The organism is Enterobacter sp. KB-221C9 (assembly GCF_041320715.1).
In the GTDB taxonomy this organism is placed as follows: domain Bacteria; phylum Pseudomonadota; class Gammaproteobacteria; order Enterobacterales; family Enterobacteriaceae; genus Enterobacter; species Enterobacter asburiae_D.
In genome coordinates, this window is record NZ_JBGIWG010000023.1 from 1 (window position 1) to 40,748 (window position 40,748).

The window sequence follows — 40,748 nt, forward strand, 5'->3', positions numbered from 1 at the left end:
GGCCTGATTATCAAATCACGGAGAAAGAATTGCTGGCGGCCTGGGTATTATTCGCCAATCAGTTGCTCAAATATGGCTATGCTATGGCTGATTTATGAGGGGATCCTTCAGCGTTCAGCATGACACCACGGAACAGGATTTCCTCATTCAGCGGGGCAAGGATAAAGACGGCCAGCAACGTCAGGATCACATCGGGTATGGACTTATCGGCAAAAAGTTTCGTCATAAATGGCTCAGCGGGCAGGTCCAGCACTTTACCCAGCAGAAATTCACCGACATACACCACGGCCATCGCGCCAACCAGCCACAGTGCGCCAACGTTGCTCAGCTGGCCAACGACCGGTAGCGGAGCAACCCAGCGGCGGTATACCAGGAAAACACACAGGAGGTACACCAGTACAGCACCATGACTGAAGAACAGCGTATTTTTCCCCAGCCCATAGAGCAGAACAGCCTGCCCCATGACAAACATGGCCCCCCAGGCTATGGCCCAGGCTGCCAGCAGAACCAGCATAAACTGCAGATATTTATTACGTGACTGAATCATTTTATCCCCTGTTAATTTTTAAACAGAATCGGCTTGACACTCAGGCCGGTTTTCAGACCTAATTTAAATGATACAGAAAATGATTGCCGATTTTTTTAATGGAGAAAGTGAAATGAAATTCAACACGAAGATTGCTCTTATTCTGGCTGCATCCGTAATCAGTTGCAGTGCCTTTGCTCAGAGCGTATCCGCGCCGAAAACCGATTCTTTACTGAGCAGCATTCTGGGTGAGCAGGTACAGACAAACCAACATCTTGTACAACTGCTGGCAAAGGATCAGGATGCCGGTATTACACTGACCCCGGAACAAAAGAAAACCTCTTGCCTGTATGAAAGTCATTACTACAGCAGTGGCGCACCACTTACCGTCGGAAAAGAAACACTCCGCTGCACGCTGAGTGGCGAAATCCCGACATGGGAAAATGTGAACGAGGGCAATATTGTCTCTGTCGAAGGCAAATAAAATCCCTTTGACAGCCTCTCAATTATCCGCACCAAAATGATTTAAAAAAATCTCCTTTTGATGGTATATTTTTTACTCGAAATAGAAATCATTAGGAGATTGTTATGGTTGATGCCCCGCCCTCAATCCCGCTGCCAACTTGCATGGTTGAAGCAGCACAGATTTATCACATTCCTCTCCGTGGATTCCTCGCCTTGTGGCTGACTGAAGGCGGAAAACCGGGAATGAAAAATAAAAACAAAAACGGCACTTACGATTACGGCGCATTCCAGATAAACACCATCTGGGCGAATAAGCTGGCGTCCGATTTTGGCGTGAAAGCGGAGCAGCTGCAGCATGACTTCTGCGCCTCTGCAATGGCCAGTGCCTACATCCTCAAATACAACATCATTCTCGAAGGGGGGGATTTCTGGCAGGGTGTCGGCCGCTATCACTCCAACACGCCGGCGCGTAAGGCCTGGTATATCGGGAAGGTTTACCAAAATTCTCTGAGGTTCTGATGCAAAACCAGCCACAACGGAAAGGGGGAGGGGATGATGGCCTGATGATTATCGGGGCCCTTCTCATCATGATCACAGTGATGTGGTTTGGCTTTCGTGATTATGTGATTTACGGAGTCTGTCGCCTGCTTTACTGGATCTACGGTGTACTGCCGGACGCCATTACGCCGGGTAATGCGGCCGAGCGCCGGGACATGCTGCTGTCGGCGGCGCGGTATAACCACCAGGTTTCGCTGTGGGACTTTATCAGCGTGATGAACGACACGGCCAGCGTGCTCTTTCCCCTGTTCATTTTAATCATCGGGTTGTTCGTCTGGGTTATCTCGCGCAATCCTTACTACCGTCTGACCCGTAAACTGACCATCCGGAACCTTCCCTGGGTGATGGTAAAAAACTATCCGGGGATAGCTCATATCCTCGCCCGGTTTGGCCACCTCGATCAGCTGCTGCTGAATGAAGATCCGGAAGAAGCACGCAGCGCGCAGTCACCCGTTGAGTTTGCCCAGGAACATAACCTGATTGATACCGCTAAGCGCCGCCTCCGTAAAAAAGCCGCACATAAAGTCTTCCTGTCACAGGTAAACCTGGCCCCCGAAGGGGCGGCCCTTTCCCTGGCGCCCTGGGAAAAAGCGCTCGCAGCCTCGTTTGTACATCTGCGGTTTATGGGCGACCGGCCAACGGCTAAATCCATTCTCGACGATCTCAACCGTTCCTGCCTGCGGACTAAAGACGGTTTCCCTGATTATTCGCTGGCCGCCGGGTTCTGGACCGTCGCCAGCCAGTGTGAAGCGTTCCGAGAATTTGCAAAGGGGCGCCGCAGCTCCCGTTCGCTACTCTACGCGCTGTTCGATGATGACCTGCAGCTGCCATCCGCTAATTTCCGGTGGCTTAAAGGTGTGGACCGCACGTTATGGTATGCACTTTCAAGCGCCGGCCGCGGGAAGTTCTTCATTGAGGGAGGTGGTGTTATTGCCTGGAGTCAGTGCGAAAGTTACCGGCTGACGCTCGATGAAGAAAAGGCGGCGAAATTCCCGCCGACCGTGCGGGCGGCCGTGCTGGGCCTTGAGCTGGATCTGCTCCATTACCGCCATATTGACCGCCGCGATCCCGCCATTCCGGTCGCTCACTGGCAGGAAGACGTTATACCGCCATTTGCATTTGAATCTGACGCTGAAGCGGAAGACGAGCCGGCTACGCCGCCTGCAGCTCCGCACGACACCCCGAACAACAGTCTGCGACTGACAGACGATGAACCGACGCCGGCTAAACCTCAGCCGGCAACCCGACCCGATCACCTGGAACTCTAAGCGAGGAAGTATGAAACTCACCGTAAAAACCGATCGCAACACACTTTATCTTTCCGCTGACGGAAACTACCAGGAACAAGCCCTGCACTCCTTCCCCCTGTCAGCCTGTCATTTTGGACTTGGCCATGATGCCGGCAGCGGCCACATCCTGACGCACAATACGTTTTCTGGTGAAGCGGTGCAGCTGTTCCGCTTTGAAAACGAATATCAGGCCATCGAGGCGCTGAACAATATCCGTAAAAAGCTGAAACAGCAGCGCGGACTCAATGCCGTGCGCCGGCTGTCTAACTTTATCTTCTGGCCAGTCGCCGCGCTGGGCTTTATCGTCTCCATCAACGGCGCGTTGATGAATATGCATCAGCCGGCACAGCCACTGCAGGCAAACTCGTATGCTCCCGCGCCGGGTCTGCAGCAGCCTGCCACTGCGCCGGAGCAGCTGCAGGTTCAGGCAGCACCTGAAGCCCCTAAAAAACTGGCTGATAACGACTTGCTGTCACTGAAAGATGCCGTCACCAGCGGACGCTTTACAATCTCGCTTTCAACCGGGCATAAACACACCCTGTATGTGTTTTCCGATCCGATGTGCCCGCACTGCCGCGCGCTGGAACCCCGACTGCAGGAACTGAGCAAACGCTATAACGTCGAGATTTTCCCCGTGTCCGTTTATGGCGACCTGCGCTCGATGGTCCGCGCCGCTCCTGTACTCGATACCGGGAAAGATACCCGACTGAAAAGCTGGGAAGACACGATTAACATGGGATACACCACCATGAACCCGAAAATTGACGATCCGAAAACAGCCCCGGATACCACCGGCGCCCGCCTGGTTGACGCGAACAATATGGCATTTGCGAAATTCGGGTTTATCGGTACCCCGTCCATCGTTGCCGATTCGGGTGATGTGATCCCGGTTTCCGTCGTCAAAGACGATGCCCGCCTGCAGCAGGCAATAGGAGAATAACCCGGAGCCGCTATGCAACAGGAATCTGTAGACAGTAAAAAAGTCCTCCGCCCGGATGGTTCGTTCATGGAGTGGTTCCTCACTCCGAACGTACAGTTTGGCCTGCTGGCCATACTGACCGTGCTGGGTCTGTTTCTCCCCTTTACCATGCTGCTGAGCATCCTCATCCTTCCGCCGCTGATGGTGGCATTCACGGATCGTAAATTCCGGCCACCGCTGCGAATGCCGAAAGACTGCGAAATGTTCGACGACACCCTGACCACGGAAACCCAGGCGGAATACCGTCTGGGGCCCATTCGCATCCCGCATAAGGTCCGGGAGCGAAAGAAAGCGAAGGGAATTTTATATGTCGGGTATGAGCGGGGACGCCTGTTCGGCCGCGAGCTGTGGCTGAACATGACGGACCTGCTGCGCCACATGGTATTTTTTGGTACCACCGGGTCGGGTAAAACCGAAACCTTCTATGGGTTTATCGTTAACTTCCTGCTGTGGTGCCGTGGCTACTGCCTCTCAGACGGTAAAGCAGATAACAAGCTGGCCTTCGCCACCTGGTCGCTGGCGCGCCGTTTCGGCCGTGAGGATGATTATTACGTTCTCAACCTGCTGACCGGCAGTATTGACAGGTTCGTGAACCTGGTGAAGCAGGAAAGCATCCCCGCGCAATCCAACTCAGTCAACCTCTTCAGCGTTGCCCCGCCGACCTTCATCATCCAGTTGATGGAATCCATGCTCCCCCAGGTGGGCGGGGATTCGGCACAGTGGCAGGATACGGCAAAAGCCATGATGTCGGCGCTGATCAATGCCCTGTGTTATAAGCGCGCCCGCGGCGAACTGCTTTTGTCACAGCGCACTATTCAGAAAAACATGTCGCTGCCGGCAATGGCCGCGCTGTACGTGGAGGCAAAGAAAAACGGCTGGCACAGCGAGGGTTACGCCGCGCTGGAAAGTTATCTGGAAAATACACCAGGCTTCCTGCTGGCCAACGCGGAATACCCGGAAACGTGGGAAGCCCGCGCCTTCGAACAGCATAACTACATGAGCCGTCAGTTCCTGAAGACGCTCTCCCTGTTCAATGAAACTTATGGCCATGTTTTTCCGGAAGACAGCGGCGATATCCGGATGGACGATATTTTCCACAATGACCGCATTCTCATCGTCATGATCCCGTCGCTGGAGCTGTCACGCGGTGAAGCGGCCACGCTTGGCCGTTTATATGTGACGCTGCAGCGAATGACCATCAGTAAGGACCTGGGCTACCAGCTGGAAGGGAAAAAAGAGGAAGTCCTGCTCACTCACGCGCTGAATAATCAGGCGCCATACGGGCTGATTTATGACGAGCTGGGCCAGTATTTCACCAGCGGTATGGATACGCTGAGTGCGCAGATGCGTTCACTGGAAAAAATGGGCGTATTTTCCTCCCAGGATCACCCGTCGCTCGCCCGCGGCGCGAACGGCGAGGTGGATTCGCTGATCGCCAACACCCGCGTGAAATATTTTGAGTCGATTGAAGACCGGAAAACCTTTGAAATACTGCGCGAAACCGTCGGCCAGGATTATTATTCTGAGCTCTCCGGGCAGGAAGCCGAACACGGCACGTTTTCCAAAACGGTCCGGGAAGGGGATCTGTACCAAATCCGTGAAAAGGACCGCGTGAACATTCGTGAGCTACGTAAGCAGACCGAAGGTCAGGGGGTAATTTCTTTCCAGGATGCCCTGGTACGCAGCGCCGCGTTTTACATTCCGGACAATGAGAAGTTTTCCAGCGAACTGCCGATGCGGATAAACCGCTTTATCGAGGTATTGCCGCCATCGCCGGCAACGCTGTACAGCATTTATCCGGAACGCAAGGATGATGAACTGGCGGAAACCAACCCGGATGCAATGCGATTCCCGCCGATCAAGCTGTTCGGCTACGACAAAGCGGCCAACAGCCTGCTGGAAAAAATTGAGGTCTTCTACGAGCTGCAGTGTGGCGCAATTTCACCGGAGGAAATGTCGGTGTGCCTGTTTGAACTGTTCGCTGAATGGCTTGATGGAACGGAAACGGACGACGTGCTTTACCACCAGGAAGACGATCTGTTCCCGATGATCGAGATGTAACCCTGTTAAAAGGCGGGGAGTGGTCCCCCCGCCTTTAGTTACGTTTCCGGTCAGTCAAAATACTGCCGGATCAGCTCCAGGACCGCTATCACAGCGTTAGACACTGCAACAACTGCCCGCAGAACGACGATTAACAAGTTAATCATCCGTTTGCTCCATACAGAGCAGGAACACCGCTGATCGCCCTTACATTGCCTGTCACAGCGGCTACCTCACGTCAATTGTTTAGATGTTCCCACTCCAGCCAGGGCATTGAAACAGCACCACCTGTTTTTCAACCAGGGCTTTAAACCGTTCACGCCGCGTAAGCGGGGGCTGGAGAAGAACGTCAACAGATTGACCCGCGCAGTATACCCTATTCCCGGTGGTTTGCATTTACTGCACTCATGGCGTAATATTTAACCGTCAATTGTTTAGGTGTTCCCGCCTCCATCCGGGGCAAAACATGAAAACCCGATCTCACCAGTCGGGTTTTTTTGTGCCTCCACCCTGGCAGAAATCGCATTTCCTCAAATAAGCGCCTGAAACGCTCTCTGTGGCCTTCACTGCAAAAAGAGCAACATTCCCCTGCCTTCACCCTTTTTAACGCGCCTGCGAGCGGCTGACGTGGATAACCGCGGCTAAATCGATCCTCTTTTCCCTGTTAATTTTAAAACTGACAGCAGACACTGGCGTTGATTGCCTGAAAGGCATTGCACGCCATAGCAGATGATTTTCCTGCCTGACTGCCCTGCAGGTGACGCTGTGGCCACATTACCCCCTGGCTACTGCGAGCGGGCGGTGTGACGTTAGCGGCGCACCGGGCGCGTGGGTAGTAGCGTTGACGTCAGGGGTGCGGGTCGCAGCCCTTCCGTCTTACGGGGGTGTTCTTAGTTACATCATCCATCATGCTTTTTTCTGCCGAGCCGTTGGCTCGGCGGGGAAAAGCACGGTGGGGCAAAGAAAAATCTACAGTGGTGGTTTCTGCTGGCCACCCTGCCCGGCATTTGCCGGGTGCTAACCTGGGAGCATAGCGACCATTCTGGCCGTCGTGCCGCGTAGCGGCGCTGAAAGGCCAGGCATATTCCCATAATCCACAGAAAATTGAGCCTGAATAACAGTGATCTCTTTATTGAATAAACATCTTTTTAAAGAAGTTAAGAGTGTATTGCAGCTTGCTTTGACCACGATTGCAGGTGACTTTATTTCCTCCTTTGCGGATAACTGTGGATAGTGGTGATCTCGCTGCCGGTTATCCACCGGCGGCGCCAGAACGTCAAAAAATCACGATGGCCACACGTTAAAACTGGAGGAAATTTGAGCAGGTCGCGCCGGCTGGCGAGCACGAAAACCGCCAGGCGGCGGTAAGAGAATTACAGGGGGAGAAAATCAGTGATAATCAGGGGGACCGGATTCCCTCTCCAGCCCCAGATCGAGCTGATACAGGTGGCTGCGTACTCGCTGGGTAAACTGCTCAGGCGACAGCGCGTGCAGTTCGTCTTTCGGCAGCGTCCGTATCAGATGAACGGACATGGCGTAAGCCCGGTCGTCATAGGGCTGTTCTGCCAGCGCTTTCAGCTTCTTCTCGCGCTTACCCTTCAGGGCGGCTTCACGCCGGCGAACCAGCGTGGCGTGCATCATTTTTTCATACCAGCGCCGGCGCGCGGCTTTAACAGAGATTTCTTCCGCCTGGCCATGTTCATCACGGGTTATCCAGCCTGCAGCTTCAGCGGCCACCTGTTCGGCCTGCTCCGCATACAGCTTATCGAGATCAACACCGATCATCTTCCAGAGGCGTTCCGTCAGCACGACATGCTTGGGGAACCACTTGCGGTTAAACGGGTCCCATGTGACGCCTTCAGGCAGCGCCAGTAACCCGAATTCCATCATGTGCTGCAGCAGCCGGCAAACCCGCGGTACCGTCACTTTCCGGATCACGTTCCCTTCGCTGTCCTTTTCGCTGAGCTGCCACGCCATTTTACTGAGGTTGATAGTGTCGATATGGGTAGCCCGGTCAACGGTGCTGACCAGGAGCGGCACAATCGCATCGAGTAATTTCTCCCGCTCCGGGCGGAAGTCGCGCTTCCGGCCAGCCTGCTCGCGCAGCTGCACGAAGTACGGGTGGCGGCTGATCCGCATACGCAGACTTAACGCGCCCGTTTTGCGATCGCGGCGAACAAGGCGGTTGTAGGCATGGCCAAGCTGGCCAGGGAGCTTTTTGAAATTGTCCGGTCGGTACCAGCTGGGCTCCGGGCAGAGACACGCCGTTGAGTGCGTACCGCGACGACGGCGGGTTTTGCGCACGGGCTTGGTGCCTTCATCGAGAAGCAGCTGCAGGGGCGATTCTTTAGGGGACTGGCTTTCAAGCCAGGAGATGAACTCCGGCGAAAGACCTTCTACTGACTCAATGTCAGAAAGCTGTAGGTATGGATTCTTTTGATTCACCAGCCCCTGCACATATTGGCCGGGCTGTATTGCAATAGGTTACGCATTTGCTATAATCCTTTCTGCCAGTGGGCAGTTTGCACCCCCTGATTCCTGAGAGACCGGCCAAAGTTTCCAACAGGGATCAGGGGGTTTTACTTTTTGTGGCTCCTGCCACTCCTAAGCGGTACATCTCCGGGCCGCTCTTCCCGTGCTAAATTCAGTAATAACCCCGTAAGGTTATGTAAACGCCGCTTAACATATCATGCGTTTCTAAGCGGGGCAATACCTGCGAACCCGCTTTTACATAGTAAGATCACTCTTCAGAATCGTCAAATTTCAATCCGTCGTAATAGCTTTTGACAAGAAATTCAATGACTTCAGCCTGAGTGAGTTTTTTAACTTTTGTGATCTCTATCAACATTCTTTTTGCATCTTTGGGGAGATAAAGGTTTAACTGGTCGTGTGTTTCCCGGATACGGTTCCGGTACTCTCTCTGGAACTCCGGGTTACTCTTCTGTTCCTGGCGCTCAGTAACTCTGTTCACTCTTCCTCCCACAGCATACGACTATAACCACCTGAGTATACATGAAAAAACCGCCTTTTCAGGCGGTTTGGAAGTAAACATCAATACGTTCGTGGTAGCATCCAACCTTCATCAAGCATAGTCTTTCGCCACTGGAGATATTTTTCACCCCTGTATTTTTTATGTTGCTCATGCATCCTGGTTAACATTTCCAGCTGGCGATATGCTAGGCCGGCATTGAGCAAGATTATTTCAACAGTAGGCACATGTCGGTTCCGAATATTTACGACAAGTTTACTATCAGTATACTCCCAAGACTCAATTGTCTCGGCCTCAAACAAAATTCTCTTTTGCTTAATAGAGGCCTGTACAGCATAAAGGGCAGCAATACCAACAACACCGGAGTCCATATCTATACCAAAATATGTTTTCTGAGCCGGCATGTATTGTTCCTCTTTAGCCGATGGATTAAAGCATCCATAAACTCTCATGCCTGCAACGACCTTTTTGACTCCCTTACTTTTTACCTGGCGTACAACATATGTGATCAGCATGGCATCGAAAACAAGTAGAGCAACAAACCACGCCAATGCCAGGCTTCCACCTAAAGTAAGAAAGCCAGAATATACAGTCAACGGAAGACTTATTGTTAAAATAACTATACTTATGGCTACAGACAGGCGTGACAGATAGTAGCCAACACCTTTTGATTTAGCCATGTTGTTATCGACAACAGTATACGAATATCCTTTCATATCACGCCCCCGCTATACCATCTTTGTCTTTATCAACCGTATTGGTTGGGTTGAAGTTCTTCGGCCCAGAAGGACGTCCACCTGTATTTTTAGCTCCACGACCAAATGCAGCAAACAGGTCGTGAACATGATTCTGCATATCACCAAGAATTGAATCGTTATGCTTGTTACCAATCCAGCTGATGACGTAGTTAGGCATCCTTGCAGGTAATGCAAATACCCTAGCGACCATACCTGTACACATCCTTGCATAGACAAAAAGGATACCTATCATTGACCAAAGGCCAGTTGTTGAATCTGCCTGTACATTTTCCATTGCTGTTTTGAAAATATAGTTAAGCGCGGTGCCAAGAGCCACAATGGCCAATGATGCAAAAATGAACCCCATTACCATCAACAGTGGTCGAATCATCACATCTATCAGGAAAATATATCCATACGTTGACCGGTCCTCATTAGTTTGGCCAATGTTAATATGGGTAGCGGCCCACAATGAAGATGCAACGATACCAGTCAGCAAAGTAACTAACCAATCCGCCATTGCGACAAACCAATAGATAAATGGCACAAATGGAAGCCAAATTGAAAGCGTTAACCCTATACAGAACAGAGCGACTAAAATCATGTATACGATCGGAGCCGCAGTTTTAATTACACCCTTAATAATATCCTTACCTGAAGTGAAGAAATTAAGTAATCCCGCCCCCATTCCAGCAGCGTTATTACCATCTGCAACACTCATTGCGACATTAACAGCTCCCCAAGCAGCTAGACCACTCTCAGCAGTAAACATCGTGTAATCACCAATGGCTTTCATTTTCAACAAGGGATTCGTTACATCGCTGTATCCATCGCCAGTGCCGTAGTTTCTAGTGGCAAGCCATGAAGTAACATTAAAGTTGAAAATTTTGGTAATCAACGAATCTGCATCACCACTTTTTGCCGCTTCTTCGATGCCTTTATTGTCAATGTTCTGAGCTAAAGCATTATCAGCAGTACCTAAAGGGGGAGTGTAGGTACTGTTTTTCAGTTGTGAATGATATGCCTGGAACAGACCTTTATAATAGTCCGTAGAACCTACATCACCATCACCACTTATCCCTGATACAATAGGTTTCAGATTAGCAACGTCCTTCAGCTCAGTGTTAGCAGTTGCCAGGGTATGATAATAAATACCAAGATATAGCCAGCCTTTTTCCTTTATATCCGACTCCATTTTCTGGAGCATATCATTGCTTCCGGCAGCATTGTCTGCAGCTTGCTGTACTTGTTGTTGGTAATCTCTTGCTGCTGTCTGAATTGCAGTTTCAACGTCAGGCAGCTGCCCATCTCCGGAACGCATTTTAGACATATAAGCAGAGTTAAATTGCTCTGCTGTATTCTTCATCTTACTCCAAAGCGAGTCTGTAGCCTGCTGTTGAACTGCATAAACAGAATCAGCGTAACCACTGGAGAATACCGAAGTCCAACCTGTAGGTTTTTGTGGTAATTTAACAGTCCCACAAACAGCAGAACCATTGTCAACTGAAATTGAGTAACTAGAATCACCAGTATTAAACTTCATCTGGCTATTACTTTCATAATGTTGGCCTGAAGCCTCCATCTGAGCTAACCCTTGATTGACACCAAGAGCGCACAAGTTCATTTCGAACATTCCTTTAGCCACAGAAGCCATTTCTGGCATAACTGGCGTTATATAAACAGCTTTGCCACTCGCTAGTTCCGACGCTGTTTTATCTGCAATAACATTGGCAGAACCTACACCTATGATTGACCCACACCACAGGAAGAGCAGTTGTGCAACGGACCATCCAACAACAGTTGGAACCAAAAGGAGCCAGCCGAATGTTGTTTTAACAAAATTGAAGGCATTATTCCCATCACCCTCTATAAACTTCCCAAGTTGCCCTGCCTGATGTAGTTTTTTAATACTGATTATCGCCATATAAATCAGCGCTAATATGGCGATAACCTCATTCACTGTGAAAAATACGTTATTTAACAACCCATCACCTGACGGACTGAAAGGATTATTTACCACTTCACCAAAAACGGTATGCAGCATCTGACGTGACAAATCACCAGACCGTTTAGCAGCCTCTGTAATACTATCAATTCCCAGATCTGCAGAATATGCCGGGGTAATGAAAAGCGATAGCGGCAACAATGCGACCAATGAGTTTCTTGACTTATTCATGCGCCCCCCGAATCTGGCCAGCTTGTTCAAAATTAAATGTATTGCGCACACCGTTATCGTTAATAAAATGTCTCAATGTACCGAATTCTTCTTCAGAATGGGCCTCATTGCGTAATTGCCAACCTAAAAATTCATAAGTCATTGCTTTTACGAACGAGTAGATACAAACAGCAAACATTAAACCAAGTGTTAATGTCACCTTCAGAAGGCTTACATTGTATTCAGTATTAACAATCAATTTTACACAGCCAGCGATTAAAAACAGGGCAACAAAAACAGCTATAAAGAAGCAACATAACCAATATTTTTTATACTTACCGGCTTTAGCTAGATGCTGTTCTAAGGGGATAGAACTCTTTTTAACAACATCCTCAAACGACTGATTCGAAGCTGATTTTTCGTCCGGAGCTTCCAAATTTTTGATTTGCTTCTTAACGAAAGAAGCCCGCTCATTGAGCAGGCTGATAGATTCCCTTAGTGATTTCCACATAAACTGAATATCACTAATTCCGGTAATATGATAAACCGCTTTTTTCATGCGGCCGGGGGATTTTGTAACTTCTTCCCCTGTTTTATTTTCGTCTGTCATTTTCTGGATACTCCCGCGTTCACACTCTCCAGCTGTGCTGCCAGCATCGGTTTGTATGTTTGATATGCGTCGTTCGCCAGGATCTGGCCAAGCAGCACATTTTGTTTCTCCAGCTGCTGTTTGGTTTTCAACACTAACCAGTTGTTCAGATTGGCGATATTGATTTGCTCACGCATCAAATCTTCGGTGTTCTTGTTGGTCAACGTCGCCTGGTAAGCAGGGTTGCTGTAACGGCGACCTACTTCGAATTCCTCAAACTCTCTGGCAGACATACGGTTAAGCTGTTTCGCCCTGTTACTGGCCGTCGCCTGGAAATAGGATTCGACTTCCGGCACTTTGCGCGCATCTGCAAGCGCGGCATCAGTGGCCGGGTTCGGTTTAGAGTTGGCGATCATTTCCATCTGAGGTTGTGCGGCCGCGTCGGTGAGCGCCTGGTATTGCTGAATCATGCCCAGGTAAATTCGCCCGCTGGCGCCTTTAACTTCCCCACGACTCAGCTGACGACCAGCACTGCGCAACGCGGTATTTTTCATATAGCGCAGCGCCGCATCTGTCTGCTCATCTGTAAACGTCAGATCAGGTGCCTTGCCTTCTTTGCCGGCGCCATAAAGCAACGAGCTCAGCGACGTATCTGCCCGCGGCATGTCAGATACACTTGGGCAGAATGAAGTCCCGCCAAATGCAGCATAATCCGAACTGTCGCAGTACTGGCTGTGAACTTCGGCCGTTGAAGATGCGTCCACGTCGGTTGCGCGTGCCGGCACTTCAAAAATGGCCTTAACATCTTTCGCAGAACTGGCGCTTCCCAGCGTTCGCTGACCGCCAGCGGCCGCTGAGGATACCCCCGCGGCGCCACCGCCAATAGACTGCGCACAAATATCATCCGGAACACGGTACTTATCCTGTGCCTGCAGCAGCCGGTCATTACGTTTTTGCTCGACTTCGAACTGTCGGTTAGTTTCGGCCACCTGCTGCATTAATGCTGCCTGGCGATCACCCTGCTGGCTGATTGCCGTACCAATGTTAATCAGCGTGGCCTGGATGTTACCTAACAGGCCATTAGCTGTGCTCAACGCCGGCATAACCTGCGTTGAGATGGGAATGCTGCTGTTAACGTTGACCGTATAGGCAAATGCTGACTGTACGCTGAAGGCCAGAATTGAAACAGCCATCACTGACCGTTTTGCTTTTCCGATTTTTATCATCTGAATCCCCTTCTCACATCAGAAATGATTTCTTTAGCGAGCTTCATCGCCATAGTTTGTGATTCTTCTTCAGAATCACGCTCACCACCCTGATTGACCACCATTTCATCAATGATACTTGATGCACTTCCCATAGGGAATCTATTTGCTAATTCTTCCCTTGCTTTTTTCGTTCCCAGCTCTTCATAAAGCACATCTCTGAGAGCTCTGTCTTTTGCAGATGAGTTCAAAGCCCAAAGCAGTTTTGGTCCTAATGTGTTTTTCAGAATGTGGCAAATAAGACCACGTTTTGTTTTAAAAATACCGAGGAATGCAGTACCACTTCCGTCCGGATAAACCCCTTGCGGAAGCTGTCTGAAACGACGCAGGATATCGGCCGGGATGTTGATCTCTAATTGCTTCAGATACTCTTCATCCCCTTCCGTCAGGCGCATCATAAACAGGCTGTTCATGGTTTTAAGCACACTCGAAGGCATATGGCTCAGATACTGAGACGAGAAGGCAGTACGGACGTTGAATTTACGATCTTCAAGGTCAGCGGTGTTCAGCGCATTTTGAATAAAGTCGATGCCGGCAAAGTTATGACACTCATCATAAAAGGTATGTTTAACCTCTTCTGAAAGCTCCCTGATGCGCGCCTGGTGATATGCCCTGTACTGCTCCGGTAAAGCAGGAATGAAGGTTTCTGCGGACTGAGGCAGGTAGTAGTTACGCACAGCCATCTGGCGCGCAAAAAGATACATAATGCCGGACTTGAGCTTACCTGCAGGTGTCGTTCTGTCACCGAGGACGTTTTGCATATCCAGGATCGCAATGCGAGTCTCCGGGCTGAAATCGTAAACCGTGATCCCTGAGAAAATGGCATACTCAGCTGCAGCAGCCTGGAAACAACGTGCAACGAAGCCTACTACAGGCTCACTCCCATTAACTTTTACGTCAGCGTATTGGTTTTTAAATGATTCAGTTTGTAGTTCAGCAATAAAATCGTGAATGGTTGGCACAGCATAACGCTGAGCAACCGTCGCAGCATGAAGATATTTTTTGGCAAACAGCTTATCAACGACTTCCCACCATGTAGCTCTTTCAAACCAGTCTTCACCGAGCTCTTTATCCAGACCTGATTCTTTCAGAGCTTCATTAATCACCGGGTCGTTATACTTAAACAAGTTAGCACTTGAATGCGCTTTTGCTTTGTATACGTTTGATACAACTTTACTGACGATTTGCCCAACGCTCATTGCATCTGGCGGCTGGCCAATTGCCGGATCAATACAGAATGCGTTAAGCATCTGCTTTAAGAATACTTCCTCAAACTGCGTCAGATACCTTGAACCTAACTGCGTATCGCAGATGTTAATACAGTGCGATTCGTCATTGTTCAGGGTGATACTGGCAATCTGGTGACGTTTCTCTGCCGGCAGCTCAGCGCTAATCAGATCGGCGATACCTTTTGCACTGTAGCCCTTATCAATGATGGTCAGATAAGGCAGTTTTTTATCAGCCCGGTAAATCGAACTCAGGTTAAGGCGGTTGGCCAGCACGCTTTTACCGGAACCTGGAACACCGGTGATGACATCGGTAAATTTCTCCTGCAGGGGACTGGCGATTTGATAGGGGAACAGCTTGCCATCGAGCGTGATGAAGTTGATATTGCCTTTACCATGCCAGGGACTGGCCGGACGTTCAAAAGGTAACATCCGCAAGCCTTCACTCAGCGGCGGATAATGCAATGAGCCAGGCGTGGCCGTGGTCAGCCCCGGAACGGATGCAATCAGTGCGCTACCTGGATTGCCATATGTCTTGGACACACCTGATACACCCCAGCCTTCAATCGCCTTAGTTAAAGCCGCCAGGTTGCGTTTGGCTTCATCCTTAGTGTCGCCCCAGGTGGCAAAGTTGATGGCCATGATAGCCGTTGGATCGGTTTCGCTCTGGGCCCGGACATAATCCATATCACGCGCGATATTACCGAGTGAGGGAATGAAACGAAGGAAAGATATGATTACTGATGGCCAGAACAGTGCTTTTTTGCCCCCGCCTATAAAGTCATATTTTATCCGGTACGGGATTTTCCGGTTAATCGCGTTGAATAACTGCTTAAATTTGACAGGGTGAAGTGGTGGTAACTCAAGGGCAACAGAGCCGTAATACTTACCATCACAGTAAATCAGGCCACCATCTTCTTCCAGTTCCCCTTCCATGATCTGGATATTCAGCCGCGGCGGCAGCACGGAGTCGATATTGTCTTTCCGTGGGGCGCCATAAATTCGCAGATTTTGGTCAAACGGCGTGCGAGGGTACCAGTTTTCTGATGTTGAATTCCGGAACAGCATCTGACGCATCATTGCGCCAGCGTGTTTGACATCGAGGACATCAACCAGAAGCCCCATTCCCGATTCATCATCCCCCTGAAGCATACCAATCAGGCGCCACAGCATCGCGTCATGCGTGATCTTCAAACCTTCAAGCTGAAATTCGATTGGGTTCTGACTGAAGCGCGTCTGCGGGATATCCTTCAGTACGCCGGCAGCTTTTGCCTGTTCGTTTTTAAGTTCATCCTTCGCAATCATCCCCTTCGAGGTATACAGCACGATGTAAGCGCGTTCACGGCTGTAATGAGCGGCGATTTTTTTTGCGTCATCGGCGATCAGGTCTTTAATGTCTATCTGCAGACGCTCTATTGCTGCTACCTGCGGTTTATAAACATTATTCAGCTCTTCCTGGTTCTTGGTAAAGTCGCGTTCGAACACCACAGACAACTTATGGCCGCTGTTAATAAAGGAATTCGACAAGGAGTTTGATAGGTGCATGATGAAGTCATTAAACGACTTCTCGTCAAACGATGATTTAGCGCCCTGAACCTCAATAACGGTAAGAAAATCGTTGTTCTTAGTGGTCAGAATGTACGGAGCCCTGATTTCAGGATGCTCAACGCGATCCTGCGACGTAAGCCCTACAACCGTTGTCAAATCACAGTATTTTAACGAGTCATTTGATGTCAGATTGCGTGAGATACCTTCGATCACATCCTCAAAGAAAGAAATCATTTAAAACCTCTCTTACCCTTGTAAATTTCATTCCAGTCACTTACATCCGGCAATTCGTCTGACTCTGCAACAGAAGCGACAAACTCATCGTCAAAATTCATGGGAAGTAACTGATGGTGTTTTTTTATCAGGTGCAGTAAATCGTATCCATCATCACTGCCGGTTTCGTTTAGAACTACGTCAGTTGTGCTGAGCAATATCTGTTTAAGTTTCTGCGCCTTTTCACGGTAAGAATCGTCCGTTGACTTTTCCGCCTTTGCAATTGAACGAAACAGCAGGCTGTAGAGTTTTCGGTTTGTATTTCTCTTCAGCAGAAGTCCGGTTTGAGTCTCTAGTTTCATTTTCTCCGGATGTTCGAGCGACAGGCATACAGAGCAAAGCATTCTCTCTTTCTGTCCATCTTCTGCGAGGGAGAAAACATCTTTGCTCTTTATCCCGCACACATGGCATCTGGCAGGTTGTTCATTCCTGGTGAGCTTAAAATCTTTCATGAGGGAACTCCGGTATTGGCCCCGCAAGGCGGGGCCGAAGGGACATTACAGGGTTGCGTCAACGCCAACAGTTGAACCAACAGAAGAGATCCATGCGGTCAGGCCGACCAGGCAGGCACCAACAACCATTGACCAGAAGATGAAGCTGCCACTGATATCTTTCCCGCGTTTGTTTTTAAGGAAAAGAGAAACAAGCCCGACAATAAAGAACACAACACCAATGACTTTACCGCCGGTAATCAGACCAGGCTGGGTACTGGCAAGACCTTCCGTGAAGGTATTGATTTTCTCCCAGACAGTCGTTTCAGCCGCAGCCTCTTTGCTCAGTAATGCCAGCGGCAATACCACTAACGATTTTGCCACCGTTCCGCGCAGCTGATACGCTGCGATGGATGCAGATAATGCCTTGTCTTTGATAAGTTTAACAATTTTCATAAAGTATCCTTTTTGATTACCAGTGAATGTTTAATGTGCTCTGCAACGCATCGAGCGTTTGTGTATCGAACATCAGAAGTAGTCCACATACAATTTTCACAATGGATGCCCCTCTCGTACCCGAAGCTGACAGCTCCGTATGGCCCTCAAGGTAAGAGTCTTTCAACCCCTTTATACCCCTGTAAAAAAAGTATGCGCCGAGAATTCTAACAATCCCCAGCACTGCGTTGACTGCTGCGGCTCCCATGCCAAACGTAGATTCGCTCGCATAACTGACGGGTCCGAAGCTAACATCGCCAAATCCTAAAGTGGCACCGCCTGAGTTCATCTGTGCCTTCAACGTGATGAGGCATACACAGAAGATGATACCGGCAAAAATTCTGCCAACTTCCACACCTTTTGTTGAATGCCTAGCCTGCTTCCGCAGGCTCATCAGATATCCAATAACACCAATGATCCCAACGACTGCAGCGACACCTATGATTAGCCTTGCCAGCGGCTCCTGACCACCGTTAGCAACCTGAATTAATACCGATTCTAAATCCATAGTTTCGCCTTTTTAGGTCCTGTTTAGCGGATAAGGCCTTTACTTGTAGTAACAATTCTATTTTCAGTATCGATACCCGTAATGGTGACTCCGCCAAGTTGACTACCGACCTTCACAGCATACGTCTGGTTTTTGTATTTTACCCAAGCAAGATCGCCAGATAAATCATTAATTGAAAAACCTCTCAACAAAGGTAATGCCTGCGACGTTGCCCCCGAAATTGTTCCACTCTGATTACCAAATGAAGGCCCATAACCAGCGGCTTTCATTTTCAGTTCCTGAACCTGATTGTTCAGATTTTTGATTTGTTCATTAGCGCTTTGTAACTGACTGGAAAGGATCATCATTCCATTTTTAGAAGTTGATTCTATCGCGTCCAGCCGTTCCTTTTGCTGCAGCAAAATCCCGGAAATTTGCTCGCGGAAGTCACCAGAATCCTGCCCGGCAGGGGCAGCCTGTACGTTCTGACGTTGCCCTGAAGACTGGATCGTGCCATTCCCGGCCGCAGGCGCAGTGTCACTATCGGAGCCCCCAAACAACCAGACTAAAAGCAGGATAGCTATGACAGCGATACCACCAATCCATGCATAGTCACTAATCTTAAGCGGCTTTTTGTTTGCTTTTGCTGCTGGCGTCACTGTCGGTTTTGGCTTTTCAGCAGGCTTAGCAGACACCGGTTCCTGGGCAGGAGCTGCTTCGTTTTTATTGTCATCTTCAAACAGATTCATTATCAATCTCCTTAACGGTAATACGGGTTATTGGTGCCATACCCGTAGCCGGGGTAGCTTGGAAAGTTTTGCTGAGGGTAATTAGGAGCCGGAGGCTGAGGCATCTGCTGAGGTTGCACACTAGATAGTGTGGGAGTTGCTTGCTGCTGCACCTGCTCTGCAGAAGCATTTTCCATATTCTCGCCACAGTCGCTTTCATACACAGGCGCGACAAACTGGATGCCTATGAGTTGGTTACGGTCAACCGTAACCTGCTTAATCGGCAGGCGGGCTGCATCGTCGGCCAGGACACGCCCTGCTTGCTCACCCATCCCGCCAATAATGGTACCGGCAACCGCTTTGCCATCAGGTGTACCAGTTGAACGATATGCATTCCCGCCGTCAGTGATAATCATCTGCGAATTGCTGTCCGCATACAGCTGACCAGTTCGGCCTAATCCGTTAGCAACAGCCGGCAGAATAATACGGCTGAACCAGCGGTTATTTACATTTGAGGAAACGGCCGCGCGCAACGAGTCGGAAGCCACGCCATACGCATCGACCTTACACTGCACTCCGTTCAGCTCCATGCCGGTGAAGTGAATTCGAATACCATCGCCGGCAAGACGGTTTTGGCCAGAATAGAATTTGGCGCCGGCCTGCGCTCCAGTTGGAACATGGGCAATAGCAATACTGTTCTGATCGTCACTGTCCATCGCCGTATCCATTACTGCCGGCACAAGCGTGTAAGCCGATACAAGCCGGGCTCCTTTATCTTTGACCTTATTCTTCGCCCCCTGTTGTTTTTCAGCATCCGGCTTTTTGTTCTGCGGATAGACCGAATCGGTCCACCCTGAGAAGGTGCCGCCGTTCTTGTCATTACCCTCTGCTCCCAGAGGGGTTGCAAGAGCAACACCCGTGACAACCGGTGTTCTGGCCTGGTCTATTTTCTGCAGTAACGTAGCCACAGCTTTAGCCTGACGCTCACGCTCTTTCTGCTCAGCATCATTAGCCTTACTGTTATCGCCCGACTGTTTTGCTGACGATTCCCACGAATATTTTGGTGGCGGTGCTTTGGTGCCGTAATCAACGGCCACCGGGTTACTGGCTGACAACGTGGATATGAAACTATCCCCCGTGAGAGCCGCTTTTTCTGAGTTATCAGCATTCCACTCATTCAGCAGCTTGTTGTATTGGGGATCATTAGCTTTTTCCCTGCCAGTTTTCCCTTCCAGCCCCTGGGCCTTCACCTGCGACCCGCCCGTTGCCGGCTCATCTGATGAGCCAAACAACCAGTACCCTCCCAGAAGCGCCACAACTGCAGCGGCGCCACCGACGTAGAGCATCATTTTTCTGGTTTCTTTACCTTTATCTGTAGCCATCGTCGTTCCCCTTAATTCAGCTCAACTTCAACGTCACGCGCCTGACCGTTAACCGAAAAAGTCAGCACTGGTGTTGCCGGCAGCACGTAAACATGTGTGCCATCGATAGCGGAAAGCGTTTTTTCAAACTCATCCTGCAGCTGCATGTTACTTCTGACGTAGAGCTCATCACCGATCTGCCAGACTTTGGTACTCCCTGGCGCGTTTTTAAGTTTCAACCGCTGAGCATCTTCAGGCGGGATGCCATCGAGCACGCTCTGCAGCTGCTTGTCATACAGTGAGATTTTTTTCTCAGGAGTAGCGGTATAAACCGGTGTGTCAGGACTGCGCTTCGGGATACGGAGATCCAGACGATAATCAACATCAACGGTTTTTGATTTAACGGAGGGTTCTGCCCCCTTCACGTTAATAATGACCGGCGTAGCCAGCCCCTTCAGAAGCACTGTGATGTTCCCGCTGGCATAGGCATTGGTCGGCTGGATTGTGAATACCGCCGATCCTGGAATATAGCCAACACACAGTTCACCACCAGATGCACAGGGACTCGAATTATATGGAGGGGCGCCTAATACCCAGGGGTGTCCGGTTGCATCTGAAAACGTCACTGTGGTTGCCTGGTTTGGAAATACCCGTACCTGCGGAATGGATGCACCAGCTGACAGTGATACCGTCTGGCTTGAAATTCGTGGGATCGGCGTTAATGGTGAGGTTTTGGCCGCCGCGCTCATATCTTCCATTGCGCTGCGGGCAGACCGCACCTGACCAGGGGTAATAGGCTGGATCTGCTGCAGAACAGGTGCAGGTAACTCTTCCAGTGTCTGCGGATTAACATGAGTAACCTGCTGCTGTGGTGGAGGAATCTGCGGCATGGGTGCAGGAGGCAGTGCAGTAGTTGGCTGCTGTTGGGCCTGTGCCTGTGGTTGTTGGCCTTGCGCCTGCTGCTGACCTTGTTCCTGTGCTGTTTGCTGTGGAGGCTGTTGCACCTGTGACTGCTGATTTACGGGCAACCCGGAACTGGCCTGCTGCCATTGAGCAATATCACCACCAGGCACAGCTGGCGCCGTTTGCTGCGGCGCTCCATTACCAGTCGGCGCATCAGCTGCAGATACAGAATTTGCCGAAAACAGTGCGGCCATAAGTACAGTTAACAGTTTAATCTTCATGATTGACCTCAGTAGTTCCGGGGTTTGAGAATGGCCTGTGCTACTTGAATACCCCGTGGATCTTCGTCTTCTTTTACGCGGCGTACCTGAACCATCAAATCGTAAGGTTGCGGTCTGTAGTCCTGAGCCTGCCCAACAAGCTGAACAGTCACCGGAATGCGGTATTGCCAGGCATAGGTTTTGGTGCCACGGATAAGACCTTCCGTGATCAGGGTTCCAGGAGTTGTGGAAAGTTTTACGTTCAGACGTTTTTCACTGATATCTTTCAGCAGCCCACTATCGGACAGCGCTTTACGGAAACTAACGTACCCTTCAGCGCTAAAATCGCCGCGGACGCTGGTTAATTGGTTTTCGTAATTCACAAAGTTCAGTGAAAGCGATTTGATCATTGTACGGTTGGCAAAGTCCATCACCTCTTCCGCCGTGTAAGCGGGTTCATCGGTTGGATGAACTTCTGTGATCATGCCCCCATTCGTTGCAATATATTTGGTTTTTTTCTGGTGAAGCCAGTAACCCTGAAGACCAATGATAATGATTGCGACTAATATGATTAGCGTTTGAATCAAAATTACTTTTAAACCATGTTTCGATACGATTTCTTGTACCGTTCGGTTACTCTCTTCAGCCAGAGCTGGAGCAAGGGCGTTGCTGTCATCATCAACGACTGAGTTTTGATCCGAGTCAGTTTGATCCATAATATTTTCACCATTTTGTGTTTTCATAGAGTTTCTCTTTTCAAAAGTTTGTGTTAGAAAATCACGCAGATCGTTAATGAACAATGAGGTATACATGAGCGAACATAATGATTACGAATCCTGTGCAGTTATCATGTGCGAACGACGAAAAGCCACCGCCGTTTTGCGCAAAATCCCGCCAGAAAACCTTGAACAACTCATTAATATGTGGTCCGACATTGCACAGGGAATGATCGAGAAATTTAAGGAAGAACAGAAGGCCACTGAAGAGAAAGCCGCAGCCACAAAGCGGTTCATGGAAGAACACAATATTACGGCTGATGAAGCTCTCCAGATCTTCGAAAATCTCTTTGGTCCGTCCACGAAAAGTAAATCCACTTTTGGAAAAGTGAAGTACCGGATCGAAGTTGATGGAAAGTCCATAACCTGGACAGGAAAAGGTCGCCGACCTGCAGCGTTTGCCGAGATGAGCGACGATGAGCTCAAAAAATATGAAATCAGCTGAAGACTGGCTGCATACTGTCAGACGTTTCATGAATGAAGATTCGCTTGATACGTATGTAGACTCAAAACGTGATGTTCTACCTGCCACAGAATTTATGCGTTTACTAACCGCGGCGGAACACCGCCGCGTTGAAATACGAACCGGCAAGCTATTCGATAAAATCCCGAAAGGACTCTTCCGGTAGTTACAAATGGAACGGGAATGCATCACTGTTTGCATCCTCACCACTTCCACTCGCAGCTGCCGGATTGTTTAATTGCACATTTTTAGAAGATGCGTTGGGCAGGATACCTGACGTATCTGGCAGTCGGGATGAAATCGTTGACCACGGGTCCAGCGTCGTATTAGTCAGGCTCCCCCACTTCTCATTAATCTTCGATTTAACCGTATTGCATACCTCATCCTTCACCTTATCAATAATGTCGCTGATAGACGGAAACTGTGGGATTTTAAGTGATACCGATAGCGACCCCAGGCACTGTCCGAGAGAATCAGACGTACTGGATTCGCTTTTTGCGGCGTTGTTAATCCTTTCCACTTCCTGCTTATAGGCAGCATCTGCACCAGCTTTTGCCAGTTCGTATGCTGCACAGGTCTGTGTTGCCGCAAATGAGCTCACAGAAATGCAGGAAAACCCTACTGCAACGAGTAGGGTTTTTGTTTTATGGCCGAGGCGCTGACTTTGCGACTGGTGCATGAGTCTGTTCTCTCCTTTCATCATCTTTTCTTTTTGCAGAATTTGAAGGATGAAAAAGCTGCTTCATTACTGTTTTGTTTTTTACCTCATCTGAGGCCGCTTGTAAATGCTGAGGCTGTTTTTCATTTGCAATTGTGTTTTTGTAAAGCAAATTTTTACCCCCCTGATCTACATGTCCATAACCATGCAAAACAATTCCACTTTCGGCATTTTTATTGATTGCTGAAAGAGTCATATACGTTTTCCAGTTTCCGTCTTTATCAATACGCTTGTTCACTTTTCCAATCACGCTATGGTACTCACCGGACTCCTTATCCTTTGCGATCCCCTGCATGAATCCTTTACGCGACTCAACAAGGAAATAATCTGGGCGTTCGCCTTTTTTATGCGGTGCGATCAGCAAAGGTGTACCCGCGGTTTTTGACTCTTGAGGGAGTTTATAGCCTGTGGGCTTTGTCATGCTTTCTGGAGCTGGCTTACCATTAGGCAAGAACCAGTACAGTTCTTTTTCAGGCACGGCCTCACGGCTGAGATCAACACCGGTAATCTGCTGAATTGTTGTGCGGAGCTTCTGGAAGGTTGCAGCATCATACGGAACCAGTTCAGAAGGCTTATAGGCCTGTTCATTCCCTGCTGTTGGCTGTGGGTATACAGGCTTTACTTCCCACTCATTACGTTTGGTCTGGATAGTTTCATAACGAACGATCTTGTTGCTTTCATCACGGACAGGTGCATTCACCTCAACATCCACAAATCCCAGCTTTCTGACTGTAACAAGACGTTCTGTGTCTACACCAGCATCTTTAACCGCTCTCTCAAGGTCTTTCCCCCAGAGTGTCTTCTCTCCATGTTCATTTTTGAGGGTGACAAAGTAGTTCATGGATTCATCTTCTTTCCACTCATACTTAGCACGTCCATGCGCGACGATAACGCCTTTCTCCCAGGGTTCACCTGCAGCTTTATCTTCCTTTTGAGTATCAGATGCATTCTGCTTCTTCGGCTGCACAGAGGCCGATTCTTCCCAGCGCATTCCATTCTGCTGAACTGATGAATTTGTCTTTTCGTTTGCCCCTTCCTGCTTATTCGCATTTGAATCAGCAACATTTTCTTTTGCCGTTTCTTTTGCTGTTTCATTTGCTTTTTTGAGTTCGAGCAATTTAACCCTTTGTTCTGGGTTAGTCAGTTTCACCTCAATGTTGTATTCACTGATAAGGTTAAACACTCGCTCTTTAAATTCGTCACTGCCGGTGATTTCAATACCACGATGATGTTGCTTATCCGCGGTTAGAACGGCCGCCAGGATCATCTCGTCACTCTGGCTGGCTTCAGGGGTAGCCATACGCAGATGTGAGCCGTAATCGTAAAACGCATCCTGTCCATCAAGCGTATACGCCGTATAGTCTTTCTCTGCTCTGTACCCAAACCGGGCAATTAACCCTTCCAGGTCTATACGTTCTTTTGGGGGCGTTTCTGCATTATCGTTGGTTGCCCAGCGTATGCCGTTTTCCAGTTCTTCGTTTGTTTTTTTCTTCTCCTCGGTTTCATTTTCAGCCGGGGCGGTATTAGCTACAGATTCGCTGGGCGCTATCCTTTCAGGCTTTTGCTGAGCGGAGTCAGTTGTTTCACCGCCAAAGGCCATCATAGCGGCATACGCCTCAAGATCACTGGCGCTATTACTCTCTTCATCATCGCCGTCTCGATCTGTTGGTGCGGTGTATTCCGGTTCAGCAGCTGCAGGGGTGCTGGACACCGGCACAGCTTCCTCCGGTTCGGCAGCTGCAGGGGCGCTGGCCACCGGCGCGGTTTCCTCCGGTTCAGCAGCTGCAGGGGCGCTGGCCACCGGCGCGGTTTCCTCCGGTTCAGCAGCTGCAGGGGCGCTGGCCACCGGCGCGACTTCCTCCGGTTCAGCAGCTGCAGGGGCGCTGGCCACCGGCGCGGTTTCCTCCGGTTCAGCAGCTGCAGGGGCGCTGGCCACCGGCGCGACTTCCTCCGGTTCATCAGCTGCAGGGGCGCTGGCCACCGGCGCGACTTCCACCGGTTCATCAGCTGCAGGGGCGCTGGCCACCTGCGCGGCTTCCACCGGTTCATCAGCTGCAGGGGCGCTGGCCACCGGCGCGGTTTCCTCCGGTTCGGCAGCTGCAGGGGCGCTGGCCACCGGCGCGGCTTTTTCAGGATCTGCAACGGCAGCGCTGTCAGTCGAGCTGTGATTAACGTCAGTAATGTTCGGGTTATCAGTCGGCATAGTGTCTACCCTGTTCATTTGATTAATGGCTCCTTCTACCTGCAATCTGACTTGCTCCAGCCCTTCAGAGACATGCAAATCGTTGTAGTCAGTAAGCCCTTCTTTCGGGTTGCTAAAGGCAGGGACCAGAACATGGCCGGCAGTCAGCTCTGCAGCTTCTGTCGCTTTTTCTAGCCCAACGTTCTCGTCTTTATAAATGTCATTGTCAGCAAGGAAGTAATGAGTGCTGTTTGGAAAGGTGTCTTTCAGGCGGCCAGCAACTTCCACCATGTTGCCGGCATTAACCGTCATGATCACAGGCTGATTGATGGCTTCGCTGATACTGGCTGCTGTCGCATATCCCTCGGCATAAAGCAGGTTGTCACCATCCTTCAGTTGACCACCCACAACGAAAAAACTCCCCCATGCCTGGCCGTCTTTTTCAAGGTGTTTACTACCGTCGGACCAGATGCGCTCAAGGGTCCTGAACTCGCCATCAGCATTAAACAGAGGGATCACAACGTTGCCCCGCTCATCAGCTTTAAGGCCGTTAGCGGCAATGACCTGTTTGTTTTTCAGGTATGCCAGATCTCCCGTGGCATCCGGAAGCCGGTTATATTCTTCCATCAACCGGTTAGCGGTCTGATCAAACTTATCCGCTTGCGCTGCAGCTCTTTGTTCACGCCTTGCCGCAGCATCAGCACGGAGCATGGCCATTTGTTCAGGGTTAGGGGCTGCGCCGGTAGATACCCATTTCTGAATTTCACCACCGTTCTTATAGTCCCTGTACCACCCTGCAGGTCGGCCATCCAGAAAGGCGGCATACACCCCCTTTCTTGAACCAGCTTTACCGTCCACGGTATCGACATAATGCTTCTGGCCATCGAACTCTATGGGGTCTTTGATAATGGCACCGCGCTCTTCAAGCCACGCCGTAAATTCATCTTCAATGGCCTGAATATCCAGGGGCGGTTCTTCGATCACTTTATTGGGGTCAAAAATCCACTCTTTCAGCCGGCTCAGGTTGGCCCCCGGCTGTGCATACCACACCTTTTCTTCCTTCACGTAGTCCAGAGCATTACTGCCATCAGCCAGTTTGCCGGCCGCACGTATTGCACGTTGGCGATCGTCAAAGGGAATACTCAGACGGGTTCTTTCAGTTGCAATTTCAGGTTTCGCCATACTGTCTACCCCTGTAGTTATGTGTTATCGCTGAGAGCGCCGGTACCACCACGGCCGCCCGGTAAGTTTTTTCCCGCGGATAACCCGGAGAATGACCTGGTACAGCACCGGTAACGTGTAGCCCATCATGGCCAGCAGAAAGTAAAAGAGAACCACACAGGTGCAGATAACAAAGGTTTTTACTGACGGGAACGGAAACCAGATGAAGTACACAAGAAACGAGATAACAGGCACACCAAAAACCGTCAGTGGCCGGCCGGCATAACGCCATTTGTTAATGTCCATACTTGCCCTCTTTTAACGCCAGATAGTCCATATATCCTGCGACCTCGATGACTTCCGCTTCGTCGATCAAACCTTCCTGGTGCATTGCCCAGGCGTTCTGAATCAGACTGCGGTTTTCAGCGATCAACAGGTCGTCGATGTAGCGGCCCCACTTGCTGTAATCAACGTCATAGAGTTTGCGGCGCAGGCTGTTATCAATGACGAGATATTCACGGACAGCCTTGCGCCGGCCGTCTTTTGTTTTAAGCAAGCGTTGCACGATGATGTAAGAAAGGATACTCAGCAGGTCAAAGGCGGCAGCTTCACGCATTTCCGGCGGATAGTTCTGCAATGATCGGGAAATGGCTTCTCCGACCGTTTTGACGTGCAGTGTGCCAAGACAAAAGTGGCCGGATTTACCTGCCAGTACAGCAGCTTCAAATGACAGGCGGTTAAGGAGCTCACCAACCCCCATAATCTTCGGAGAACGACGGAGCCCGGAGAGAGTGATAAAATTGTGGAAGGAATCAATATCGCGCCCAATCTGTGACTGTGCCGGCGCCGGCGCAATCCAGTCTCGACTTCCCAGGCGATACTCGATGGGATCTTCAACCGTGATGATTTTCCGGTCCTGGTACGTTTCACCGCAATACTGGAAGATGCTGGCCATCAGGGTTGACTTGCCCGATCCCGTCTCGCCGCATATCAGTCCGAGGCCGGCAGCCGGCAACAGAGAATTAAACAGGTCCGGCTCAATACCCATTTGTTTAAGCTGAGGAATAACCTCATTCAGAACACGGAGTGTCAGAGACATTGCCGCTTCTGTTTTATAAATATCGGCCTGAGTAAAGTTCGCGCGGAACCGGCGGGTTTCGCCGCGGCCGAGTCCAATCGTGCCCGCTTCATCACCTCTTAGCTGGATAGCGGTATTAACGACCGCAGCACTTTTCAGCGTCCCTTTGATCTCCTGACCGAACACCTTATCAACGGTACGTTCCAGCTCCAGGTTGTCGAGCGGGTAAGATGTCATGGGCAACTGGCGCCCATGACGTTCTACCCAGATTTTATCTCCGCCCTGCAACAGAATATCGGACACTTCATTGTTTGAGCAGTGTACGAGAAAACGTTCCAGCGTCTGGGGCGTCAGCGTTGGACCAAAATTGAATGCTTCCATCTACTGCCCCTTAACGTATGGTCGGTTTCCAGCTGCGTTTGTTGATGTCAAACTCAGCTTGCTGCTTCATACGTTTCGTTTTATCGCCCAGCATGAGGCGGTTTTTATCCCCTGTAACTGTTTGCTGCTGCTGTGTGATGACTGGAGCCTTAATCATGCCCTGCTGCAGTAGCGTGCTGTAGCGCAACATGCCGGTGTAATCCCGTGTGAGGCGATTGAAATTAGCAGTGAATATCTCATCAGCTTTTTGGCGACCGTCAGACCAGCCCAGCGCGACAGCTTTTTTCCAGATATCACGTTGTTTCCCGTCCTTCGGCATTGCAGCCGGTTCAGGCAATTCGATCCGCTGCGCCATCAGCCCGGTCAGAAGATAGCTTTTCCAGGTCGGCGGGTTACTGACAAAGCGCGCCGGCACCACAATGTCATAGGCACGGTTGGCCGTTCGGATTTGCTCATTGGTAATGTGTGCAACGTCTTTAGCTTCAGCAATGACCGGAGGCAGGTAGCCTTCAGAAGAGATCAGCGGCTGGAACGAATACATGTAATCAAGGTTGCTGCGCTGATTTTCCAGCGCGGCGCGAATTTCTTTAGCGCGTTCTGCCTTTCCGCCGCGAAATCCAATGGTGTGCGCTGCGTCGTTTAGCATACTGCCAGTAACATCGGCCTCATCGTCACTTTGGCTTGGCGGGTCCATGTAGTAATCCAGGCCTTTAACATCGGAGTCGTCCGCGCGTGCAACGTTCGCAGCAAGCAGCGGTAACGTCAGAAGCACGATCAGTTTAAGTTTCATGGGCGGGTCCCTCTGAGGAATGAACCTTTCTTCGATGGTGTGAGGTAAAGCAGCTGCAGTTCACCGGGTTTCTGGTTGATGGTGGCACGGTACTGCGTTTGTTGTCGGATCAGGGTCAGCAACTGTTCAAACGTAACCTTCGAACCACCAACATCGATATTGAGTGGAAGCGGTAACTTGATCCCCTGACTGGTGAATTGAAGGCCACGCTGTTTAGCCAGTTGCTCCAGTAATTCGTAAGCATCACCCTGCCAGCTCACACGAACATACTGACTGTTTGCATTGATAATGGTAGGGAATTTGTAACGGGTCCTGTTAATGGCTCCAGCCTGGTAAAGCTCATCCTGTGCGAGTTTTATCTTAATGGCTTGCTCACGCAATTCCTGATCTACCAGCTGCTGTGCAGAGATTTGTTTTTCCTTTTCGCTTTGAGAGGCACACCCGGCAAGAGCTAACACAGAAACGGCCGCGAGGACCGTTTGCATTTTGATTTTCATTTCTTACTCCATTTTACTTCGGATTGAATTTGTCGTCGCTTTCACTTCTGAATTGCATTTCATTTTTACTATTATTTTGCTCACGAATCAAACGATGTTTCTCGTTTTGAGCATACGCCTGCTGAGCGGCATCTGTGAAGGTAATGCCCTGCGCGACAGGGTGATTGTGGTTCACAGCTGCATCGACGATACGATTACAGCACAGTTCCTTAAACTCGCCGTCACCATCAACACGAACAGATTTGGCTTTACCAGCAATCGTTAATGCAATTGCAAGGTCAGCCGTTTTCTCTTTGTCGATTCCATTACTTTCTGTCAGCACAATATGACCACGATCAGCCGCTACCGGTTTACCGTCGCGCTCAAAGATAACAGTACCGTCTTTCAAAAGCCGTGGCTTGACACCATGACGTGCTGAGGCCATTACGGCCACATCATCACGATCATGACTGGTGATGGCGTTAAAGGTACGGTTGAACCCGATCTGCTCAACCAGTTGCTGTTTATACTTCTCCTTCTTCCTGGAGGAATAGGCAAAGCCCCTCATTTGGCTGAGCGCTGCCTTATCACCCTTCAGTGCTTCCTGTTCGACCCACTCCCGGTAAGAAAGCCGTGGGTTAGCCGCCCTGAAGCCGTTGCGTTCTTCACGCAAGCTAAGACGCAGATTGGCAACCGCCTGCAGGCGTTTGAACTCAGCCAGGTTGTACATCAGCTTTCTGGTATGAGGATCTGAAACAGAATGCCGGACGTTATTTTTCACCAACCGGGTATGTTGGGCAATTTTCCGGTATTCATCGGCGATGCGATCCTTATCCGGAGAATATATCGGTAAATTGTTTCGGTAGGCGCGATAGCGACCCTTGAGCAGCATTCTTTCTTCTGCGCGCTCAATTTTACGCTGCAGACGTTTATTGGCATCTCGACGATAAGCACCAGGGGTATATGCGGTTTTAAATACCGATACTTTGGCCGGTTCAATATGTGAAGGCTGGTATTCACCAAAGCGCTCTTCCATCGACTTCAGGGTATATTGCGCCTTGTTAAATACCAGACTCGCCTTAACAGCCGTCTTCTGGTTTTGATGTTCGTGGGTAATGACGTAGCCCTTTTTCCCCTGTGCTTTTTCGACACGAAGACCGATGTCTGCAAATGTCTTATGCACATCATCCCAGCTTTTGGCTTCACGAAGCCCAGCTGAAACATGGATCAAGTTTTGACGACTACCGCCTACCTGTTCATCACCAACGATATAGCGATAGAGCGTTTCAACCCCCTCTTTATTCTCCATCTTGTTGATGCGATCGAGTGAGCGCCAGTTGCCCCGCTCTTTCTTGCTGTGAGGGTTCCGGACAATCTGTTGACGGTCATTAACCACATATGCACCGTTTGAATGGGACCAACCATTCTTCAATTCCAGTAAGCGGCACGCCTGATGAAGAGTGTCTTTGGTAAAGCTCGATGAGGCTGCTTTATATGTCTGGGGATTGATGCGGTTAACAGCAACATGCACATGCAGGTTATCTGTATCCCGGTGGATGGCAGCAACATACTGGTGATCGGACATGCCCATCGATGCCAGTGTAAACTTCACCGAATCGAAAACCTGATCATCATTCGGCTTTTCATAGTCAGGCCATGAGAGAACATAGTGCATAACTGGATCTTTACAGCGTGTGCTTTGCTGAGAAACTGAATTCATTTCCTGTGCTGCACCATCGAGCGAGAAGGTATTGTACTGGCAGGTAACATCACCAACCACAACACGCTGTACACCTGGCTCAACATCCACCGGTGTGCTGATCACTTTCTGCTTACGGGTCAGGTAATTGTTTAACCCTTCGAACATATCTGATTTAACAGCCAAAGCCGTCTCAGGAGTAGGCTGAACTGTATCAGTCAACTCCTGAGACGGCTTGTCTGCCATGTACTTAATCAGCTGACCAAAGCTGGACTTTTTGTCCCTTCGGCCCTCAATGATTTTAGGTATCACCATCCATCTCCTGTTGCAGTTTCTGTGCGGCCTTTTTGACCTCGATCAGAATCTCTGAATACTCCTTGCTATGAACTCCGGCACCTTCGTTAAACAGATGTTTTTGAAGGGCTGTTATCTTTACAAGAGCGGCAAGTGCATTGTAATTGCCTTTCGATTGAATGCGCTTTCCAAGCCCAGATTTGATAAGATATTGACTAAGACTAAGCCCTGCTTCATGGGCCTTTTCGGTGAGTTTAGCTTTCACTTCTGTGGAACATCTCACCTGGATTCGATCGTCTGTTTTTCTGCTCTCGCTACGGCTCATCAGATAGCTAACCTCGTTAGGGGGTGTCGGGGCTTGCCCTGACCAAGACGTTTTTGGACGGCCGCCGCGTGTCGGCGGTACTCCAAAAACACATCTTGTCCCGTACTTAAATACCTCATTGAATTCTACCATCGGCGAGGTTTGAAAGCCAGCAGCGAAGGGCCTGGCAGGCAGAGCAATTGAATCGTGCCGGGCATCATGTAAAATCACCCGAATAGCCTGGGTCGATTTTCTCCGGTTCGGCATGGCGATTTTGACATTATTGGGAGGGCATATGCCTGCAAAAAAGAAAGCATTTTATAGCAGTGAGGACATCGGAAAATTCAAAAGCATTCTCGACGACTTGCCTGATGTGACGTCGGAAAGGCTTGAGAAAAAGCACGTACTCGACGAGCTTAAGTCTGACATTAAGAAGCTGAAAGATTCGAAAGGATATGAAGATAAAGAGATACTGAAATTCCTCAACGATGCGGGTTTTTCAGACGTTACATTACGTGATATCAAGGACATTACTGCCGGACGAGTTGGAAAAAAAAGAACCAGCAACAGCCGAAAAAAAATCACTGGAGTTGACGAAGAGCAGCGCACACAAAATAGCTCTACCGCTCAGAATCCTGACGCTTCAGGTCCGCAGTATTAACCTTCACCTTTCACATATAGCATCCCACATTATGATATAGCTCCCGGCCTGTCAGGCCGGGCATGGGTGCTGCCTGTTCGTGTAATTGTGCGTGCATACTTGTCACCGTTCCGGTGACAAGGGCACTCATTGGCCGGAAAAAAATTTTCCGGTTCCGCTGCGATGCAGCGCTCAATGGTGCGCACGTTCAGGGCCACGATCCGCCCTTGATCCCGATAAATTTACAGGGAAAGGAGTCCGGGCAAGGATATTAAAAAGGGGCGCATACAGCGCCCCTGAGACAGTTACAGATTACATTGCGGCTTCTTTAATCCGCCGGAACACTGCCAACCAGAAACGGAAGTGATCCCATTGCGCTGCGTTCATCGGATGCGACTTTGTTTGCACTCCGTTTGCGACATCTTCAGCATAGTGTATAATCCACAATGGCATTTTGAACCTCACAATTTAAATTGCCTACCCAGCCGGATTGTTGGCGCAATCCGGCACCTTTTCTGGATTTCAATGATTCATCACCTCCTTCACATCCAGAACCAAAAAGTTATCGTTAGCGTGACGCTGCCCTACGATGAAAACAGCATCAAAGCGACTTACTGCAACTACGTTTAGTTTGCCTGTAACCTCCTTTCCGTTGATGTTGATGGTTTCATAGAGCACCTCGTATTCCTTCGCAGAATCGGAATACTTCTGCTCTTTCCAGTTTTCTATCTGTGCGATCAGCTCCGGGGCCAGCTGCTGACGAACACGGTTTAGTTCATAGTCACGATTGAGAATCAGGCGGTAATCTTTAATTAGCTGGTTGATAACCTTGTTCTCATCCCACTCGGATAGCAGTGGGCACTGTTCGCACTGTATAACACCATCTTCAATCAGTTTTTCTCTGATGCCATTAACTACCTGTACAGCACTTAATTCACTGTCGTAGTTCTTTTTAATTTCTTCGCTTCCCGGATATACCATAGCGACATCATTAAAATGGCTTACGATTAATTCTGACACAATAAGGGTATAAACCTCATAAGGGTATAAGGCCGCCATAATATTCTCTCCACGTTATTTACAGAGCGTTTTAATCAATATCCACTTTTAAACTTCACGATTATTATACGTCTAATGAGCCATTGCAGGCAAGAAAAAAATGCCCCTTTTCGAGGCAAATTTTTAACCGGTTTACCACTCCCAAACGGTCAGTTCTGGCACCTGTTCCGCATCCCGGTCAAACCAAATCCAGTCGAACCCGGCACCATTTAACGCGGCTATATTATCCAAAGCACTTGCACTGATCCCCGCCCTGGTTAATTCCACTCGCCATTGTTCAGTAGCAGAAATACGCAATATCCACCCATAGCGATTTTTCTCGATCCAGAACAAACCTTGACCGGACAAGTCATCGTTACAGACCTTGTCCAGTAGTTCCGCGTCTTCTTTTTTTACATGGCCGGTACTGACGACCGCCACCCGATATTGTTCACTGATATTCATACTCCCCCCTCTGGATTGGCGGCCCGCGTCCTGCGGGCCGTTCTAACTCAAATACTCACTGCGGGTAATCATTCATATCCGGGAACGGCGGTTCATCATGATTTTCAATGCCTCCCTGGCCTTCTGCACTGGTGTTACGTGGCCCAGCTCCCGGCAGCATCTGCATTTCGCCGTTATTATCGATCACAATTTCCTTATTGCTGCGCATTTTGCCGTCTGTCCCTTGCCATTTGTTATTACGAATGCGCCCGACAAAATACAGCATCATACCCTTTTTGAAGTACTTCCCAGCTGCTTCGGCTTTCTTTCCAAAAATGACAATATCATGCCATTCCGTTTCTTTTTGCTCCTTCCCTTCGTTGTCGCTGTAGCTGATTTCTGTAGCCAGCGTCAGGCTCGCAATGGCCGTTCTGTTTGGGGTGTAACGCACTTCTGCATCTTTGCCAGCACGCCCCATCAGAATCACTTTGTTTTCGCCACGTTTCCACATAATACACCTCATATATTTGATGTTTATCAGTAAAAAATGGGAGGATTAAGGGGGATTTCTCCCCCTCTTTTTCAGTAAAACTTCACGTTCGATTTCAGGGCTTTTTCAAAGTCTTTTACAAAGGAATTTGCAAAAGTGTAATCACGATGAATAAGCTGTTTTGTTTTAGGATTTCGCCACTCAACCTGCACTGATTCGGCTGAGTATTCGATCACCTCGATTTGATTTTTCACACCGAGATAATCAGCAATTGCCATTACGGCATTCACTTTTTTTTGGTCTGCTTCTTTCATTTCAACTCCTTCGCCAGTCGGGGCGCTACCGCGAAAGACTCAACTGCCTTTCGATGTAATAATTATACGTCTAATGAGCCATTTTATCAACTCATCAGACGTATTTTTTTTATTTAATTTTGTTCAAATATGAACATCAAATGATGCCAGACATCTAACCTAATGGCTTGAATTTGGCCTTGTTGTAGGTGATCCGGTAGTCTTTGCACTTCCCGTTCTGCCGCAGGAACTCCAGCGAGACAACGTTAGCAGCGGCAAAATTGATGCACATAATGCTTTCCAGCGCCTCGAACAGGTCGGCTCCATTGGCAAGCGGAAACCACAGATCGTTGTCGCTACCGCTTAATTTTTCATGCAGACAGAAATGCACAGCACGCACGCCGCCAAATTCCGTAACCAGCACCGTATTGCTGGCGCGAATATCAGTTAGTGTTAACATTTTTCCCCCTGTCAGTATTGGCCCCCTCACGGGGGCCGCCGTTTCAGTCAATCGCGCGGTAAATCAAACCGGCTTCGGCGTGCTGGTCGGCATATAATTTGAGCTTTTCCTGCTGGGTGATCAGCATGTCGCAGATGTGCTGATAGCCTTCATCATGTGCGTGCCAGATCATGTGGTTCAGGGTGAACAGGGTCAGCACGATACCGGTAGCTTCTGCGGACAGTTCCCCTTCGAACCAGTTACCGCTAACCGATACCGTGAAGCGCTCTGCGCTCAGTGGGTACATGAAGCCGCTACCGCAAGACAGTTCGACGAACTCCCAGGAACCGCCTTGATAATCGACGCAGAGAGAGCGTGCGAGGTTGTAGACACCGGCCTCACCTGTGAGATACCAGGCGCCGAACAGACGTGGCAGAAAGGCCATGCGGCGGTTATTGGGGATAATGCGTGCAGTGATGGCGGGTTGATTCAGTTCAGTAGACATTTTCTGTACTCCTGCGCCAGTCGGGGCGCTACCGTCGAAAGACCGGATTGCCTTTCGATGTGATTATTATACGTCTAATGAGCCATATTAATCAAGCAAAAAATTCCCGCCTGCCTGAATATTTTCAGGCGGGAGAACTCTTTCCCCTGTCCATTTTTGGGGGCAGGATCACGCCTGCCCCCTTCTGATTCACATGATTACTATGACTTTGTTTCAGCGTTAAAGTGTACGGCGGCGATCCTGACCAACGGGATCACCGCGCTTTCTTCATCGAGCACACGAAAATTTATCGCTTCCCCCAGGTGCATCAGGTTAGCGATAAAATCAACGATGATTTCGGAAACCGGGTGTCCGTCGCAGTCCTGCTCATTCAGGCGCGCAAACAGCGCCAGCGCCTTAGCGGCCTTGATTGCCCGCTCTTCGTTTTCTTCGTCCATACTGCCGAAACACCATTGCCCCTTTTCAATCAGGGCCAGCGTGTCGTAATAGGCTTCATTCTGGGACATGTTTTTTCCTCCTGCGCCAGTCGGGGCGCTACCGTGAAAGTTCGCTGCGTTACTGCGTGAATTAGCCGTTAATCACCTTCGTGATGCACTCCAGCGCCTCAGACTCCTGCGGATAAAGTCGGCGTGCAGCTCCTTCACCAGACTGGATTTCTTCCAGCCGGATAAACTGCGCCGCCAGCGCCACGACTTTTTGCAGCGCCTCGGCATTGACCTCTATTTTTCGATCGCGGGCGGCATCTTCGCGCACCTGCTTTGCCAGGCTCCAGACGGTATCTTTTCCGACGCCATAACGGCTGTGTGAACTGCATTCCGCGATTTCTGCCAGAACGGCTTCGGCCTCATCGTCAGTGAGGTTCATATCACTGGTGCAGTCATGGACATCTTCAGCAGTCCAGATCAGCAGGCTGATCCGCTGCTGTGGATCAAAACTATCGAGAAGCCTTGCGCAAATTTCATTTACGTTACCGTGCATTGTAAAACTCCTGCGCCAGTCGGGGCGCTGCCGCGAAAGACCGGATGCCTTTCGATGTGATAATTATACGTCTAATGAGCCATATTAATCAAGCGATTTTTCACGCTCATAGCTGCTACAGGCAACGCTGTAGCCGTTTGCATCCAGTTCTGAAGGCCAGTCGTCACGCCCGCAACCTGACAGCAGGCAGGCGCTGAGGTGCCCAGGGCGATAGTCGAGATGCTGGCATGAGGCGCAAAGGTCATCATCTGAGATTGAGCGGCCTGCACAGATAGGCGGCGCTCCATCAGTGGGAATTTCTCGAATATGCAGCGTTGTCACTTTTTTTACTCCTGCGCCAGTCGGGGCGCTGCCGGTTAGGGATGCAGGGGGCTGTCGCCCCCTGCGGCGGTTCAGTCCTTACCTTTATCCTTCATGACTTTAATCAGCCCGGTAATGGCTGTAATGAGGGCGGCCACGGCCGTGATAATCTGAGGGAGGTTATGGAGGATTTCAGAAGAGGTCATAATGCACCTGTAAGGCTGTTTAGGAAGGTACTGATTTGAATCAGTAAAAACATTATACGTCTAATGAGCCATATATGCAAGCAAAAAAACGCCCCGTGTAGGGGCGCTGTGATTATTTTACATACTGCCAGACATGCGGCGGGATCTTATCCCAGATGCGTCCCGATGCCAGCTCTGCGCGGCGATGGTCGGCGGCAGCCTCAAAAGCCTCGGTGTCCTCCGGCGGCACCTGTCCACGATCCCGCATGGATTCGTACATTTTTTCCAGTGTGTCCGGGTTACGACTGCGCCGAAAACGGAGAAGGTAAAAACGCCTCCGCGCCTGATAAACTGTTTCCGCCATGTATCTGCGTCCTGAGCGCCTTGTTATTTCGCATAGTATTCACGTTTTGGTTGAATAAGTCTTCGACTATACGCCCCTTGCGGGGCGTAGCAGGCGGTCAGCCCCAGGTGCTGTAAAAATGGCTTTCGTTAGGATCGGTCTTATAAGCCTGTTCGTACTCGTCAATGCTGACAGACGGATGCTCATGGTTTTCACAGATGCGACGGGTCACGGGTTCGCCTTTAAAGTCGTTCAATACCGGCTTTAACTCGCCAGACATTGCACTGTCTGCTTTCACCTGCTGCGCAGCGATGCGGCGCAGTACGGCGGTTTTCTTACCGCGCAGGGCGATCACCTGATAAAAACAGGTATTTGTCTGCTCATAACCCCAGCTGGAAACAAAAACATCACCAAGAGAAACGGAGCCGTTACGGAACTGAAGGGATTGAATAGCCATATTTATTACTCCTGCGCCAGTCGGGGCGCTACCGCGAAAAGCCTCATTGCCTTTCGATGTGATTATTATACGTCTAATGAGCCATATTAATCAAGCAATAAATACATGCCCGGCATGATTTTTTCAGGCCGGGGAATACTTCCTTTCCCTGTTTATATTTCAGGCCGCAAATGCGGCCTGCCGTCTGCATTACACGCGAGGGGGTAACATTCCGGGATAGTGACTGGCAACCAGATTATTGATCTTCTCAACCAGCTCCGGGCGTTTAAACGTAATGTGCGCGCTGCCCTTTTTGTAATATCGCACGCTGAAGTAATCACACTCGAACACCTTACCGTTGAACTGGTTTTCACTGAAAAAGGCATCCAGTTTGGCACCGTCAGAAACGCGGTAATCAGGCACGTTACGCCCGTCCAGCACGTAGAACGGCCGCGCCAGATCGTCAATTTTGGTGTGCCCGTCTGAGCTGAAGCGCACCCAGCTACTGCGCCAGACATCGAGCAACGGCGCGATGATGATACGCTTGCCAAACATGCAGGGGTTATTGGTTTTATAATCCCACGACAGGGATTTAAAGATATCAATCAGCCCTTGCGTGAAAGTATCGGCCTTGCTTGCGTTCAGGTGCCGGAACGTACTCATAACGTTCTCCAGCGTTATCGGCGGCATTTCCTCGCCTGCCACCTGCCGATCCCATTCCTGACGTTGTTTGTTGCTCATCAGCGTATACATGCCGGTTTCCGACATCAGCCGATCCCAGATTTTTCCGTCGATAACGCGGGAAATAGCCGTTTCGGCCTGGTCTGGTCTGGTGTCGCTCCATTTGATCGCGCTCTCTACGGCTTTGTCGTAGTCATACAGGTACTGACAGCCTCCGGCCTGCTGCATCAGATCGCGCGCTTTTCGCAGCTTGTCTATGCCGTCGAGATAGACGCGAATACCTTCATTCCGCAACGAGATAATGCGCTCAATAGCTATGGACGGGATCACTTCACCGCCATGCTGGCAGGACATCAGATCGACCGACGGGAGAGTTTTTTCAGATGACATTTCAGACTCCTGCGCCATGCGGGGCGCTACCGTAAGGGGTGAACAGGGCTGGCAATGCCAGCCCATCAATGATTATTTGCAGCGCTGAAGCAGTTTACTGACCTGCTCGGCCAGCGCATACGTGGACGCATACGGGCCACTTAAACGACGGTTAGGGATTTCGTTGAGGGCATACAGGCACGCCTTCAGCAGCGCATCTTTCTGCGTTTCCAGTTCAGCTTTAAGCTGGGAGGGGGTCAGTGCTTTACTCATAATTTGTTACTCCTGCGCCAGTCGGGGCGCTACCGCGAAAAGCCTTATTGCCTTTCGATGTGATCATTATACGTCTAATGAGCCATAACAATCAAGCGTTATCTGATTAATTTTCTTTGTTTTTTCCTGAACTCCTTTCCCTGTAAATTTTGCTTTTCAGATCCCCATCAGCCCGATGAAGGTGCTTTGCCGGCATGGTGCAGGGGTTCAGGCATCAGACACTAGCGATAGCCCGAAACCCCGCAGGGGGTTCGGCGGAGCTGCCAGGCTTTGCCTGGCTAGCGGAGTGTGGCTGACGACTGCCCGACGGGCAGGAGCCGAAGGGGCCCAGAGGTGTTTTAGTACGACAGGCCAGCCAGAAAACGCCGGCAACTGAGCAGAAATGAACAGGGAAGACACGCTGTGCGGGCGTCAAAATTAAGTTAACTTGCAGACACCAGGGCGGGATCACATCAGAAAAGGCCAGAATAGGGGGCAGGACTCGTCAAAGACATAAAAACGATGATGGGTACAGGTTTTTTAAATGCGCGCCCAGAGAGCGGCTCAGCGCGTTTCAGGGCAATACGGGTTCGATGCCCGTATTGCCCTGCAGGCGGCAACCACCGCGTCAGCCTTCAGCCCCGGCCAGATAGCGGCTTAGCCCCTCACGGGAAGCCAGCACCGACGCTCTGAACTGCGGTTCGCCGTCACCCAGCGCCTTCAGCTTCTCCACGATATTGATCATCGGCACGGCTGTGCGCTGCTTATAACTCTCGATGTCAGCAGCATATTTCAGTAATGCCGTATCACTCGCCTCTTCAACTGGCAGATAAGCACGCAACCACAGCGCATCTGCGAACGGGTCTATCAGCTTTTGCAGCGCTTCAGCCGTTGCTTCAAGCGCCCGCCGGTCAGTTTTAATGGTGCCAGTCTCCGGATCAACACACTTCCCTTCCCAGCACTCAGGTACAAACGACTCCCGATAATGAAAACCGTTGTCTCCGTTTTCCGCACAGGCCAGAAGGTTCTCGATGCTTTCAGGTGTTCTGTGCCGTAACATCCTGGCCGTTGCCATACCGATCGCATTTATCATGATGCCATGCAGTCCCAGCGCCTCCTGACGGTACTCCGCAGCGATATCATCCTGGGCAATATCATTCCAGCGCATCGCCTGTGCCCAGGCAGTCCAGAGCTTTTCTGCCATATCACGCTGTTGCGTCGAGGGAATGCTGTTGGCCCGCAGGTTGAGCATTTTTTTCGTCGCATCGTTCAGTGCTTTAAAGCTGATCAGCCGTGAGCTTTTCGCCGGGACCACGTTGTGTTCAAAATCCACTGTGCCCGCCAGCCCGGTGACGGTTCGGGCCAGATGCATTGCCAGCTGGTTGACCGGATCATTGTTGTTATATGCCATACTGATCGCCGCTGCCGGTTTGCTCGCGTTGTTATTAATATCAGCGAAAAACTGCTGGCGTAACTCAAGTGGCAGGCCAACGGTAAGCAACAAGCTGATCGTATCTTCCGTATTGGAATAATCGCGTACAAATTCAAAAATACCCAGCGCACGGTGCTGGCCATCGAATAATTTTAAATCAGCGTCCATCGGAATTTTAAGAATCCCGGTGATGCTGCCAACTTACTGATTTAGTGTATGATGGTGTTTTTGAGGTGCTCCAGTGGCTTCTGTTTCTATCAGCTGTCCCTCCTGTTCAGCTACTGACGGGGTGGTGCG

47 protein-coding genes and 1 pseudogene are annotated in these 40,748 nt (G+C 50.0%); 9 read left to right on the top strand and 39 right to left on the bottom strand.

What is annotated here, in order from left to right:
• Positions 1–112 precede the first annotated feature (112 nt).
• Positions 113–547: pseudogene (locus AB8846_RS22265) on the bottom strand (CPBP family intramembrane glutamate endopeptidase); the annotation flags it as partial.
• 79 nt (positions 548–626) lie between these two features.
• Here AB8846_RS22265 and AB8846_RS22270 point away from each other — a divergent pair.
• The 5 genes from AB8846_RS22270 (at position 627) to AB8846_RS22290 (ending at position 5,878) form a co-directional block, all read left to right on the top strand.
• Positions 627–1,010 (top strand): DUF1496 domain-containing protein, encoded by a 384-nt coding sequence (locus AB8846_RS22270; RefSeq protein ID WP_019725042.1) that lies wholly within the window; start codon positions 627–629, stop codon positions 1,008–1,010.
• Positions 1,011–1,114: 104 nt separating this feature from the next.
• Positions 1,115–1,510: a lytic transglycosylase domain-containing protein gene (locus AB8846_RS22275; RefSeq protein WP_004187436.1), complete on the top strand. Its 396-nt coding sequence runs from the start codon at positions 1,115–1,117 to the stop codon at positions 1,508–1,510.
• Positions 1,510–2,817, top strand: a complete 1,308-nt coding sequence (locus tag AB8846_RS22280) for a hypothetical protein (RefSeq protein WP_015059988.1) — start codon at positions 1,510–1,512, stop codon at positions 2,815–2,817. Before AB8846_RS22275 ends, AB8846_RS22280 begins: the two co-directional genes overlap by 1 nt.
• Before the next feature lie 10 nt (positions 2,818–2,827).
• Positions 2,828–3,778, top strand: coding sequence for a DsbC family protein (locus tag AB8846_RS22285; RefSeq protein ID WP_004206886.1), 951 nt, complete (start codon positions 2,828–2,830; stop codon positions 3,776–3,778).
• A gap of 12 nt (positions 3,779–3,790) precedes the next feature.
• Entirely contained in the window at positions 3,791–5,878 is a 2,088-nt protein-coding gene (locus AB8846_RS22290) for a conjugal transfer protein TrbC (protein WP_004206885.1), read from the top strand.
• 50 nt (positions 5,879–5,928) lie between these two features.
• Here the strand turns inward: AB8846_RS22290 and dqlB are convergent, their stop codons facing one another.
• The 16 genes from dqlB to AB8846_RS22370 form a co-directional block, all read right to left on the bottom strand.
• Complete coding sequence (gene dqlB / locus AB8846_RS22295) at positions 5,929–6,024, bottom strand: DinQ-like type I toxin DqlB (RefSeq protein ID WP_004206884.1); 96 nt, start codon at positions 6,022–6,024, stop codon at positions 5,929–5,931.
• A 1,222-nt stretch (positions 6,025–7,246) separates the two neighbouring features.
• Positions 7,247–8,302 (bottom strand): plasmid replication initiator RepA, encoded by a 1,056-nt coding sequence (gene repA / locus AB8846_RS22300; RefSeq protein ID WP_015060006.1) that lies wholly within the window; start codon positions 8,300–8,302, stop codon positions 7,247–7,249.
• Positions 8,299–8,349, bottom strand: coding sequence for an IncL/M-type plasmid replication leader peptide RepB (gene repB, locus AB8846_RS22305; protein ID WP_011154478.1), 51 nt, complete (start codon positions 8,347–8,349; stop codon positions 8,299–8,301). Before repB ends, repA begins: the two co-directional genes overlap by 4 nt.
• A gap of 248 nt (positions 8,350–8,597) precedes the next feature.
• Positions 8,598–8,840 carry an IncL/M type plasmid replication protein RepC gene (gene repC, locus AB8846_RS22310; protein ID WP_023893611.1) on the bottom strand — a complete coding sequence of 81 codons (243 nt, stop codon included), beginning with the start codon at positions 8,838–8,840 and terminating at the stop codon, positions 8,598–8,600.
• Between the two features lie 68 nt (positions 8,841–8,908).
• Positions 8,909–9,562 (bottom strand): hypothetical protein, encoded by a 654-nt coding sequence (locus AB8846_RS22315; protein ID WP_015060005.1) that lies wholly within the window; start codon positions 9,560–9,562, stop codon positions 8,909–8,911.
• A gap of 1 nt (position 9,563) precedes the next feature.
• A complete protein-coding gene (locus AB8846_RS22320; protein ID WP_015062834.1) occupies positions 9,564–11,759 on the bottom strand; it encodes a DotA/TraY family protein in 2,196 nt (731 codons plus the stop codon).
• On the bottom strand, positions 11,752–12,348 hold the full coding sequence (locus AB8846_RS22325; protein ID WP_015060003.1) for a hypothetical protein: 597 nt from the start codon (positions 12,346–12,348) through the stop codon (positions 11,752–11,754). Before AB8846_RS22325 ends, AB8846_RS22320 begins: the two co-directional genes overlap by 8 nt.
• A complete protein-coding gene (gene traW, locus AB8846_RS22330) occupies positions 12,345–13,553 on the bottom strand; it encodes a conjugal transfer protein TraW (protein WP_011091082.1) in 1,209 nt (402 codons plus the stop codon). Before traW ends, AB8846_RS22325 begins: the two co-directional genes overlap by 4 nt.
• Positions 13,550–16,600, bottom strand: a complete 3,051-nt coding sequence (locus AB8846_RS22335; protein ID WP_031942490.1) for a plasmid transfer protein — start codon at positions 16,598–16,600, stop codon at positions 13,550–13,552. Before AB8846_RS22335 ends, traW begins: the two co-directional genes overlap by 4 nt.
• Entirely contained in the window at positions 16,597–17,091 is a 495-nt protein-coding gene (locus AB8846_RS22340) for a hypothetical protein (protein ID WP_011091080.1), read from the bottom strand. Before AB8846_RS22340 ends, AB8846_RS22335 begins: the two co-directional genes overlap by 4 nt.
• A gap of 45 nt (positions 17,092–17,136) precedes the next feature.
• Positions 17,137–17,526 (bottom strand): DUF6750 family protein, encoded by a 390-nt coding sequence (locus AB8846_RS22345; protein WP_011091078.1) that lies wholly within the window; start codon positions 17,524–17,526, stop codon positions 17,137–17,139.
• Positions 17,527–17,542: 16 nt separating this feature from the next.
• Entirely contained in the window at positions 17,543–18,073 is a 531-nt protein-coding gene (gene traQ / locus AB8846_RS22350) for a conjugal transfer protein TraQ (protein ID WP_104011266.1), read from the bottom strand.
• 23 nt (positions 18,074–18,096) lie between these two features.
• The gene (traP, locus tag AB8846_RS22355; RefSeq protein WP_031942491.1) at positions 18,097–18,801 is read right to left on the bottom strand and encodes a conjugal transfer protein TraP; all 705 of its coding nucleotides are present in this window, start codon (positions 18,799–18,801) and stop codon (positions 18,097–18,099) included.
• 11 nt (positions 18,802–18,812) lie between these two features.
• Positions 18,813–20,162 (bottom strand): conjugal transfer protein TraO, encoded by a 1,350-nt coding sequence (traO, locus tag AB8846_RS22360; RefSeq protein ID WP_004187474.1) that lies wholly within the window; start codon positions 20,160–20,162, stop codon positions 18,813–18,815.
• 11 nt (positions 20,163–20,173) lie between these two features.
• Complete coding sequence (locus tag AB8846_RS22365) at positions 20,174–21,325, bottom strand: DotH/IcmK family type IV secretion protein (RefSeq protein ID WP_004187471.1); 1,152 nt, start codon at positions 21,323–21,325, stop codon at positions 20,174–20,176.
• A gap of 8 nt (positions 21,326–21,333) precedes the next feature.
• Positions 21,334–22,047 carry a DotI/IcmL family type IV secretion protein gene (locus tag AB8846_RS22370; protein WP_004187467.1) on the bottom strand — a complete coding sequence of 238 codons (714 nt, stop codon included), beginning with the start codon at positions 22,045–22,047 and terminating at the stop codon, positions 21,334–21,336.
• A 67-nt stretch (positions 22,048–22,114) separates the two neighbouring features.
• Between AB8846_RS22370 and AB8846_RS22375 the strand changes: the two genes are divergently transcribed.
• Positions 22,115–22,525, top strand: a complete 411-nt coding sequence (locus AB8846_RS22375; protein WP_004187465.1) for an H-NS family nucleoid-associated regulatory protein — start codon at positions 22,115–22,117, stop codon at positions 22,523–22,525.
• 28 nt (positions 22,526–22,553) lie between these two features.
• Positions 22,554–22,709, top strand: coding sequence for an Hha/YmoA family nucleoid-associated regulatory protein (locus tag AB8846_RS22380; protein ID WP_172693602.1), 156 nt, complete (start codon positions 22,554–22,556; stop codon positions 22,707–22,709).
• Here AB8846_RS22380 and AB8846_RS22385 read toward each other — a convergent pair whose 3' ends face one another.
• Genes AB8846_RS22385 through mobA form a run of 8 tightly spaced genes read right to left on the bottom strand, consistent with a single transcriptional unit; the run spans position 22,710 to position 31,857 of the window.
• Positions 22,710–23,222: a hypothetical protein gene (locus AB8846_RS22385; protein ID WP_011091071.1), complete on the bottom strand. Its 513-nt coding sequence runs from the start codon at positions 23,220–23,222 to the stop codon at positions 22,710–22,712.
• On the bottom strand, positions 23,188–26,625 hold the full coding sequence (locus AB8846_RS22390) for an LPD7 domain-containing protein (protein ID WP_015586048.1): 3,438 nt from the start codon (positions 26,623–26,625) through the stop codon (positions 23,188–23,190). The genes AB8846_RS22385 and AB8846_RS22390 overlap by 35 nt, the downstream gene beginning before the upstream one ends.
• A 24-nt stretch (positions 26,626–26,649) precedes the next feature.
• Positions 26,650–26,910 carry an IcmT/TraK family protein gene (icmT, locus tag AB8846_RS22395; RefSeq protein WP_004187310.1) on the bottom strand — a complete coding sequence of 87 codons (261 nt, stop codon included), beginning with the start codon at positions 26,908–26,910 and terminating at the stop codon, positions 26,650–26,652.
• Positions 26,900–28,063, bottom strand: coding sequence for a plasmid transfer ATPase TraJ (gene traJ / locus AB8846_RS22400; RefSeq protein ID WP_004187313.1), 1,164 nt, complete (start codon positions 28,061–28,063; stop codon positions 26,900–26,902). Before traJ ends, icmT begins: the two co-directional genes overlap by 11 nt.
• A 10-nt stretch (positions 28,064–28,073) precedes the next feature.
• Positions 28,074–28,853: a type IV secretory system conjugative DNA transfer family protein gene (locus tag AB8846_RS22405; RefSeq protein ID WP_004187315.1), complete on the bottom strand. Its 780-nt coding sequence runs from the start codon at positions 28,851–28,853 to the stop codon at positions 28,074–28,076.
• Positions 28,850–29,350 carry a DotD/TraH family lipoprotein gene (locus AB8846_RS22410; protein WP_004187320.1) on the bottom strand — a complete coding sequence of 167 codons (501 nt, stop codon included), beginning with the start codon at positions 29,348–29,350 and terminating at the stop codon, positions 28,850–28,852. Before AB8846_RS22410 ends, AB8846_RS22405 begins: the two co-directional genes overlap by 4 nt.
• 13 nt (positions 29,351–29,363) lie before the next feature.
• Positions 29,364–31,343 carry a TraI/MobA(P) family conjugative relaxase gene (gene traI / locus AB8846_RS22415; RefSeq protein WP_004187323.1) on the bottom strand — a complete coding sequence of 660 codons (1,980 nt, stop codon included), beginning with the start codon at positions 31,341–31,343 and terminating at the stop codon, positions 29,364–29,366.
• Positions 31,330–31,857: a plasmid mobilization protein MobA gene (gene mobA / locus AB8846_RS22420; protein WP_172740549.1), complete on the bottom strand. Its 528-nt coding sequence runs from the start codon at positions 31,855–31,857 to the stop codon at positions 31,330–31,332. Before mobA ends, traI begins: the two co-directional genes overlap by 14 nt.
• 34 nt (positions 31,858–31,891) lie before the next feature.
• On the opposite strand from mobA, the gene AB8846_RS22425 reads away from it, so the two are divergent.
• Entirely contained in the window at positions 31,892–32,287 is a 396-nt protein-coding gene (locus AB8846_RS22425) for a hypothetical protein (RefSeq protein WP_019725163.1), read from the top strand.
• Positions 32,288–32,788: 501 nt separating this feature from the next.
• Here AB8846_RS22425 and AB8846_RS22430 read toward each other — a convergent pair.
• The 14 genes from AB8846_RS22430 to AB8846_RS22495 form a co-directional block, all read right to left on the bottom strand.
• Positions 32,789–33,325, bottom strand: coding sequence for a hypothetical protein (locus AB8846_RS22430; protein WP_004187332.1), 537 nt, complete (start codon positions 33,323–33,325; stop codon positions 32,789–32,791).
• A 132-nt stretch (positions 33,326–33,457) separates the two neighbouring features.
• Positions 33,458–33,769: a hypothetical protein gene (locus AB8846_RS22435; protein WP_004187333.1), complete on the bottom strand. Its 312-nt coding sequence runs from the start codon at positions 33,767–33,769 to the stop codon at positions 33,458–33,460.
• Positions 33,770–33,824: 55 nt separating this feature from the next.
• A complete protein-coding gene (ssb, locus tag AB8846_RS22440) occupies positions 33,825–34,259 on the bottom strand; it encodes a single-stranded DNA-binding protein (RefSeq protein WP_019725164.1) in 435 nt (144 codons plus the stop codon).
• A 71-nt stretch (positions 34,260–34,330) separates the two neighbouring features.
• Positions 34,331–34,552 carry a hypothetical protein gene (locus AB8846_RS22445; protein WP_004187336.1) on the bottom strand — a complete coding sequence of 74 codons (222 nt, stop codon included), beginning with the start codon at positions 34,550–34,552 and terminating at the stop codon, positions 34,331–34,333.
• Between the two features lie 154 nt (positions 34,553–34,706).
• On the bottom strand, positions 34,707–34,991 hold the full coding sequence (locus AB8846_RS22450; protein WP_004187337.1) for a hypothetical protein: 285 nt from the start codon (positions 34,989–34,991) through the stop codon (positions 34,707–34,709).
• Positions 34,992–35,034: 43 nt separating this feature from the next.
• Entirely contained in the window at positions 35,035–35,475 is a 441-nt protein-coding gene (locus tag AB8846_RS22455) for an antirestriction protein (protein WP_015059999.1), read from the bottom strand.
• 200 nt (positions 35,476–35,675) lie between these two features.
• Entirely contained in the window at positions 35,676–35,981 is a 306-nt protein-coding gene (locus AB8846_RS22460; protein WP_004187339.1) for a hypothetical protein, read from the bottom strand.
• Between the two features lie 61 nt (positions 35,982–36,042).
• Positions 36,043–36,453, bottom strand: a complete 411-nt coding sequence (locus AB8846_RS22465; protein WP_004187342.1) for a DUF1380 family protein — start codon at positions 36,451–36,453, stop codon at positions 36,043–36,045.
• A gap of 84 nt (positions 36,454–36,537) precedes the next feature.
• The gene (locus AB8846_RS22470; RefSeq protein WP_011154457.1) at positions 36,538–36,774 is read right to left on the bottom strand and encodes a hypothetical protein; all 237 of its coding nucleotides are present in this window, start codon (positions 36,772–36,774) and stop codon (positions 36,538–36,540) included.
• 297 nt (positions 36,775–37,071) lie between these two features.
• Positions 37,072–37,302: an Hha/YmoA family nucleoid-associated regulatory protein gene (locus AB8846_RS22475; protein WP_004187345.1), complete on the bottom strand. Its 231-nt coding sequence runs from the start codon at positions 37,300–37,302 to the stop codon at positions 37,072–37,074.
• A gap of 97 nt (positions 37,303–37,399) precedes the next feature.
• Positions 37,400–37,738, bottom strand: a complete 339-nt coding sequence (locus AB8846_RS22480; RefSeq protein WP_004187354.1) for a hypothetical protein — start codon at positions 37,736–37,738, stop codon at positions 37,400–37,402.
• Between the two features lie 189 nt (positions 37,739–37,927).
• Positions 37,928–38,788 (bottom strand): DUF4942 domain-containing protein, encoded by an 861-nt coding sequence (locus AB8846_RS22485; protein WP_015059998.1) that lies wholly within the window; start codon positions 38,786–38,788, stop codon positions 37,928–37,930.
• 72 nt (positions 38,789–38,860) lie between these two features.
• Positions 38,861–39,040 carry a hypothetical protein gene (locus tag AB8846_RS22490; protein ID WP_004187364.1) on the bottom strand — a complete coding sequence of 60 codons (180 nt, stop codon included), beginning with the start codon at positions 39,038–39,040 and terminating at the stop codon, positions 38,861–38,863.
• Positions 39,041–39,647: 607 nt separating this feature from the next.
• On the bottom strand, positions 39,648–40,643 hold the full coding sequence (locus AB8846_RS22495) for a DGQHR domain-containing protein (protein WP_228146417.1): 996 nt from the start codon (positions 40,641–40,643) through the stop codon (positions 39,648–39,650).
• A gap of 49 nt (positions 40,644–40,692) precedes the next feature.
• Between AB8846_RS22495 and AB8846_RS22500 the strand changes: the two genes are divergently transcribed.
• The coding region (locus tag AB8846_RS22500) for an IS1 family transposase (protein WP_097491765.1) at positions 40,693–40,748 on the top strand (56 nt) is incomplete at its 3' end.

Bases quoted from the DNA above. Each gene is read 5' to 3' on its own strand.
- AB8846_RS22375 (WP_004187465.1), top strand. From the start codon at position 22,115: ATGAGCGAACATAATGATTACGAATCCTGTGCAGTTATCATGTGCGAA.
- AB8846_RS22445 (WP_004187336.1), bottom strand. From the start codon at position 34,552: ATGAAAGAAGCAGACCAAAAAAAAGTGAATGCCGTAATGGCAATTGCT.
- AB8846_RS22325 (WP_015060003.1), bottom strand. From the start codon at position 12,348: ATGACAGACGAAAATAAAACAGGGGAAGAAGTTACAAAATCCCCCGGC.
- AB8846_RS22290 (WP_004206885.1), top strand. From the start codon at position 3,791: ATGCAACAGGAATCTGTAGACAGTAAAAAAGTCCTCCGCCCGGATGGT.
- AB8846_RS22490 (WP_004187364.1), bottom strand. From the start codon at position 39,040: ATGAGTAAAGCACTGACCCCCTCCCAGCTTAAAGCTGAACTGGAAACG.
- AB8846_RS22270 (WP_019725042.1), top strand. From the start codon at position 627: ATGATTGCCGATTTTTTTAATGGAGAAAGTGAAATGAAATTCAACACG.
- AB8846_RS22475 (WP_004187345.1), bottom strand. From the start codon at position 37,302: ATGGCGGAAACAGTTTATCAGGCGCGGAGGCGTTTTTACCTTCTCCGT.
- AB8846_RS22485 (WP_015059998.1), bottom strand. From the start codon at position 38,788: ATGTCATCTGAAAAAACTCTCCCGTCGGTCGATCTGATGTCCTGCCAG.
- AB8846_RS22410 (WP_004187320.1), bottom strand. From the start codon at position 29,350: ATGAAAATCAAAATGCAAACGGTCCTCGCGGCCGTTTCTGTGTTAGCT.
- AB8846_RS22450 (WP_004187337.1), bottom strand. From the start codon at position 34,991: ATGTTAACACTAACTGATATTCGCGCCAGCAATACGGTGCTGGTTACG.
- AB8846_RS22435 (WP_004187333.1), bottom strand. From the start codon at position 33,769: ATGAATATCAGTGAACAATATCGGGTGGCGGTCGTCAGTACCGGCCAT.
- dqlB (WP_004206884.1), bottom strand. From the start codon at position 6,024: ATGATTAACTTGTTAATCGTCGTTCTGCGGGCAGTTGTTGCAGTGTCT.
- AB8846_RS22480 (WP_004187354.1), bottom strand. From the start codon at position 37,738: ATGGCTATTCAATCCCTTCAGTTCCGTAACGGCTCCGTTTCTCTTGGT.
- AB8846_RS22275 (WP_004187436.1), top strand. From the start codon at position 1,115: ATGGTTGATGCCCCGCCCTCAATCCCGCTGCCAACTTGCATGGTTGAA.
- traP (WP_031942491.1), bottom strand. From the start codon at position 18,801: ATGAATCTGTTTGAAGATGACAATAAAAACGAAGCAGCTCCTGCCCAG.
- AB8846_RS22390 (WP_015586048.1), bottom strand. From the start codon at position 26,625: ATGGCGAAACCTGAAATTGCAACTGAAAGAACCCGTCTGAGTATTCCC.
- AB8846_RS22405 (WP_004187315.1), bottom strand. From the start codon at position 28,853: ATGAAACTTAAACTGATCGTGCTTCTGACGTTACCGCTGCTTGCTGCG.
- AB8846_RS22320 (WP_015062834.1), bottom strand. From the start codon at position 11,759: ATGAATAAGTCAAGAAACTCATTGGTCGCATTGTTGCCGCTATCGCTT.
- AB8846_RS22430 (WP_004187332.1), bottom strand. From the start codon at position 33,325: ATGGCGGCCTTATACCCTTATGAGGTTTATACCCTTATTGTGTCAGAA.
- AB8846_RS22370 (WP_004187467.1), bottom strand. From the start codon at position 22,047: ATGAAAACACAAAATGGTGAAAATATTATGGATCAAACTGACTCGGAT.
- AB8846_RS22285 (WP_004206886.1), top strand. From the start codon at position 2,828: ATGAAACTCACCGTAAAAACCGATCGCAACACACTTTATCTTTCCGCT.
- icmT (WP_004187310.1), bottom strand. From the start codon at position 26,910: ATGGACATTAACAAATGGCGTTATGCCGGCCGGCCACTGACGGTTTTT.
- AB8846_RS22340 (WP_011091080.1), bottom strand. From the start codon at position 17,091: ATGAAAGATTTTAAGCTCACCAGGAATGAACAACCTGCCAGATGCCAT.
- traQ (WP_104011266.1), bottom strand. From the start codon at position 18,073: ATGGATTTAGAATCGGTATTAATTCAGGTTGCTAACGGTGGTCAGGAG.
- AB8846_RS22385 (WP_011091071.1), bottom strand. From the start codon at position 23,222: ATGCACCAGTCGCAAAGTCAGCGCCTCGGCCATAAAACAAAAACCCTA.
- AB8846_RS22460 (WP_004187339.1), bottom strand. From the start codon at position 35,981: ATGTCCCAGAATGAAGCCTATTACGACACGCTGGCCCTGATTGAAAAG.
- AB8846_RS22425 (WP_019725163.1), top strand. From the start codon at position 31,892: ATGGCGATTTTGACATTATTGGGAGGGCATATGCCTGCAAAAAAGAAA.
- traO (WP_004187474.1), bottom strand. From the start codon at position 20,162: ATGGCTACAGATAAAGGTAAAGAAACCAGAAAAATGATGCTCTACGTC.
- traI (WP_004187323.1), bottom strand. From the start codon at position 31,343: ATGGTGATACCTAAAATCATTGAGGGCCGAAGGGACAAAAAGTCCAGC.
- AB8846_RS22455 (WP_015059999.1), bottom strand. From the start codon at position 35,475: ATGTCTACTGAACTGAATCAACCCGCCATCACTGCACGCATTATCCCC.
- AB8846_RS22280 (WP_015059988.1), top strand. From the start codon at position 1,510: ATGCAAAACCAGCCACAACGGAAAGGGGGAGGGGATGATGGCCTGATG.
- AB8846_RS22335 (WP_031942490.1), bottom strand. From the start codon at position 16,600: ATGATTTCTTTCTTTGAGGATGTGATCGAAGGTATCTCACGCAATCTG.
- AB8846_RS22365 (WP_004187471.1), bottom strand. From the start codon at position 21,325: ATGAAGATTAAACTGTTAACTGTACTTATGGCCGCACTGTTTTCGGCA.
- AB8846_RS22315 (WP_015060005.1), bottom strand. From the start codon at position 9,562: ATGAAAGGATATTCGTATACTGTTGTCGATAACAACATGGCTAAATCA.
- AB8846_RS22465 (WP_004187342.1), bottom strand. From the start codon at position 36,453: ATGCACGGTAACGTAAATGAAATTTGCGCAAGGCTTCTCGATAGTTTT.
- AB8846_RS22345 (WP_011091078.1), bottom strand. From the start codon at position 17,526: ATGAAAATTGTTAAACTTATCAAAGACAAGGCATTATCTGCATCCATC.
- traW (WP_011091082.1), bottom strand. From the start codon at position 13,553: ATGATAAAAATCGGAAAAGCAAAACGGTCAGTGATGGCTGTTTCAATT.
- ssb (WP_019725164.1), bottom strand. From the start codon at position 34,259: ATGTGGAAACGTGGCGAAAACAAAGTGATTCTGATGGGGCGTGCTGGC.
- AB8846_RS22380 (WP_172693602.1), top strand. From the start codon at position 22,554: ATGAATGAAGATTCGCTTGATACGTATGTAGACTCAAAACGTGATGTT.
- traJ (WP_004187313.1), bottom strand. From the start codon at position 28,063: ATGGAAGCATTCAATTTTGGTCCAACGCTGACGCCCCAGACGCTGGAA.